General features: G+C 71.5%; 58 protein-coding genes and 3 tRNA genes. 1 reads left to right on the top strand and 60 read right to left on the bottom strand.

The features are described 5' to 3' along the window. Positions 1 to 549: 549 nt before the first annotated feature. A complete protein-coding gene (locus VFX14_04295) occupies positions 550 to 786 on the top strand; it encodes a hypothetical protein (protein ID HEU5188889.1) in 237 nt (78 codons plus the stop codon). A gap of 431 nt (positions 787 to 1,217) precedes the next feature. On the opposite strand, the gene VFX14_04290 is transcribed toward VFX14_04295, so the two are convergent. The 60 genes from VFX14_04290 to VFX14_03995 form a co-directional block, all read right to left on the bottom strand. Further along, positions 1,218 to 1,294 (bottom strand) — tRNA-Arg (locus VFX14_04290). A gap of 62 nt (positions 1,295 to 1,356) precedes the next feature. Continuing rightward, entirely contained in the window at positions 1,357 to 1,590 is a 234-nt protein-coding gene (locus VFX14_04285) for a hypothetical protein (protein HEU5188888.1), read from the bottom strand. Continuing rightward, positions 1,587 to 2,078 carry a hypothetical protein gene (locus tag VFX14_04280; GenBank protein HEU5188887.1) on the bottom strand — a complete coding sequence of 164 codons (492 nt, stop codon included), beginning with the start codon at positions 2,076 to 2,078 and terminating at the stop codon, positions 1,587 to 1,589. The genes VFX14_04285 and VFX14_04280 overlap by 4 nt, the downstream gene beginning before the upstream one ends. A 35-nt stretch (positions 2,079 to 2,113) precedes the next feature. Then, a complete protein-coding gene (locus tag VFX14_04275; protein ID HEU5188886.1) occupies positions 2,114 to 2,479 on the bottom strand; it encodes a hypothetical protein in 366 nt (121 codons plus the stop codon). 9 nt (positions 2,480 to 2,488) lie between these two features. Further along, positions 2,489 to 3,448: a sigma-70 family RNA polymerase sigma factor gene (locus VFX14_04270; protein ID HEU5188885.1), complete on the bottom strand. Its 960-nt coding sequence runs from the start codon at positions 3,446 to 3,448 to the stop codon at positions 2,489 to 2,491. Continuing rightward, positions 3,435 to 4,334 carry a LysM peptidoglycan-binding domain-containing M23 family metallopeptidase gene (locus VFX14_04265; protein ID HEU5188884.1) on the bottom strand — a complete coding sequence of 300 codons (900 nt, stop codon included), beginning with the start codon at positions 4,332 to 4,334 and terminating at the stop codon, positions 3,435 to 3,437. Before VFX14_04265 ends, VFX14_04270 begins: the two co-directional genes overlap by 14 nt. Then, entirely contained in the window at positions 4,331 to 4,633 is a 303-nt protein-coding gene (locus VFX14_04260; protein ID HEU5188883.1) for an acylphosphatase, read from the bottom strand. The genes VFX14_04265 and VFX14_04260 overlap by 4 nt, the downstream gene beginning before the upstream one ends. A 67-nt stretch (positions 4,634 to 4,700) precedes the next feature. After that, positions 4,701 to 4,777: transfer RNA gene (locus tag VFX14_04255), tRNA-Pro, on the bottom strand. 19 nt (positions 4,778 to 4,796) lie between these two features. Next, positions 4,797 to 5,411 (bottom strand): protein-L-isoaspartate(D-aspartate) O-methyltransferase, encoded by a 615-nt coding sequence (locus VFX14_04250; GenBank protein HEU5188882.1) that lies wholly within the window; start codon positions 5,409 to 5,411, stop codon positions 4,797 to 4,799. A 53-nt stretch (positions 5,412 to 5,464) separates the two neighbouring features. Continuing rightward, complete coding sequence (gene surE, locus VFX14_04245; protein ID HEU5188881.1) at positions 5,465 to 6,235, bottom strand: 5'/3'-nucleotidase SurE; 771 nt, start codon at positions 6,233 to 6,235, stop codon at positions 5,465 to 5,467. A gap of 15 nt (positions 6,236 to 6,250) precedes the next feature. Next, positions 6,251 to 6,327: transfer RNA gene (locus VFX14_04240), tRNA-Pro, on the bottom strand. Positions 6,328 to 6,376: 49 nt separating this feature from the next. Further along, complete coding sequence (locus tag VFX14_04235; GenBank protein HEU5188880.1) at positions 6,377 to 6,739, bottom strand: MerR family transcriptional regulator; 363 nt, start codon at positions 6,737 to 6,739, stop codon at positions 6,377 to 6,379. 14 nt (positions 6,740 to 6,753) lie between these two features. Further along, a complete protein-coding gene (locus VFX14_04230) occupies positions 6,754 to 7,035 on the bottom strand; it encodes an integration host factor subunit alpha (protein HEU5188879.1) in 282 nt (93 codons plus the stop codon). Further along, positions 7,032 to 7,361, bottom strand: a complete 330-nt coding sequence (gene cutA, locus VFX14_04225) for a divalent-cation tolerance protein CutA (GenBank protein HEU5188878.1) — start codon at positions 7,359 to 7,361, stop codon at positions 7,032 to 7,034. The genes VFX14_04230 and cutA overlap by 4 nt, the downstream gene beginning before the upstream one ends. Further along, positions 7,358 to 8,293, bottom strand: a complete 936-nt coding sequence (locus VFX14_04220) for an SPOR domain-containing protein (protein HEU5188877.1) — start codon at positions 8,291 to 8,293, stop codon at positions 7,358 to 7,360. The genes cutA and VFX14_04220 overlap by 4 nt, the downstream gene beginning before the upstream one ends. An 84-nt stretch (positions 8,294 to 8,377) precedes the next feature. Further along, entirely contained in the window at positions 8,378 to 9,727 is a 1,350-nt protein-coding gene (gene der / locus VFX14_04215; GenBank protein HEU5188876.1) for a ribosome biogenesis GTPase Der, read from the bottom strand. A gap of 23 nt (positions 9,728 to 9,750) precedes the next feature. After that, positions 9,751 to 11,073 (bottom strand): DUF512 domain-containing protein, encoded by a 1,323-nt coding sequence (locus tag VFX14_04210; protein HEU5188875.1) that lies wholly within the window; start codon positions 11,071 to 11,073, stop codon positions 9,751 to 9,753. 3 nt (positions 11,074 to 11,076) lie between these two features. Next, a complete protein-coding gene (gene pgsA / locus VFX14_04205; protein ID HEU5188874.1) occupies positions 11,077 to 11,625 on the bottom strand; it encodes a CDP-diacylglycerol--glycerol-3-phosphate 3-phosphatidyltransferase in 549 nt (182 codons plus the stop codon). Positions 11,626 to 11,705: 80 nt separating this feature from the next. Next, complete coding sequence (gene hflX, locus VFX14_04200) at positions 11,706 to 12,959, bottom strand: GTPase HflX (protein HEU5188873.1); 1,254 nt, start codon at positions 12,957 to 12,959, stop codon at positions 11,706 to 11,708. Beyond that, entirely contained in the window at positions 12,956 to 13,906 is a 951-nt protein-coding gene (miaA, locus tag VFX14_04195) for a tRNA (adenosine(37)-N6)-dimethylallyltransferase MiaA (protein HEU5188872.1), read from the bottom strand. Before miaA ends, hflX begins: the two co-directional genes overlap by 4 nt. A 39-nt stretch (positions 13,907 to 13,945) precedes the next feature. Further along, entirely contained in the window at positions 13,946 to 15,682 is a 1,737-nt protein-coding gene (mutL, locus tag VFX14_04190) for a DNA mismatch repair endonuclease MutL (protein HEU5188871.1), read from the bottom strand. 18 nt (positions 15,683 to 15,700) lie between these two features. Continuing rightward, complete coding sequence (gene mutS / locus VFX14_04185) at positions 15,701 to 18,304, bottom strand: DNA mismatch repair protein MutS (GenBank protein HEU5188870.1); 2,604 nt, start codon at positions 18,302 to 18,304, stop codon at positions 15,701 to 15,703. After that, complete coding sequence (locus VFX14_04180; protein HEU5188869.1) at positions 18,301 to 18,759, bottom strand: HIT domain-containing protein; 459 nt, start codon at positions 18,757 to 18,759, stop codon at positions 18,301 to 18,303. The genes mutS and VFX14_04180 overlap by 4 nt, the downstream gene beginning before the upstream one ends. A gap of 36 nt (positions 18,760 to 18,795) precedes the next feature. Then, positions 18,796 to 19,071 (bottom strand): integration host factor subunit beta, encoded by a 276-nt coding sequence (locus tag VFX14_04175; GenBank protein ID HEU5188868.1) that lies wholly within the window; start codon positions 19,069 to 19,071, stop codon positions 18,796 to 18,798. A gap of 153 nt (positions 19,072 to 19,224) precedes the next feature. Next, positions 19,225 to 20,115 (bottom strand): signal peptide peptidase SppA, encoded by an 891-nt coding sequence (sppA, locus tag VFX14_04170; GenBank protein ID HEU5188867.1) that lies wholly within the window; start codon positions 20,113 to 20,115, stop codon positions 19,225 to 19,227. 6 nt (positions 20,116 to 20,121) lie between these two features. Continuing rightward, a complete protein-coding gene (locus tag VFX14_04165; GenBank protein HEU5188866.1) occupies positions 20,122 to 21,846 on the bottom strand; it encodes a 30S ribosomal protein S1 in 1,725 nt (574 codons plus the stop codon). A 68-nt stretch (positions 21,847 to 21,914) separates the two neighbouring features. Beyond that, on the bottom strand, positions 21,915 to 22,544 hold the full coding sequence (locus VFX14_04160; GenBank protein ID HEU5188865.1) for a lysophospholipid acyltransferase family protein: 630 nt from the start codon (positions 22,542 to 22,544) through the stop codon (positions 21,915 to 21,917). After that, complete coding sequence (cmk, locus tag VFX14_04155) at positions 22,526 to 23,212, bottom strand: (d)CMP kinase (protein ID HEU5188864.1); 687 nt, start codon at positions 23,210 to 23,212, stop codon at positions 22,526 to 22,528. The genes VFX14_04160 and cmk overlap by 19 nt, the downstream gene beginning before the upstream one ends. Beyond that, positions 23,209 to 24,528, bottom strand: coding sequence for a 3-phosphoshikimate 1-carboxyvinyltransferase (aroA, locus tag VFX14_04150; GenBank protein HEU5188863.1), 1,320 nt, complete (start codon positions 24,526 to 24,528; stop codon positions 23,209 to 23,211). Before aroA ends, cmk begins: the two co-directional genes overlap by 4 nt. Beyond that, complete coding sequence (locus VFX14_04145; protein HEU5188862.1) at positions 24,525 to 25,373, bottom strand: prephenate dehydrogenase/arogenate dehydrogenase family protein; 849 nt, start codon at positions 25,371 to 25,373, stop codon at positions 24,525 to 24,527. Before VFX14_04145 ends, aroA begins: the two co-directional genes overlap by 4 nt. Next, positions 25,370 to 26,485 carry a histidinol-phosphate transaminase gene (gene hisC, locus VFX14_04140; GenBank protein HEU5188861.1) on the bottom strand — a complete coding sequence of 372 codons (1,116 nt, stop codon included), beginning with the start codon at positions 26,483 to 26,485 and terminating at the stop codon, positions 25,370 to 25,372. The genes VFX14_04145 and hisC overlap by 4 nt, the downstream gene beginning before the upstream one ends. 11 nt (positions 26,486 to 26,496) lie before the next feature. Further along, positions 26,497 to 27,558: a prephenate dehydratase gene (pheA, locus tag VFX14_04135; protein ID HEU5188860.1), complete on the bottom strand. Its 1,062-nt coding sequence runs from the start codon at positions 27,556 to 27,558 to the stop codon at positions 26,497 to 26,499. 55 nt (positions 27,559 to 27,613) lie between these two features. Next, a complete protein-coding gene (locus VFX14_04130) occupies positions 27,614 to 28,363 on the bottom strand; it encodes a pseudouridine synthase (protein HEU5188859.1) in 750 nt (249 codons plus the stop codon). Next, positions 28,275 to 28,913, bottom strand: coding sequence for an SMC-Scp complex subunit ScpB (scpB, locus tag VFX14_04125; protein ID HEU5188858.1), 639 nt, complete (start codon positions 28,911 to 28,913; stop codon positions 28,275 to 28,277). The genes VFX14_04130 and scpB overlap by 89 nt, the downstream gene beginning before the upstream one ends. Continuing rightward, positions 28,910 to 29,704 carry a segregation/condensation protein A gene (locus VFX14_04120; protein ID HEU5188857.1) on the bottom strand — a complete coding sequence of 265 codons (795 nt, stop codon included), beginning with the start codon at positions 29,702 to 29,704 and terminating at the stop codon, positions 28,910 to 28,912. The genes scpB and VFX14_04120 overlap by 4 nt, the downstream gene beginning before the upstream one ends. Next, a complete protein-coding gene (gene trpS, locus VFX14_04115) occupies positions 29,701 to 30,693 on the bottom strand; it encodes a tryptophan--tRNA ligase (GenBank protein HEU5188856.1) in 993 nt (330 codons plus the stop codon). The genes VFX14_04120 and trpS overlap by 4 nt, the downstream gene beginning before the upstream one ends. After that, positions 30,693 to 31,475 (bottom strand): glycosyltransferase family 2 protein, encoded by a 783-nt coding sequence (locus VFX14_04110; GenBank protein HEU5188855.1) that lies wholly within the window; start codon positions 31,473 to 31,475, stop codon positions 30,693 to 30,695. The genes trpS and VFX14_04110 overlap by 1 nt, the downstream gene beginning before the upstream one ends. After that, the gene (gene waaC, locus VFX14_04105) at positions 31,472 to 32,491 is read right to left on the bottom strand and encodes a lipopolysaccharide heptosyltransferase I (GenBank protein ID HEU5188854.1); all 1,020 of its coding nucleotides are present in this window, start codon (positions 32,489 to 32,491) and stop codon (positions 31,472 to 31,474) included. The genes VFX14_04110 and waaC overlap by 4 nt, the downstream gene beginning before the upstream one ends. After that, positions 32,488 to 32,973 (bottom strand): adenylyltransferase/cytidyltransferase family protein, encoded by a 486-nt coding sequence (locus tag VFX14_04100; protein ID HEU5188853.1) that lies wholly within the window; start codon positions 32,971 to 32,973, stop codon positions 32,488 to 32,490. The genes waaC and VFX14_04100 overlap by 4 nt, the downstream gene beginning before the upstream one ends. Further along, positions 32,951 to 33,982 carry a bifunctional ADP-heptose synthase gene (locus VFX14_04095; protein HEU5188852.1) on the bottom strand — a complete coding sequence of 344 codons (1,032 nt, stop codon included), beginning with the start codon at positions 33,980 to 33,982 and terminating at the stop codon, positions 32,951 to 32,953. Before VFX14_04095 ends, VFX14_04100 begins: the two co-directional genes overlap by 23 nt. Continuing rightward, positions 33,979 to 34,560: an HAD family hydrolase gene (locus VFX14_04090; GenBank protein ID HEU5188851.1), complete on the bottom strand. Its 582-nt coding sequence runs from the start codon at positions 34,558 to 34,560 to the stop codon at positions 33,979 to 33,981. Before VFX14_04090 ends, VFX14_04095 begins: the two co-directional genes overlap by 4 nt. A gap of 63 nt (positions 34,561 to 34,623) precedes the next feature. After that, on the bottom strand, positions 34,624 to 35,721 hold the full coding sequence (locus VFX14_04085) for a glycosyltransferase family 4 protein (protein ID HEU5188850.1): 1,098 nt from the start codon (positions 35,719 to 35,721) through the stop codon (positions 34,624 to 34,626). Beyond that, complete coding sequence (locus tag VFX14_04080) at positions 35,718 to 36,863, bottom strand: glycosyltransferase family 4 protein (protein ID HEU5188849.1); 1,146 nt, start codon at positions 36,861 to 36,863, stop codon at positions 35,718 to 35,720. The genes VFX14_04085 and VFX14_04080 overlap by 4 nt, the downstream gene beginning before the upstream one ends. After that, positions 36,860 to 37,981: a glycosyltransferase family 4 protein gene (locus VFX14_04075; GenBank protein ID HEU5188848.1), complete on the bottom strand. Its 1,122-nt coding sequence runs from the start codon at positions 37,979 to 37,981 to the stop codon at positions 36,860 to 36,862. The genes VFX14_04080 and VFX14_04075 overlap by 4 nt, the downstream gene beginning before the upstream one ends. Then, positions 37,978 to 39,126 carry a glycosyltransferase family 4 protein gene (locus VFX14_04070; GenBank protein HEU5188847.1) on the bottom strand — a complete coding sequence of 383 codons (1,149 nt, stop codon included), beginning with the start codon at positions 39,124 to 39,126 and terminating at the stop codon, positions 37,978 to 37,980. The genes VFX14_04075 and VFX14_04070 overlap by 4 nt, the downstream gene beginning before the upstream one ends. Next, positions 39,123 to 40,232 carry a glycosyltransferase gene (locus VFX14_04065; GenBank protein HEU5188846.1) on the bottom strand — a complete coding sequence of 370 codons (1,110 nt, stop codon included), beginning with the start codon at positions 40,230 to 40,232 and terminating at the stop codon, positions 39,123 to 39,125. Before VFX14_04065 ends, VFX14_04070 begins: the two co-directional genes overlap by 4 nt. Further along, on the bottom strand, positions 40,229 to 41,218 hold the full coding sequence (locus VFX14_04060) for a glycosyltransferase family 9 protein (GenBank protein ID HEU5188845.1): 990 nt from the start codon (positions 41,216 to 41,218) through the stop codon (positions 40,229 to 40,231). Before VFX14_04060 ends, VFX14_04065 begins: the two co-directional genes overlap by 4 nt. 8 nt (positions 41,219 to 41,226) lie before the next feature. Then, positions 41,227 to 42,381 (bottom strand): tetraacyldisaccharide 4'-kinase, encoded by a 1,155-nt coding sequence (gene lpxK, locus VFX14_04055; protein ID HEU5188844.1) that lies wholly within the window; start codon positions 42,379 to 42,381, stop codon positions 41,227 to 41,229. Between the two features lie 7 nt (positions 42,382 to 42,388). Next, the gene (locus VFX14_04050; GenBank protein ID HEU5188843.1) at positions 42,389 to 43,684 is read right to left on the bottom strand and encodes a 3-deoxy-D-manno-octulosonic acid transferase; all 1,296 of its coding nucleotides are present in this window, start codon (positions 43,682 to 43,684) and stop codon (positions 42,389 to 42,391) included. Further along, positions 43,681 to 44,328, bottom strand: coding sequence for a lysophospholipid acyltransferase family protein (locus VFX14_04045; protein ID HEU5188842.1), 648 nt, complete (start codon positions 44,326 to 44,328; stop codon positions 43,681 to 43,683). The genes VFX14_04050 and VFX14_04045 overlap by 4 nt, the downstream gene beginning before the upstream one ends. Beyond that, on the bottom strand, positions 44,325 to 45,467 hold the full coding sequence (lpxB, locus tag VFX14_04040) for a lipid-A-disaccharide synthase (GenBank protein HEU5188841.1): 1,143 nt from the start codon (positions 45,465 to 45,467) through the stop codon (positions 44,325 to 44,327). Before lpxB ends, VFX14_04045 begins: the two co-directional genes overlap by 4 nt. A gap of 20 nt (positions 45,468 to 45,487) precedes the next feature. Further along, positions 45,488 to 46,294 carry a UDP-2,3-diacylglucosamine diphosphatase LpxI gene (lpxI, locus tag VFX14_04035; GenBank protein HEU5188840.1) on the bottom strand — a complete coding sequence of 269 codons (807 nt, stop codon included), beginning with the start codon at positions 46,292 to 46,294 and terminating at the stop codon, positions 45,488 to 45,490. Then, positions 46,273 to 47,304: a Gfo/Idh/MocA family oxidoreductase gene (locus VFX14_04030; protein ID HEU5188839.1), complete on the bottom strand. Its 1,032-nt coding sequence runs from the start codon at positions 47,302 to 47,304 to the stop codon at positions 46,273 to 46,275. Before VFX14_04030 ends, lpxI begins: the two co-directional genes overlap by 22 nt. After that, entirely contained in the window at positions 47,301 to 48,140 is an 840-nt protein-coding gene (lpxA, locus tag VFX14_04025) for an acyl-ACP--UDP-N-acetylglucosamine O-acyltransferase (protein HEU5188838.1), read from the bottom strand. The genes VFX14_04030 and lpxA overlap by 4 nt, the downstream gene beginning before the upstream one ends. A gap of 5 nt (positions 48,141 to 48,145) precedes the next feature. After that, positions 48,146 to 49,186, bottom strand: a complete 1,041-nt coding sequence (gene lpxD, locus VFX14_04020) for a UDP-3-O-(3-hydroxymyristoyl)glucosamine N-acyltransferase (GenBank protein HEU5188837.1) — start codon at positions 49,184 to 49,186, stop codon at positions 48,146 to 48,148. After that, positions 49,187 to 49,783, bottom strand: a complete 597-nt coding sequence (locus VFX14_04015; GenBank protein HEU5188836.1) for an OmpH family outer membrane protein — start codon at positions 49,781 to 49,783, stop codon at positions 49,187 to 49,189. It lies immediately after the preceding gene. A gap of 19 nt (positions 49,784 to 49,802) precedes the next feature. Then, complete coding sequence (gene bamA, locus VFX14_04010; protein HEU5188835.1) at positions 49,803 to 52,088, bottom strand: outer membrane protein assembly factor BamA; 2,286 nt, start codon at positions 52,086 to 52,088, stop codon at positions 49,803 to 49,805. A 43-nt stretch (positions 52,089 to 52,131) separates the two neighbouring features. Next, positions 52,132 to 54,579, bottom strand: a complete 2,448-nt coding sequence (locus VFX14_04005; GenBank protein HEU5188834.1) for an ATP-dependent Clp protease ATP-binding subunit — start codon at positions 54,577 to 54,579, stop codon at positions 52,132 to 52,134. 189 nt (positions 54,580 to 54,768) lie between these two features. After that, positions 54,769 to 55,452 (bottom strand): ABC transporter ATP-binding protein, encoded by a 684-nt coding sequence (locus VFX14_04000; GenBank protein ID HEU5188833.1) that lies wholly within the window; start codon positions 55,450 to 55,452, stop codon positions 54,769 to 54,771. Then, the coding region (locus VFX14_03995; GenBank protein ID HEU5188832.1) for an FtsX-like permease family protein at positions 55,445 to 55,804 on the bottom strand (360 nt) is incomplete at its 5' end. The genes VFX14_03995 and VFX14_04000, both read right to left, overlap by 8 nt.

Below are 55,804 nucleotides of genomic sequence, written 5' to 3'. Positions count from 1 at the left end.
ATCGTTTACAGCGTGGCGGGGCTGACCGAGGTGCAGCGCGGCGAGCTACTCCCGAATATCGTCCGCGTGATGTTGGCGGCCTTCCTCGAGGCGCATGCGCGATGACAGCTGCCGGGCGAGGGGGCGTGACGCCGCTACGTCTCGCGGGCCCGCTTCACCGCCGCATCAATGGCCGGCACCGCCGTACTCCTGCGCGTGGCCGCATCACTCGACGACTACCTGCCTCTTGCATAGCTGCCAGCCGAGCTGGCGCAGTGTTTCGGTTCGGTAGCGGCTGACGAGCACCTCACTCCCCCACCTCCAACAGCGGCGGGTCGGCTGACGTTGGCCGTGTTGATCGAGCCAGATCGGTGGAGTCACGGCCTCCCGGTTCTACACACGTTACGAAGATCTTGCGCCCACCCCTGTCGAGGCTAGGGAACACGTAAGCCCACGCCGCAGACGTGATGCCCTCGTGCCCAGGAGAAGTCTGGCATGCCCGCGACTCTTTAGCGATTTGGGAGTGGCGCTGCGATTGCACTTCCTAGTCGAGGGAGGAGAGCCAGAGCAATGCTGAGGGCGTACATCCGAGTGCTCGAAGCGCATGAGTGGAAGCGGGTGCTGGTTGACTCACACATCCGGTTCTACGCGCACCCGTTGCATCCCGACGACCGCATCCAGGTTTTCGACGGCTGGTGGTCCCATCATCGCTTCGACGGGACGAGCTGGCTGACGCACGCACGCGCCCGCGGTAACGTTGAAGATGCGGCCAGCCTCGACGCCTACCTCACGAAGCTCTTCGGCTGAGGCGGCAGATGACCCCCTGGCCGGACGTCGGCTGCGGAGGCTGGTACGAGCGTCTGGACCTCAAGAGGATCCCGCCAAGTCTACCGTGCGGCGGTGACGACCCGGCGCACTATCGTGACCGCCATCCTGAGATCGCGGTCGTTCACCGCGAGCTGCATGCGGTCTGGGCGGCACAGATCGAGGCGTGCGAGCGGCTGTGGCCGGCTAAGAGCGCCACCGCCAGCCAGTAGCGCTTGTCCGCGAATCGCGCAGGCTGATCTCCTCGCGCGCCCCGAGGACCTCATCTTCGCCGAGGGGATGATGTACGCCGTCGAGCATGGGCAGCCCAGCGCGGGCCCCTCCAACGTTTCCCGCCGCTCGGTGGAGTGATTGCCGGGTGATTGCTGGGGCCCTCTGGTCAAGAGGTGCCACCGTCTAACTGGCTGATTTAATGGTGCCCCCGGCCTGAATCGAACAGGCGGCCCACAGTTTAGGAAACTGTTGCTCTATCCAACTGAGCTACGGGGGCGTGCCCAGGCTCCGCTCGCGGGCGCGTCGGGCGCTCCGCGGTCATCCCTCGGGATTATAGCCTCAGCGCGCCCTTCGCTTTACGCGGCGCGCCCGCTTCCCGCCTCCGCGCTCGGCGCGCGTCTCGGCGTCGATCTTCTCGATCACCCGCTTGACGCGGGCGCGGGTGGTGGGCTGCTGGAGCTTGCGCGAGAGGTGCTGGGCCAGCGTGTCGAACTGCGAGCGGGGCGCGCCGCCCAGCCGCTGCATGGGGGGCGCCTTCCGGGCCTTGCCCAGCCGGCCGCCACGCGTCGTCACGGCGCCTTCCACGTGTTGTTGCCGGCGGCGTCGAGGAAGTAGGCGAAGGGGTAGCCGTCGGAGGCGGTGCCCATGAGCGTGCGCGTCTTACCGTTGCGATCGCGAAACACGAGCGTGGGCGTGCCGTCGCGGTAGATCGTGAGCTCGGTCACGGTCCGGCCCGCGGGATTGGCCAGGAACACACTGGTCGAGCCGTCGGCCATGACGCCCAGCCCCGCCTGGTTCACGCCGGTCGCGTTGTAAAGGAGGAGACTGGTGGCTCCGTCGGATGTCGTGCCGAGGAGCGCGCGTACGTTGCCTGCGGCGTCGCGCACGTTGAAGCGCTCGGCCTCCACCGACTTCACCGGGCCGCCCGCGGGGGCCTGGCCGAGGAGGGCCGCGGCGATCGCGAGCACGCCGCCCAGGCCGGCGATGCGCTTCCACCAGCGCACGTCGCGCTCGAGGCGGTCCACCCGCTGGGCCAGGGCGCTCAGGCTGGAATCACTCATGGCATAGCCTCCCCAGTCGGATGTGGCGGGAGCGGTCAGCGCGCGGGTGGCGGCGGGATCTTCACGGTGCGCACCAGGGACCAGCCGAGCTGCTTGAGCTGGCGATCCACGTCGGGCCGCTTCCGCCGGTCTTCCTTTCGCCGCTCGGCGGCCACCGCCACGTCCTTCTGGCGGCGGGGCTTCTTGCGGCGGTCCGTGATCAGCTCCACGTTCTTGAGCTTGGCGATCTCCTGCTCGAGGTGATGGTAGACGCGGAGCTGATCCATGGCGACGATGAAGAGGACGTTGGGCGCCGGCCCGCCCTTCTTCGCGATCCGCGTGGGGCCGGCCGGCCGCGGCTTCGACGACGCCATCGGCTTCGGAGGTAGCGGCTTCGACGGCACGACCTTCTTCTTGACCATGGTCTCCCCTTAGAAAAGGTCCGAGGGATCGACGCCGCGGGCGGCGAGTAGCGCGCCGAGGCGCTTGAGCGCCGCGGCTTCGATCTGCCGCACGCGCTCACGGGTCACGCCCATCTGCTTGCCGATGGCTTCCAGTGTCTTCGGCTCCTCGCCGCCCAGCCCGAAGCGGTGGGTGATGACGCTGCGCTCCTGGTCCGAGAGGTCGTGGAGGACCCCGGCCAGATCTCCGCGGCCGCGCAGGGCGGCGGCGAGCCCCTGCCCTGGCGGCCCCTCCGGATCCGGGATGACGTCCTGCAAGGTGCCGCCCCCATCAGGGCCGAGGGGCGCGTCCAGCGAGAGCGTGCGCTGCTGACGGAGATGCTCGAGGTCTTCCACCTGCTCGATGGGGCGGCCGAGCCGCGCCGCCACTTCCGCCGTGCTAGGCGGCCGCTTGAGTTCCTGGGTGAGGTCGCGCTGGGCCCTCACGTACTGGCCCAGCAGCATCTCCACGTGCACGGGCAGGCGCACGAGCCGGGCCTGATTGGCCAGCGCGCGCACGATGGCCTGGCGAATCCACCACGTGGCGTAGGTCGAGAAGCGCGTCCCGCGGTTCGGGTCGAACTTGCGGACAGCCTGCAGCAGTCCCACGTTGCCCTCCTCGATGAGATCGAGGAGAGACAACCCACGGTTGACGTAGCGCCGCGCCAGGCTGATCACGAGGCGGAGATTGGCCTCGGTGAGCCGGCGCTCAGCGTCCGCGTCCCCCGCCCGCACACGGACGGCGAGGGCATGCTCCTCGGCGGCGTCCAATAGCTTGATGCGCCGGATCTCATCGAGGTAGAGGCCGAGCAGCGCGCGCTGCTTTTCTGCCGTCTCGGGAGGCGCCTTGGGTCCGGCGAGCGCTTCGTCGCTCGCCGCGAGCAGGCCTTCCAGCGAGGACTCGACGTCGGCCAGGCGCTCCTCGGGTTCCTCGGCCTCACTCGTCTTCATCGTCCTCGGAAGGCGCCGCCTGCGTCATCTCCTCGTCGGAGTGCGCCACGGCGACGCCGCGCCGCGGGAGCAGGACGAGCGGGTTATAGGCCATTCCGTCGCGCCGGATCTCGAAATGGAGGTGGGTGGTGACGGCGCCCTTGTTCTTGCCCACGGTGGCGATCACGGCCCCGGCCTCCACGCGGTCCCCTGCATTCACAAGATTCTCGAGGTTGTGAGCATAAATGCTCATGAATCCGTTCGAATGCTCGATCTTGACTACCCGCCCATACCCCGGGGCGGACCCACTGAAGTATACGTCGCCGGGCGCCGCCGCATAGACGGGGGTCCCGAGATCGGCCTGGATGTCGATACCGGCGTGCCACACCCGCTTCCGCGCGCCCATGGCCGAGATCACGGGCCCCAGGAGCGGCCAGGTGAACTCCACCCCTTGATCGCCGAGCTCGGGGACATTGAGATAGAGCCGGGTAGGAATGCGGCGCGGGCCCACGAGCGCCACCACCGAGCCGTCCGCCTGCAGCAGGGGCTTAGTGGCCACCGCCTCGGCGCGGGCCCGGGTCGGGTCGCAGCCGGGGATGATCAGGCGCCGGCCCACGCGCAAGGCCTCGGGCTTCGTGAGCTGATTGGCGTCGATGATGCGCTGGCGCGGCACCCGCTGACGCGCGGCGATCTTGCTCACCGAGTCGCCGCTGCGGACGATGTAGACACACGGATCGGTCGCCGCCGACGCGGGCGCGCCGATCTTGGCGGTCTTGGGATCGGGCTGCTTGGTGGCCGGCTTCGCGGGGGCGTCGGCGGCCTGCGCCCCATGCGGGACGAGGAGCAAGCCGGGAATCAATAGCCCCAGACCGATCGCGCGGCGGGCGCCCCGACGGCACGGGGTCACGGGTCGAACTCCGCGTAGCGGATGCCGAAGCTCTGGAAGCGCCCGGTGACGGGCCGCCAGGTGACGGCGACGTGCTCCACGCGCGAGAGCGGCGGCCCCTTCTCGAGCTCGTGCGCCAGCTCCTCGATGAGCCCACGGTTGCCTTCGACCCGGACACGCACGCGGCCGTCCTTGAGATTCATGACATAGCCGGCGAGGCCGAGCTGGGAGGCCTTGCGCTCGACGTAGTTACGGTAGCCGACGCCCTGGACGCGACCGTCCACCAGGATCTCGGCGGCGGTCCGGAGGTGGCTGCTCACGCCGGCGGCCCGGCCGCGGCGGCGGCCGTGTGGCGGGGAAGCCGGGACACCTCCCCGAAGGTGAAAATGGTCGGGGCGACTGGATTTGAACCAGCGACCTCCTGCTCCCGAAGCAGGCGCGCTACCAAGCTGCGCTACGCCCCGTTGTCCTCGCGTGGCCCGCTCATCCTTGCCACGCGTGCTTTCCGATCAGCGGCACGAAGACGCATCCCGAGTCCTCGGTGATGCGCATCTCGCCGCGTACCTTCTCGATGAGCTGGAGCTTCTGGCCGTCGGCTCCGCCCACCGGCATGATCATCAGCCCGCCCTCGATCAGCTGCTCGAACAGCGGCGGCGGCACGGAGGGCCCCCCCGCCGCCACCAGTATCCTATCGAACGGCGCCTCGTCGGGCCAGCCGAACGTGCCGTTGGCCGTCCGCACCCACACATTGGCGTAGCCCAGCTCCTCGAGGAGCTGGCGCGCCCGCGCGGCGATGCGCGGGAGTCGCTCCACCGTGCACACGCGCGCCGCACACCGCGAGAGCACCGCCGCCTGATAGCCGGAGCCCGTCCCGATCTCGAGCACCTTCTCGCGGCCGGTGAGGCGCAGCAGCTCCGTCATCCGGCCGACCATGAAGGGCTGCGAGATCGTCTGCCCTTCCCCGATCGGGAGCGGGTAGTCGCCGTACGCGCGCTCCCGCAGCGCCTCCTCGACGAAGCGGTGCCGCGGGATCTGCCGCATGGCGTCCAACACGCGCGGATCCACCACGCCGCGTCCGGCCACCTGCTCCGCGACCATGCGCTCGCGGGCGGCCGCGGTCCGATCATGCGCCTCGGGCGCCGAGCGCCAGATCACTTCTTCTTCCTCCGCAGCAGCGCGTTCAGGCTCGACTCCCAGCTTCCCATGCTCCGCAAGGCGCCGTGATGCGTGAGGTCCAGATGCAGCGGCGTCACCGCCGCCCATCCCGCCTGCACCGCCGCGATGTCCGTGCCCTCGTCCTCCGCCCACTCGGGCGCGCCCATGCCGATCCAGTAGTACGGCCGGCCGCGCGGATCCACCTCGCGGATGGCCTTCGCGCTATAGACGCGATGACCGAGCCGCGTGAGGCGAATGCCCGCGGGCTTGCCCGGCGGGACGTTCACGTTGAGCAGCGTCTGGCGCGGCAGTCCCTCCACGAGGAGTCGCGTCGCCACCGCGCGGGCCACCTCGCCCGCCGCGTCGAACCGTCCCTTCTCCGGCTCCGCCTGTGACACCGCCATCGCGGGCACCCCGAGCAGCCTTCCCTCCATCGCCGCCGACACCGTCCCCGAGTACGTGACGTCGTCGCCGAGGTTCGAGCCGTGATTGACGCCCGACGCCACGAGCACGGGCCGCTCGGGCAGGAGTCCGAGCACCCCGAGGTTCACGCAGTCGGAGGGCGTGCCATTCACCGCGTAGCGCCGCTCGCCGAGCTGCTCCACCCGGAGCGGCCGATGGAGCGTGAGCGCGTGCCCCACCGCGCTCTGCTCGCGATCGGGCGCGACCACGTACACTTCGCCGAGGGGCTCCAGCGCCGCCGCGAGGGCGGCGAGCCCCGGAGCGTGTATTCCATCGTCATTGGTGACGAGGATCACGCCCGCCATGGATATCCCTGAAAATGGTCGGGGCGACTGGATTTGAACCAGCGACCCCTTGACCCCCAGTCAAGTGCGCTACCGGGCTGCGCCACGCCCCGACCCACGTCGCATTGTACGGAGAGACGACGAAGAACTCAAGGCTGACGGTCACTTTCGCTCGGGTGCGAGCCGGTCCCGGAGCGCGCGGAGGCGGTCCCGGGTGCGGCGGAGCGTGTCTTCCATGGTCATGCCCTTGAGGCCGAGATCCATCTGATGCGTGCCTCGCGCTTCCGCGAGGAGCCGCTTCTTGGCGCCCTCGAGGGTCAGGCGTTCGGTGTAGAGCAGGTGCTTGATTCGAAGCACCAGGTCGAGATCGCGCCTGCGGTACAGCCGCTGCCCCGCCGGGTTTTTCTTCGGACGCAGCAGCTTGAACTCCGACTCCCAGTACCGCAACACATAGGCCGGGACCTCCGTGATCGACTCCACCTCGCCGATCCGATAGTAGAGCTTGTCTGGGATCGTCTGTGTCACGCGTCCCCCGGGGGCTACTGGTTGAGCCGCAGCTTGAGCCCCTTGCTCGGCTTGAACGTGAGCACCTTGCGCGCGGTGATCTCGATGCTGTCGCCCGTCTGCGGGTTGCGTCCGCGGCGGGAGGCCTTCCGGCGGATCCGGAAATGCCCGAAGCCGACGATCTTGACGTCCTCACCGCGCTCGAAGCAGTTGAAGATGATGTCGAACAGCGACTCGACCACCGAGGCCGATTGACGTTTCGACAGCCCGTGCGCGGCCACCGCATTGATCAGATCGTTCTTGGTCAGCGTCGTCACCTCCTCTCGATCGCCACCGACTCTCTCAGCCATTCCACATAGGCGGGCGCGCCCCGCTCGACCGGCAGCGCGAGCACCTCCGGAATCGTGTAGGGATGCAGCTCGAGCACCCGTCGCTCCAGCTCGGCATAGCGGGTCTCGTCGGTCTTGATCACGAGCAGGCACTCCGAGGCCTCTTCCCGCTGCCCCTGCCAGCGATAGATGGACGTGAGGCCCGGGATGACGTTGACGCAGGCGGCGAGGCGCTCGTCCACGAGGGCGCGACCCAGGGCGGTGCCGACGTCCGGCGAGGGCGCGGTGACGAGTACGACGCGCGCGCCGCTCACTTCGCCGGCCCCTGCGTGACGAAGCCGCCCACGCCCTTGGCGGCCAGCTCGCGCCTGCCCGCAGCGGCCGCCTCGCGCGTCGGGTAGCCGCCCACGCGCACGAGGTAGACTGTCGTGCCGTCACCGGTGGGCGCCCCGGCGACCCGGCGGATGCGCACCTCGAGCCCCTCGCCGGCGAGCCGACGCGACAGGGCCACCGCGTCCTTGAGATCCATGGCGGGCCGCACCACCACGACGTCACCAGCGGCCTCCGCGGTGCCACCCCCCTTGAGCGCGGCGGCCACCGTCTCCACCGTGGCGCCGCTCACCACCACCTCATGCTGCTTCGCGGGCGCGGGCCCGCTCGCGGCGCCCTTCGTCGTCGGCGCGACTTCCACCGAGAAGCGCTCGTCGCGCAGCTCCTTGGCCAGGCGCTCGGCGTTGTCGCCATTGGCGAAGAGCCCTACCTGCACCCAGTAGTCGCCGCCAGCCGTTGTCGGGGTCAGCGTCGACTTGGCGGTCCCCGCCGCGGCCTTCGGTTGCGGCTTGGCGCTCGGCATGGGTGCCGGCTCGGCTTTACTCGCCGGCTCGCTCTTGACCGCGGGCTCGGGTTTGCTCGGCAGCTCCGGCTTCGCCGCGGGCACTTCGGTCTTCGCGGGCGCCTCCGGCGTCACGGCGGCAACCGGCGGGGCGGGGGCGGGCGCCGGTGGCGCCACCGAGGTCTCGACCTTGGCGGGCTCGGTCCGGGCGGGCTCGGTCAGTGCGGGCCGAGAGCTGGGCGGCGTGGGGCCGGAGAGCCATTGGAGGATGTAGGGCACCGTGATGACGAGCACGACGGCCAGCGCGCTCAGCACCAGGAGTGCGCGCAGCCAGCCCGCCGCGAGCACCACCGGTTTCCCCCTGCGGTCTTCCGCGTCGTCCTCCAGGTACTCGTCGTCCCGGTCCGGGCTCACCCTGGGCATACCCTCAGCAAAGAATTTGTCAACGGCTGCGCCATCTTAGCACAGCCGGTCCCAGGGCCAAGCAAATTCGAGGGTTTAGCGGCGGACTCGCCCCGCCCGTGGGCCGGCGCCCCGCCGGCCCACGCTCCGCCGGAACAGGAGCCGGATCGGCGAGCCCGCGAAGGGGTGCGCGTGGCGGAGTGAGTTCACGAGATAGCGCTCGTACGAGAAGTGGATCTTGTCGGGCAGGTTCACGCGCAGCGCGAACGTGGGCGGCGATACTGAGACCTGCTGCGCGGACTGGATGCGCAGGGGCGCGCCGCCCCACGACATGGGCCGCCGCTCGAGCGCGGCGCGAAACAGCGTGAGCAGCTCGCCCGGCTGCACGCGGCGCTGCGCCTCCGCCGCGACGCGGTCCACGGTATCGAAGAGATCGCCGAGCCCGCTGGCCTTGACGGCGGAGGTGAAGCAGATCGGCGCATAGTCCAGGAACGGCAGCCGGTCGTGAATCTGTCCCGTGACGTCGGCGCGCGTGACCATGTTCGGCGGGACGAGGTCCCACTTGTTCACCGCCACGACGACGGCGCGTCCCGCGTCGTGCGCGTAGCCCGCGATGTGCGCGTCCTGCGCGGTCACGCCCTCGGAGGCGTCGAGCAGGAGAATGGCCACCTGACAGCGCTCGAGGCTCTTGAGAGCCATCACCACCGAGAGCTTCTCGAGCGCCTCGGACACCTTGCCCTTGCGACGGATGCCCGCCGTGTCGACGAGGACATAGGGACGGCCACGGAACGTGAGCGGCGTGTCCACGCTGTCGCGGGTGGTGCCGGGCGCCGAGTGCACGAGCACGCGGGGCTGCCCGAGCACCGCGTTGACCAGCGAGGACTTGCCCACGTTGGGCCGGCCGACGATGGCCACGCGCGGCCCCTCCGACCGCGCCTCCGCCACCGGCGGCGGCGCGGCGGCGCGGATCGCCTCGAGCAGCTCGGCCACGCCGCGCCCGTGCTCGGCCGAGACTGGCAGCACGTCCGGGAAGCCGAGCCGGTGCACCTCCCCGAGCATGGCGTCCTGGGCGTCGCCGTCGACCTTGTTCGCCGCCACCACGATGGGCCGCCCGCTGCGTCGGAGAATGCGTGCGATGTCCTCGTCCACCGGCGTGAGGCCCTCGCGCGCGTCCACCGTGAACACGACGAGGTCTGCTTCCTCGATCGCCTGCATGATCTGGGCGCGCATGGCCGCGACGAGATCGTCGGTGGAGCCGGGCTCGAAGCCGCCCGTGTCCACCACCGTCGCCTGCCAGCGCTCGAACGCCATCGTGCCGTAGAGCCGGTCACGCGTGACGCCCGGCACGTCGCGCACGATCGACGACCGGCGCCCGACCAACCGGTTGAAGAGGGTGGACTTGCCCACGTTGGGCCGACCCACGACGGCGATGATGGGACGGATCATCGACGGAGGCTCCGCGGCGCCGCTCAGGCGGCGACGAGCGCCTCGAGGAGCGCCCGCGCCCCGGGCTCGATGGGGCGTACGGGCACGCCGAGGGCGGCCGCGAGATCGCCGGGCGTGAGGTCGTCGAGGAACACGCCCACGCTGTCGCGCAGGGCGACCGACGGGACGAACACGACCTCGCCGAGCGCGGTTCCCGCGAGCTGGTGCTGGATGTCGGCGCCGGTGAGGAGGCCCGCCACCTGGACGCTCCCGCCGAACCATTCATTCCTGATGGCTTTGACGCGCGCGTCGAGGCCCTGCACGGCAAGCCCCGCGATGAGCCGCTCGAGGCGGGGTGCGTACATCTCGCCCGTGACGACGGTCACGGCGCGGTGGCGCACGAGCCGCGCGGGCGCGCGGCGCCGGACGCGAGCCCACTCATCCTCGAAGCGGCGCACGAGCCCGATGCCGTCCTCCACCACCGGGAAGCCTTCGTAGGCGGCTCGCGACGGGATGGGGAGCCCGGCCTGGAGATAGAGCTCGTCGCCACCCCAGACGAAGCGGGTGCCGAGACGCGGGCGGAGCTCGGCCTGCCATTGCGCGATGGTCCCCACGAGGGCGCGCGCCTCGTCCACGGTGAGCGTGCGGAGCTCGGGCAGGCGCTCGCGATGCGCCGTCAGGCCGACCGGCACCACGGCGGTCGTCGCGACCGCCGGGTGTAGCGCGGAGAGCTCACGGACGGATCGCTCGAGCTGCGGCCCGTCGTTCCAGCCCGGGCAGAGCACGATCTGAGCGTGCATGCGGATGCCGGCGCGGCCGAGGCGGGCCATGGTCGGCATGAGGTCGCGCTTGACGCGCGGCTCGCCCAGCAACCGGTGACGGAGATCGGGGTCGGTGGCGTGCACCGACACATAGAGGGGCGAGAGCCGCTGCGTCTCGATCCGCTCGAGCTCGGGCTCCTCGAGGTCGGTGAGGGTGATGTAGTTGCCGTGCAGGAACGACAGCCGGTAGTCGTCGTCCTTGACGTAGAGGCTCTTGCGCATGCCCCGCGGAAGCTGGTGGATGAAGCAGAACACGCACTTGTTCGCGCAGGTGGAGATCTCCGAGGGGGTCGGGGCGAGCAGCTCGAGGCCGAGATCGGCGCCGCGCCGCTCGACGACCACCGACGCGCGCGCGCCCTCGCGCTCCACCGCGCAGGTTAGCCGCGCTTCGCCGGCATTGAAGTGGAAGTCGATGACGTCGCGCACGGGCTGCCCGTTGATGGCGACGATGCGGTCGCCGGGGCGTAGCCCACCCCGCTGCGCAGGCCCGCGCGCCGCCACCGCGCCCACCACCACGCCGTCTTTCTCGCTCTTGCGACGCGCCATCGCCTAGCTCCGCCCCGCCACCCCGGCCGGCGGGTTCAGCTGCTTGAGACCCTGCACGAGGTACTGCAGGCCCGAGGTCACGGTGAACAACGCGGCGAGCCAGGCGAAGAGCATGGGAATGGTCGGCACGCGGAAGAAGAAGGCGAGCATCGCGGCCAGCACCGCGGCCATCTGGCACACCGTCGAGGTCTTGCCGACCCACGTCGGCGCGGGATGCACGGTGCCGCCGGACACGTGGATGACGAGCACGCCAACCGAGAGGATCAAGTCGCGGCTCACGACCACCGCGGTGAGCCAGAACGGGATGACCTTGAGATACGTCAGGGTGACGAACGCCGACGTCAGCAGGAGCTTGTCCGCCACCGGATCGAGAAAGGCGCCCAGGCGCGACTGGCTCCCCTGACTCCGCGCGATGTAGCCGTCCAGCATGTCGGTGAGGCTGGCCAGGCAGAAGACCAGGAGCGCCTCACCCGCCCGTCGATAGACGAGGAGGGTGACGAAGACCGGGATCAGGAGGATCCGGAGGATGGTCAGCCAGTTAGCCAGTCCCATGGGTGAGCCGCGACGGCAGCCCATGGATTGTAGCACCGACCCCGCCGGAGGCCGCGGAGACGCCGGCCCGGCCAAGGCGCCTAATCGTCCCGGCGATAGGTCTTGAGCTGGCCGGCGAGGCGGCGTGGCACCTCGACCTCGACGCGAATCCCCTCGGGCAGGTCGGCGCGCGAAAGAACGCGGCCACGCTCGTAGCAGAGGGCGAGGGCCGGACCGTCGCGATACGGAATGAGGAGCCGAAGCCGCTCGGTCCGCGGGCGGAAGTGCTGGCCGATGCGCTCGAGCAGCGTCTCCGCCCCCTGCCCCGTGCGCGCGGAGAGCGCGACGCCGTTGAACCGCGCGGTAAGGGCGTCGAGCGCGCTGTCGTGGTCGAGCCGGTCGACCTTGTTGAGCGCCACGATGGACGGACGCTCGGAGAGCTCGAGCTCGGCGAGCAGGCCCTCTACCGCGGCCATCTGATCGTCCAGCCCGGGGTGGCTCGCGTCCACCACGTGGATGAGGAGATCGGCCTCGGCCAGCTCCTCCAGCGTGGCCTTGAACGCGGCCACGAGCTGATGCGGCAGCTTGCGGATGAAGCCCACCGTGTCGGTGAGGATGAACGGGGCATGGCCGGGCGCCGACACCAGGCGGGCGGACGGATCCAGCGTGTCGAAGAGACGATCCGCGGCAACGCGGCCGGCGCCGGTGAGCTGATTGAGAAGCGTGGTCTTGCCGGCATTGGTGTAGCCGACGAGCGCCACCACCGGATAGCCGGTGGCCTGCCGCCGGTCGCGGACGAGGCGGCGATGCACGCGCACCCGCTTGAGCTCGTCGCGGAGCTTCTGGATGCGGTGGCGGATCATGCGCCGGTCGGACTCCAGCTGGGTCTCGCCCGGTCCCCGCGTGCCGATGCCACCGCCCAGCCGCTCGAGATGCCGCCACTGTCCGACCAGCCGCGGGAGCAGGTAGGAGAGCTGCGCCAGCTCGACCTGGAGCTTGCCCTCCATCGTGCGCGCGCGCTGCGCGAAGATGTCGAGGATCAGCGCGGTGCGATCGATCACCTTGAGGCCGAGGCTGCCACCGAGGTTGCGCTCCTGGATGGGCGAGAGCGCGTCGTCCGAGATCATGAGGTTCGCACCCTGCTCGCGGGACCACTCGCGCAGCTCCTCGACCTTGCCCTTGCCGAAGTAGAGGCCGGGGGTGGGGGCGCGGCGATCCTGCGTCATGCGGCCCACCACCTCGGCGCCCGCCGACTCGGCCAGGCGACCCAGCTCGTCGAGCGACTCGTCCACCTCGAAGCGCGGCTGCTTGGGAAGCCGTAGCGCGGTCAGGACGGCCTTCTCGCGCACGCTCACCGGGTGAGCCCCTCCTCGCGCGCCCAGGCCTCGATGGTGGCGGCCGCCCCAGGCGGGCCGCCCACCGCGTCCACGTCGAGCCAGCGGATCTCGCGATCGCGGGCGAACCAGGTCATCTGGCGCTTGGCGTAGCGGGTGGTGTCGCGGATCATGAGCCGGACCGCGTCGGCCTCGGTCATCGTGCCGCGGAGCACGGCGACGAACTGGCGGTACCCGATGCCGCCCATGGCGGGCAGCGTGTCGTCGCAGCCGGCGGCGAGGAGCTCGCGCACTTCTTCCATCATGCCATGGGCCACCATGGCGCGCACGCGATCGGCGATGCGACGATTGAGCGCCTCGCGCGGCTGGCGGAGCCCCACCATCAGTAGGCGGAATGGCGGCACCGCCCGCGCCCAGTCCGCGCGCTCGGCCCCCGGCCCGCCCAGCACGTCCACCTCGAGGGCGCGCACGATGCGTACGTGATCGCGCGGATGCAGGCGTGCGGCCGCGCCCGGGTCGCGAGCGGCCAGGCGTCGATGCAGCGCTTCCGGACCATGGGCGGCCAGCGAGGCCTCGAGCTCCCGGCGTAGCGCCGGATCGGCGGGAGGCGCGGGGTGAAGGCCCTTGAGCAGCGCGCGCACGTAGAGGCCGGTGCCGCCCACCACGAGCGGTAGCCGGCCGCGCGCGCGGATGGCGTCGATGGCCTCCAGGGCTTCGCGCCGGAAGCGCGCGGCGTGATAGCGCTCGGACGGGTCCACGACGTCCAGGAGATGATGACGTAACTCGGCGCGCTCGGCCTCGGTGGGCTTGCCGGTGCCGATGTCCATGCCGCGATACACCTGCCGCGAGTCCGCGCTCACCGCCTCCAGGGGCAGCCGTGCGGCCAGGCGGACGGCGACGTCGGTCTTGCCCACCGCGGTGGGGCCGACGATGACGAGGAGGGAGGCCTCAGCGTTCGGCTGTTTCATTCTTCGTATGACTCGCCTCGCCTTCGGCTGCGGCTCGCACTACCACGTGCGTCGGAGCTCCTTCCGGATTTCTCGCAGCGAGAGGCGCGAGACGATGGGACGGCCGTGCGGGCAGAAGAACGGCGTGCGCGTGGCCGAGAGATCGGCGAGAAGGCGCCGCATCTCCTCGCGCTCCAGTGGGGCGGGCGCCTTGATGGCGGCGCGGCACGCCACGAAGGCGAGCGCCCGCTCGAGCAGCGGGGCCTCTCCCTCCTTCCCCGGGCTCGCCAGCTCCTCCAGCATGCGCGTGATCAGGCGCCGCGGCTCGCGTCGCGCGAGGAGCGCAGGCACCGCGCGCACGAGCCGCGTGCCGCCGCCGAAGCCCTCCAGCGCGAAGCCGAGGCGCTCCAGCGTGGGCACCCACTCGTCGAGCCGCGCGCGCAGCGCTGGCGGCAGGTCGAGCGTCTCCGGGAATAGCAGCTCCTGCGAGGCCAGCGGGCCGGCCTGGAGCTCCGCCTCGAGACGCTCGTAGACCACGCGCTCGTGGGCCACGTGCTGATCGACGAAGAACACCTCCTCGTCGGTCGCGGCGACCACGAATGTCTCCTGGAGCTGGCCCACGACCGCGCCGAAGCGCTCGCCCGGCCATCCCGCGACCGTCTCGTGAAAGAGGCCGGGCTGGCTTCCGTCCGCGAGGGCGCCCGGGACGGCCTCGAGCGTGGGCGCGAGCGGCGCGCCATCCGCGGCGCCCGGGGCCGGCACCGGCATCGCGCCGCCGGGCGCGATGCCACCCTGGCGCTGCACCACCTCGGCGGCGCGGAGCGCCTCCTGTACGGCGAGGTAGAGCGTCTCCTGCACTACGCGCGGCGCCCGGAAGCGCACCCAGGCCTTGGCGGGATGCACGTTCACGTCCACGTCCTGCGGCGGGCAATCGATCCAGATCACTGCCACGGGACGCTGATCGCGGGCGAGCAGCGGTCGGTAGGCGTCGAGGAGCGTCTGGGTGAGCGCGGTGTCGCGCACCGGCCGGCCGTTCACCACCCAGGTGATCTCCTCGCGGCTCGCCCGCGCATGCTGCGGTGGCGCGATCAGCCCAACCAGGGCCAGGCCGTGCTCGGCGCGGCGCACGTCGAGCATCTTGGCCGACACCTCCCAGCCGTAGAGGGCGCCGACCCGCTCGCGCAGGCTCCGCGCGCGCGGCGCGGTGAGGGCGGCCCGGCCGTCGTGCGTCACCGCGAGGTGGAGCTCCGGGTGCGCGAGCGCCACGCCCTGGAGTAGGCGCAGCAGCATCGAGAGCTCGGTGCGGGCGGCCTTGAGGAACTTGAGCCGCGCCGGGGTGTTGAAGAAGAGGTCCTGCACCTCCACGGTGGTGCCCGGAGGAGCCGCTACCGTCAGCGTGGGCTCGGCCTCGCCGGCGGCTCCCCGCACCAGCGCGCCCTCCACCGCGCCCTTCGCGCACGACAGCAGCGAGAAGCGGCTCACCGCGGTGATGGCGGGCAGCGCCTCGCCCCGGAAGCCGAGCGTGTGGATGGCGTCGAGATCGGCGTCAGTCGCGATCTTGGAGGTGGCGTGGCGCGTGAGGGCCCAGCCGAGCTCCTCCGCGGTCATCCCGATCCCGTCGTCGCGCACGCGGATGAGCTGACGGCCCGCGTCGCGAAGATCCACGGTGATGTGCGCGGCCTCGGCGTCGATGGCGTTCTCTACCAGCTCCTTCACCACCGAAGCCGGGCGCTCCACCACCTCGCCGGCGGCGATCTTGTTGACGAGGTGCTCGGGCAGCGGCTTGATCCGGCTCACGGGCGATCCCGCCTCAGCCTACCGCTCCCGGAGGAGGCGCTGCCACTCCGCAAGGAGGTTGAGCGCCTGCAGCGGCGTGGTCGAGCCGACGTCCAGGGCGGCCAGGTCCTTCAGGATCGGGTCACTGCCTCCCGGGAACAGGCCGAGCTGCACCGGCTCGGCAGGCGCGGCGACGGCGCCCGCCGCCGCCAGGGCCGCGCGCTCGCTCTCGAGGTCGGCCAGGATGGCCTTGGCGCGCGCGACCACTGCCGCCGGCAGGCCGGCGAGACGGGCCACCTGGATGCCGTAGGAGCGGTCGGTGCCGCCCGGCCGCACCGTGTGCAGGAACACGATCTCGTCGTTCCACTCGCGCACCGCCACGTGGAAGTTCCGCACGCGCGGCAGCCGCTCGGCCAGCGCTGTGAGCTCGTGGTAGTGGGTGGCGAACAGCACCTTGGCGCCGGGCCCGCGGCGCCCGCCGTGGTCGTGGAGGGCCTCGGTCACCGCCCACGCGATGGCGAGCCCATCGAGCGTGGAGGTGCCGCGTCCCACCTCGTCCAGCAGCACCAGGCTGCGGGGCGTCACGTTGGCGAGGATGCTCGCGGTCTCCACCATCTCGACGAGGAAGGTGCTCTGGCCGCGCGCCACGTTGTCCTGCGCGCCCACGCGCGTGAGCACGCGGTCCACGAGGCCGATGCGGGCCGCGCGCGCCGGGATGAAGCTCCCCATCTGCGCCAGGATCACGAGCAGCGCGATCTGGCGCATGAACACGCTCTTGCCGCTCATGTTGGGCCCGGTGAGGATGACGACCTGGGTGGACTCGGGGTCGAGGCTCACGTCGTTGGGCGTGAAGGCGGAGCCCGCGGCAGCGTCCAGCACCGGGTGGCGACCCTCGTGGATCTCGAGAACGCGCCCGTCGTCGACCACCGGCCGCGCCCAGCCCCGCAGATGCGCCCCCTCCGCCAGGGCGGCGAGGGCGTCGAGGGCGGCGAGCGCGCGGGCCGAGCGCAGGAGCCCGGCCGCCTCCGCGGCCACGCGCGCGCGAATCTCGACGAAGAGATCGAACTCGAGCGCGGCCATGCGCTCCTCCGCCCCAAGGGCGCGGCTCTCGTACTCCTTGAGCTCGGTGGTGACGTAGCGCTCGGCGCCCACCAGGGTCTGCCGGCGGACGTACTCGGGGGGAACCTTGCTCGCGTGGGTATTCGAGACCTCGATCGAGTAGCCGAAGACGCGGTTGAAGCGGACCCGCAGCGAGGGAATGCCGGTGCGGGCCCGTTCGCGCCCCTCGAGCGAGGCGATCCAGTCCTTGGCCTCCCGCGCCGCCCGTCGGAGGTCGGCGAGCTCCGAGCTCCACGCCTCGCGGATGAGCCCTCCATCCCGGAGCTCGCGCGGCGGCTCGTCCTCGAGCGCGTCCTCGAGGAGCCGCGCCAGCTCGGGCACCGCGGTCACGTCCTCGGCCAGGCCGGCGAGAAGCGGCGTGCCCAGCCCGGCCACAACCTCGCGCGCGCCCGGCAGCTCGCGCAGATAGCCGCGGAGCGCCACCAGGTCGCGCGCATGGGCCACGCCGAGGGCGGCGCGGCTCGCCAGCCGTTCGATGTCGCCGATGCGCGCGAGCCGTGTCCGCAACGCCGCGCGCTCCGCCGGCGCGTCCACGAGCGCGGCCACCGCATCCTGCCGTCGCGCGATGGGCGCCGTCTCGCACAGCGGGCGGAGCAGCCACTGCCGAAGACAGCGCGCGCCCATGGGCGTGCGGGTGACGTCGAGGAGGCCGATGAGCGATCCCCGCACGTCCCGCTCCTGCGCGGTCTCGAAGAGCTCGAGGGTGGTGAGCGCGGTGCGGTCCAGCACGAGGGCGTCGCCCGCGGTGAAGCGCAGGAGGCCGCTCACGTGGCCGAGCCGGTCCCCCTGTGTCTCGCTCAGGTAGGTCAGTGCCGCGCCGGCTGCCTGCACGCCGGCGGTCATGCCGCCGAGCCCGAAGCGCTCCAGGTCAGCCACGCGGAAGTGCGCGTGGAGCCGCTCGCGCGCATTCTCCCTCTTGAACCAACCATGGTCGCCCACTGTGAGCGGCACGCCGAGCCCGCCCAGCCGCTGGCGTAGCGCGGCGTCCCCCTCGGAGGCCATGAGCAGCTCGGCGGGCCGGCGCAGCAGCGCCGCCTCCAGCAGGCTCTCCGCCCCAACCGTGTCCTCCCCCACCCAGAACTCACCGGTGGAGACATCCACCAGGGCCAGCCCCAGCGCGGACCCCGCCCGGTGGGCCGCGAGGAGGTAGTTGTTCGCGGCGCCGTCGAGGTATTGAGTGTCGGTGAGGGTGCCCGGTGTGATCACGCGCACTACCTCGCGCCGGACGAGCTTCTTCCCCTTCCCGGGAGCCTCCATCTGCTCGCACACCGCGACCTTCTGGCCCTGGCGGATGAGCCGGCCGATGTAGGTGTCGGCGGCGTGGTGCGGGATGCCCGCCATCGGCGCGTCCCCACGCGCGGTGAGGGTGATTTGAAGCAAGGTAGCGCCGCGCTGCGCGTCCTCGAAGAAGAGCTCGTAGAAATCGCCCAGGCGGAAGAGCAGCAGATAGTCCGGGTACCGCCGCTTGAGCTCGCGGTACTGCTGCATCATCGGGGTGAGCTCGGCGCCGCGGGGATCCGTCACGCGCGCAGCAGAGCCGTCAGGCGGTCGTAGGTCGTCTCGAGGGATTCCGGCAGCACCTTGGTCTCGGCGACTACCGGCATGAAGTTGGTGTCGCCGTTCCACCGCGGCACCACATGCATGTGCAGGTGTCCCGGCACGCCCGCCCCCGCCACGCGGCCGAGGTTCATGCCGATGTTGAAGCCGTCGGGCTTGTACCCCTCGGCGAGGGCGCGCACGCCGTCCTGCACCAGGGTCATGGTCTCGGCCATCTCGTCCGTCGTCACGTCCTCGACGCGTGCGACATGGCGAAGGGGCATGGCGAGCAGGTGGCCGGTGGCGTAGGGAAACGCGTTCAGGACCAGGAAGGCGCGGGGGGCACGCCGGAGGATCAGGGCCCGCCGGTCGTCACCGGCGGAGAGAGCGGCGCAAAAGACACAGGTGGCGTCGGGCGCTCCGGCGGAAGTCACGTAACTCATCCGCCACGGGGCCCACAGGCGGTCCACTCGGCTGGGCTAGGTGTTGACGAGCTCGCGCAGCCGCTTGCCGACCTTGAAGAAGGGCACCCGCTTCTCGGGCACGCTCACCGAGTCTCCCGTCTTGGGATTGCGTCCCTTGCGGGAATTCCGGTGGCGGATCCGGAAGCTGCCGAACCCCCGCAACTCCACCTTGTCCCCCTTGGCGAGGGCGTCAGTGATGTTGTCGAAGACGGTGTTCACGATGAGCTCCGTCTCCTTCTTCGTCAGGCTCGACACCCTCGACACTTCGTCGATGAGATCCGCTTTGGTCATGACCTGACTCCCTCCCCGTGCCCGGCCCGGCTTGACCCGCGCCCCATCGGAGCACCCGTGGGGGCAGTGCGATCTTGCGTCACGCTAGCATGCCATCGAAAAGATTGTCAAGAAGGGCGGGGGGTTAGGGGCCACCCTGGGCTCCCCTCCCCCCTAGTACATCAGATAGAGAGGGGTCCGGAGCGTGGGCAGGCTCGGCAGGAGGGTCGAGGGCACCCCGACCCCGAGCTCGCTCTTGAGCAGGTCGGTGAACGAGAAGCGCTTCCGCGGGAGAATGAGCTTGGGCTTGCCGGGGATCCCGCCCAGCTTGCCGGCCGCCTCCACCGCCTCCTCGAAGCCGCCCAGCTCGTCGACCAGCTTCAAGCTCTTGGCCTGCGCGCCCGAGTAGATGCGCCCGTCGGCGACGGCGCGCACCGCGCTCTCCTCGAGCCCCCGGCCCTGCGCGACTGCCGCGATGAACTGCCCGTGCACGTCGTCCAGGAGAGCCTGCAAAATGCGTCGCTCCTCGGGGGTCATCGTGCGGGCGAAGTTGCCCACGTCCTTGTACGCACCGGCCTTCACGACCACGTACTCGACCCCCACCTTCTTGAGAAGCCCCTCGACGTTCGCCATCTGCATGACGACGCCGATGGAGCCGGTGAGCGTGCCCGGGTTGGCGAAGATGCGATTGGTGGCGGCGCCGACGTAGTAGCCCCCCGAGGCGGCCACCGCGCCGAAGGAGGCCACCACGGGCTTGCCCGCCTTCCGCACCCGCTGGACGGCGTTGTAGATTTCCTGGGTGGGCGCCACCACCCCGCCCGGGCTGTTGACCCGGACGACCACGGCCTTCACCGCAGGGTTCTCGGCGTAATCCAGGAGCTCGCGCACGACGTGGTCGCCGTCGAGGATGATGCCCTCGATCTCGACGACCGCGACGCGGGGCCCGCCGGGCAGCGCGCCGTCCTCGAGCACGGCCATGAGGATCCAGACCGTGACAACGAAGACCACGAGGAGCAGCGCGGCGAGGCCCGCACCCAGGAGCAGGCTGCGCGCCCGAGAGGCCACCGCCGGCTAGTCCTCGTCGTCGAAGTCGTCGTCCTGCCGGCGCCGCTTCCCCTTGCCGCGTCCACGCCCGGCGCCACCACCCTCCGACTGCGGCGGCTCGTCCATCATCACGGCGGCGGCGAGCTCCTTGAGGCTCAGGCCGATGCGGCGCTCGTTGGGGTCCACCCGGATCACGAGCAGCGTCAGCTCGTCCCCCACGTTGACGAGATCGGCCGGCGAGGCGATGGGTCGGTTCGACATCTGCGAGATGTGCAGGAGCCCATCCACGCCGGGCTCGAGCTCCACGAACGCGCCGAAGTCGGTGAGGCGCACCACCTTGCCGGTGACGCGCGAGCCCATCGGGTAGCGCTGCGACACCGTCTCCCACGGGTCGGGCTGGATCTGCTTGAGGCCGAGGGAGATGCGCTTGTTGTCCCGATCCACGTTGAGGATCTGGGTCTCGATGGGCTGGCCCTTCTTGAGCAGCTCCGACGGATGCCCGATGTTGCGGGTCCAGGACATGTCGGAGATGTGCAGGAGTCCGTCCACTCCCGGCTCGAGCTCCACGAACGCGCCGAAGTCGGTGAGGTTCCGCACCTTCCCCTGCACGCGCATGCCGGGCTTGTAGCGGTCGTCGATGGAGTCCCACGGATCGGCCTCGACCTGCTTCATGCCGAGCGAGATCCGCTTGGTCGCCTTGTTGACGTCGAGCACCTGCACCTCGACGGTGTCGCCCACGTTGACGATCTTCGAGGGGTGGCGGACCCGCCGCGTCCAGGACATCTCGGACACGTGCACGAGGCCCTCCACGCCGGGCTCGAGCTCGACGAAGGCGCCGTAGTTGGTGAGGCTCACCACTTTCCCCTGCACCCGCGCGCCGGAGGGATAGCGCTGGTCGACCACCGCCCACGGGTCCGAGGACTTCTGCTTGTAGCCTAGCGACACGCGGCCCGTCTCGCGGTCGAAGTGGAGCACCACCACCTCGACCTGATCGCCCACCTGGAAGATCTCCGAGGGGTGGCCGATGCGGCCCCAGGACATGTCGGTCACGTGCAGGAGCCCGTCGATGCCGCCGAGGTCGATGAAGGCGCCGTAGTCCGTGATGTTCTTCACAGTGCCGGTCAGCGCCATGCCCTCGGTGAGCACGGCGAGGGTGTGCTTCTTCTTCTCCTCCCGCTCCGTCTCCAGCACCGCGCGGCGCGACAGCACCACGTTGCCCCGGCGGCGGTTGAGCTTGATGACCTTGGCGCGGATGGTCTGGCCGAGCATCGTGGCAAGGTTCTTCACCGGGCGGAGGTCGACCTGAGAGCCGGGGAGGAACGCGCGCACGCCCACGTCCACGGCGAGACCACCCTTGACCACCTCGACCACGCGGCCCTCGACCGGCGAGCCGGCGTCGAAGGCCTTGGAGATCTGATCCCACACCTTGATCTTGTCGGCCTTGTCCTTGGACAGGACGATGAGGCCCTCGGAGTCTTCCTTGGCCTCGAGGAAGACCTCGATCTCGTCCCCCACCTTGGGCGCGCCGCTATAGCGGAACTCCTCGATGGGGATGGCGCCCTCGCTCTTGTAGCCGATGTCCACGATCACGTCGCCGGTGCGCACCTCTACGACGCGGCCGCGGATCACCTCCCCTTCTTCGATGTCCCCCACGCTGCGGGACAGCCAGTACTCCATCGTCTCTTCGGGGTCTCCCTCCACCTCGCGCTGCGCGCTCGCGAGGCCCGGCACCTTCCGTTCATCCGTCGCCATAAGTCCTGACTGCCTCCTTTGTTCCCTCTATATATATAGTGTTGCGAGCTTCTGCGTACGGGTAAGTCTCAGGCGGCCTGACGCTGGAGTTGCGCGATGGCGCGCATCATCTCGTCGGTGGCCGCGCGATACGCGTCCTTTCGCTCCTCCGGTGTCTCGCGCTCGCCCTCGGCCTTCGCCTTGAAGCGCATGGGCGGGCCGAAGCGCACCACGGCCTTGGCCGGCCGCGGAAACGCCGCGCCCTTGGGGAGCGCGCGCCCGCTGCCCGTGATGAGAACGGGCACGACGACGGCCCCGCTCAGGACGGCGAGCATGCCCGCCCCGGGCTTCGCCTCTCTCAAGGCTCCCTCGGGTCCGCGGGTGCCCTCCGGGAACACCAGCAGCGCGCGCCCCTCTTCCAGCACCTTCAGCGCCGTTTTGAGCGCGCGCGCATCCGAACCCTCGCGGCGCACCGGCCGCGCGTTCAGCGCGCGGATCAAGCGACCGAAGAGCGGGATGTCGAACAGCTCCGCCTTGGCGAGGAACGAGAGCTGGCGCGGCGAGGCGCCGCCGACGAGGGGCGGATCCAGGACGCTCGAGTGATTCGACACGAGCAGGAGCGGTCCCGTGGGCGGCACCTGCTCGGCCCCGCGCGCTTCCAGCCGGAAGTAGAGCCGCATCAGGAGCACCGCGACTGGCTTCAGGATCTCGTAGAGCACCGGACCCGCTCCACCGCGTCCATCAGCCGCTCCAGCACTTCCGCCCCGTCCAGCCCCGTCGTGTCCACCACCACCGCGTCCGCCGGCCGGACGAGGGGGGCGATGGCGCGGCCCATGTCCTGCCGGTCGCGCCGCGCCACTTCCTCGCGCACGCGGTCCAGGTCCAGGGCGAGGCCGCGCTCCGCGAGCTCCTCGCGCCGCCGCCGCGCGCGCGCCTCGAGCGTTGCGTCCAGGTAGAACTTCACGTCGGCGTCGGGGCACACCACGCTTCCGGTGTCTCGGCCTTCCAGGACGACCCCGCCGTCGGCGGCGAGCGCACGCTGCATCGGCGTCATCTTCTCGCGCACCGCCCGGAGCATGGTGAGCACGGACGTGAGCTCGCCAATGACGGGGGAGCGGATCTCCCCCGTCACGTCGCGGCCGTTGACGAGCACGCGCTCGCCGTCCAGCGCCACCGTGGTCGCGTCGAGCACCGCGCGGAGTGCCGGCGTGTCGTCGGGGGCGAGCCCCGCCTCGCGCACCGCCCAGGCGAGGGCGCGGTACATGGCGCCGGTGTCGAGGAGACGGAAGCCGAGCCGGCGCGCGAGCGCACGCGCGGCGGTGGACTTTCCCGCTCCCGCCGGTCCGTCGATCGTGATCACGGGCTCCCGCCGGCCATCACACGTCATGCTTCCGCCCTCGCCGCCGGAGATCCCGCCAGGTCGTTGACCGCGGTGAGAAAGCCCGGGAAGGAGGTCGCGATGCAGTCCGTATCCTCCACCACTGTCTCGCCGTCCGCAAGCAGGCCGGCGATGACCAGGGACATCGCCATCCGGTGATCGCCCCCGCTCGACACCACCGCGCCGCGCAGGCGCGTCCCGCCCTCGATCCGCAGGCCGTCCGGCCGCTCGGTGATCCGCGCGCCCATCCGGCCGAGCTCGGCGGCGATGGCGCGAATGCGGTCCGACTCCTTGACGCGCAGCTCGGCGGCATCGCGCACTTCGGTGGGACCCTCCGCGAGCGTCGCGGCCACCGCGAGAATGGGCACCTCGTCGATGAGGCGCGGGATGACGGGGCCGCCGATCTCGGCGCCACGCAGGCGGCTCCGGTGGACGACGAGGTCGGCGGCCGGCTCGGCGGCGGCGCCGGGACCGGCGGGGGCCTGCCGCCGGATCGAGGCGCCCATTGCCTCCAGCACCTCGAGGACGCCGGTGCGCGTGGGATTGGTGCCCACGTGGGCGACGGTGAGCTCGGGATCGGCCATGAGGGCGCCCGCCACGAGGAAGAAGGCGGCCGAGGAGATGTCGCCCGGCACGGCCACCGGCTGCCCACGAAGCTCGCCGCCGGGTGTCAGCGTCACGCCCTCCGGCGTTGCCGTCAGGCGCGCGCCGAAACCGCCCAGCATGCGCTCGGTGTGGTCGCGCGACGGGGAGGGCTCGCGCACCGTCACGGGGCCATCGGCCCAGAGGCCGGCGAGGAGCAGCGCCGTCTTCACCTGCGCGGAAGCCACGGGGGACTCATAGGTGATTGCCTTCAGCGGGCGCGCGCCCCGCACCGCCAGCGGCAGACGGCTGCCCTCGCGGCGGCCGACCACGGTCGCGCCCATGCGGCGCAGCGGGGCGGCCACGCGGTCCATGGGGCGGCTCCGCAGCGACTCGTCCCCCGTGAGAATGGACCAGAAGGGCTGGCCCGCGAGCACGCCCACCAGGAGCCTCGCCCCGGTGCCAGCGTTGCCGCAGTCGATCACGTCCTCTGGCTCGGTGAGCCCGTCGGGTCCCACGCCGTCGACCAGGTAGTGGCCCGGCCCTTTTCGGGTGACCTCCACCCCGAGGGCCCGCACCGCCCGGAGAGTGGCCAGGCAGTCCTCGCCCTCGAGGAACCCCGTGATCTCGGTGCGGCCGCTGGCGAGCGCGCCGAACAGCGCGGCTCGATGCGAGATGGACTTGTCGCCGGGTACGAGCACGCGGCCGGCGAGGCGCGGGGTCGGGGTGACGCGAATTCTCACCCGAGCTTCTCCCGGTGCTGTTTGATTCGCTCGAGCTCGGCCTCGACGGCGGCGGCGTCCCCCAGCGCGATCACCGCTTCGAGATGATCGAGCGATTTACGGAAGGCGGCGAGGGCCTCGGCGAGGGCGGCGCGATTGTCCTGGAAGATCTCGCGCCAGACCGCCGGGCTGGACGCGGCGATGCGCGTGGTGTCGCGGAAGCCGCGCGCAGCCACGTCGAGGAACGCGGGATCCATGCGCAGCACCGCATCCACGAGCGCGTCGGCGACCAGGTGCGGCAGGTGGCTCACCGCCGCGGTGGCGCGGTCGTGGGTGAGCGGGTCCAGCACCGTGAGGCGGGCGCCCATCGCTTCCCAGAACGCGCGCACGCGCGCGAGGGCCGCCGGCGCGGTGCGCTCCGTGGGCGTCAGAATAACGGTTGCCGCTACGAATAAATCGGCGCGCGCCTCCGCGAACCCGGCGCGCTCCGAGCCCGCCATGGGATGGCTGCCCACGAAGTCGAGCGGACGCCCGATAGCCAGCCGCTCCGCGGTGGCCACGATGCGCCCCTTCGTGCTGCCCACGTCGGTGAGGACGGTGCCCGGCTCGGCGGCCGCCCAGACCGCGGCGAGCTGGCCCTCGAGCGTCGCCACCGGGGTCGCGAGCACGCAGAAGTCGGCGCCGCGCAGCCCCGCCGCGAGATCGGTAGTGCCTCGATCCGCCGCTCCCGCCCGCAGCGCCGGCGCCACGCTCGCCTCCGCCCGCCCCACCACGACGATCTCGCCGGCCAGCTTGCGCGCGCGGGCGGCCAGCGCGATCGAGCCGCCCAGGAGCCCCGGGCCGACGACGCAGAGCCGCCGGATCACGCGCGCTTGGCCTCCTGCAGGACCTTGCGGAGCGCCTTCATCAGCCGGCGGTTCTCCTCCGGCGTGCCGATGCTGATGCGGAGCGTGCTTTCCATGCCGAAGGACAGCATCGGCCGCACGATCACGCCCTCGCGGAGGAGCCGCTGGTACACGTCGAGCGCATTGCGCCCCACGTCGACCAGGAGGAAATTTGCCCGCGACGGCGGGAAGCGCAGCCCCAGCGCAGCGAACTCCTCGCTGAGATAGGCGCGTCCGGCCTCGATCATGCGCAGGCACTCGACGATGTGCGCATCGTCCTCCAGCGCGGCGAGCGCCGCCACCTGCGCGAGAGAGTTCACGTTGAAGGGGGGCCGGATGCGGTTGAGCAGGCTCACGCAGTCGGGGTCGCCGATCCCGTAGCCCACCCGCAGCCCGGCCAGGCTCGCCGCCTTGGAGAACGTGCGGAGGCAAACGACCTTGCGGCCCTGGCGCAGATAGCTCAGCGAGTCGGGGAAGTCCGGGCCCTGGGCGAACTCGAAGTAGGCCTCGTCGAACACCACGATGGCGCGGTCGGGCACGCGCGCCATGAAATCCTCGACGTCCGGCGCGGTCACGATGGTGGCGGTGGGGTTGTTGGGATTGGCGATGAAGACGAGCTTGGTCATCGGGGTGATCGCCCGCGCCATCGCCTCGAGATCCAGCCGGTGGTCCTTGAGGGTGACGACCACACGGATCCCGCCCACCGCCTGCACGATCATCGGGTAGACGACGAACGAGGGATGCGGGATCACCGCCTCATCCCCGGGGCGCATGAACGCGCGCGCGATCAGCTCGATCAGCTCGTTGGAGCCGTTGCCGAGGATCAGGTGGTCGGCGGTGACGCCGTGCCGGCGCGCGAGCGCCTCGCGGAGGTAGAAGCCGGTGCCGTCGGGATAGCGGTTGAGCTGGGTGATCGCCGCGGCCACCGCCTTCTGCACCCGCTCGGACGGCGGCAGCGGATTTTCGTTCGACGCCAGCTTGATGGCGTCGTGGATGCCAAGCTCGCGCTCGACCTCCTCGACAGGCTTCCCGGGCTCGTAGGGGGCGATCCCGAGGATGTGATCGTTGGCGAGCGACTCCCATGACGAGGCCATGCCGGGGCTCCTTAGGCGACCGGGTAGGATCCGAGGATCTTGAGGAACTGGCAGCGTTCGCGGACCGCGCTCAGCGCAGCCGCGACGATCTCGGTATCCCGGTGGCCCTCGAAGTCGACGAAGTTCACGTACTCCCAGGGTCGCCGCTTGGTCGGTCGCGATTCGATCTTGGTCAGATTGAGGCCGCGCTCGGCGAACGGCTGCAGGATGCTGAACAGCACGCCGGGCTCGTTCTTCATGGAGAAGAGGATGGAGGTCTTGTCGCGCCCCGTGGCGGGGATGGGGCGCCGGCCGAGGACGAGGAAGCGCGTCGAGTTGAAGGGGTTGTCCTCGATGCGCCGCCGCAGGACGGGGACGTCGTAGAGACGCCCCGCCATCTCGGAGGAGATGGCGGCCACGGTGGGATCGTCCTTCGCCCGCTCCGCCGCCGCCGAGGTGGAGGACGTTTCCTCGGTGGGCACATCGGGCAGGTTGGCGTTGAGCCACTGCCGGCACTGGGCCAGCCCCTGGGGATGCGAGCACACCTTCTTGACCTCGGAGACGTCGCCGGCCCGCGACAGGAGGAAGTGGCTGATCTCGAGGGTCACCTCGCCGGTGATGAGCGCGTCCGAGTCGATCAGCCGGTCGAGGGTGACGTTGACCGGCCCCTCGGTGGAGTTCTCCACCGGGACCACGCCGTATTCCGCACGCCCGCGCTCCACCTCGTCGAAGACCTCGGCGATGCTGCGCGTGGGCCGCAGCAGCGCGGAGGAGCCGAAGCGCACCTGTGCCGCCTGATGCGTGTAGGTGGCGGCGGGGCCCAGGTACACCACGGGAAGCGGATTCTCCAGGGCGAGTGACGCGGAGAGAATCTCCCGCCAGATCACGCGGAGCGCCTCGTGAGGGAGCGGGCCGCAGTTCTGCGCGATCAGCCGATCGAGGACCTGGACCTCCCGCTCGGGAACGAAGTAGGGAAGATCCTGCTGCCTCTTGAGCTCGCCGATGTGGAGGGCGGCGTCCGCGCGCTGATTGAGGAGGTTGAGGATCTGGTTATCGAGGTCGTTGATCCTGGATCGCCAATCGTCCAGGTTCATAGAGGCTCCCTGAGCCCGACTGTCTCTAAAGCCTCCGCAGTATAAGGGAAGCCCCCTACCCGCGCAAGCGATTGAGGTCGGCGAGCTCCGCGGGGCGCAGGGGACGGCTGTGCCCGGACGCGAGGTCGCCCAGCCGCAGCGGCCCAAACGCGATGCGCCGCAGCCGGCGCACGGGATGGCCGAGGGCCTGGGCGTAGCGTCGCACCTCGTGGTTGCGGCCCTCCGCGAACGTCAGCTCGAGCCATGTCGCCGTCGCCCCCGTCCGGCGCAGCACCCGCACGCTCCGGGGCACCGCCGGGCCGTCGTCCAGCACCACCCCGCGCCGCCAGCGCGCGAGCTCGGCGTCCCGGACGTGGCCTTCCACCTCGGCCTCGTACACGCGCGGGATCTCGTAGCGCGGATGTAACAAATAGTTCGCCAGCGGGCCATCGTCGGTGAGGAGCAGCAGGCCCTCGGTATCGTAGTCGAGCCGTCCCACCGGGAACAGACGCGCGCGCACGTGCCGGATCAGGTCGAGGACGACCGGGCGGCCGCCGGGATCGGTGCGGCTCGTCACGTAGCCGCGCGGCTTGTTGAGGAGCAGATACGTGCGGGGCGCCGCCGCGTCGAGGCGCCGGCCGTCCAGCGTGATGGTGTCGCGCGCGGGGTCGGCCTGTGCCCCCGGCTCCGTGCGCACCTGCCCGTTGACGGTGACGCGGCCGGCGGCGAGAAGCGCCTCAGCCCCGCGGCGCGAGCTCAGCCCCGCCTGCGCCAGGATCTTGCTGAGACGGATCGGTGGCAGCCGCCAGCTCCTTGTCCAGCTCACCCTGCCCCGACGCCTCCGGGCCGGACAGATCCGGGATGATGAGCTCGCTCTCGGGCTTGGGGAGATCGGCGAGGTCGCGCAGGCCGAAGGCCACGAGGAAGTCGCGCGTGGTCTCGTAGAGGAAGGGGCGGCCCGGTGTCTCCTTGCGCCCGGCAATGCGAACGAGCCGGCGCTCGAGGAGGTTGTCGAGCACCCCCTCCGAGTTCACCCCGCGCACCGCGTCCACCTCGGGCCGGGAGACAGGCTGGCGATACGCGATGATGGCGAGCGTCTCGAGCGCGGGGCGCGACAGCCGCTGGCGCGTGCGCGCCCGCGCGAGCTTGACCAGCCACGGCGCGACCTCGGGCCGCGTCACCAGCCGGAAGCCGCCGCCGACCTCGATCACCTGCAGCGCCCGTCCCTCGGCTCGCAGGCGGGTACCCAGCGCGTCGACGAGGTCGCGGGCGGTGTCGGGCGAGTCCAGCTCCAGGACCTCTCGAATCGTGGTGATTTCCACGGGCGTGTCGGAGGCGAAGAGCAGCGCCTCGAGAACGTCGATGGGCTCGGTCATTCTCCGTCTCCCTGGGGCACGGGTGCGACCGCGAGGTCGTCCGCCGCGGGGTCGCCGCCAGCGCCGCGCTCGATCACGATGTCGCCGAAGAGCTCGGCCTGGCGCGCGCGCGCCTGCCCGAGCCGCACCAGCTCGAGGAGCGCGAGCAAGGTCACGACCCACTCCGCGCGGACGCGTTCCCCACCCGCCACCGATGAGAACAGAAGGGACCACGTGGAGCGCAGCAGCGAGACGATCTCGCTCATGCGCTCCACCACGGAGATGGGATCCATCTCCACCGCCCGGGGCCGCTCGCGGCGCTGATCGTCCACCAACCTGTTGATCGCTCGCAGCAGGAGATGGACGGAGAGGTCCTGGAGCGGCACGTCCTCCGGCGGCGGCAGCTCCGCCGTGGTGCGGCCGAAGATCAGCGCCTGCGCAGCCTCGCGCGCGCCTAGCCAGGCCCCCAGCGCCTTCACCCGCGCGTACTCGGCCAGCCGCGCGGCCAGCTCCTGACGCAAGAGCTCGCCCTCGGGGTCGAGATCTTCCTCGTCCGGCTCGCCGGTGGACGGCAGCAGGAGCTTGGACTTGAGGTAGATGAGCGTGGCCGCCATCACCATGAACGAGCCCGCGGTGTCGAGGTCCTGGAACTGCGCCGCCTCGAGGTGCGCGAGGTACTGGTCGGTGACCGTCCGGATGGGAAGCCTGGTGAGATCCAGTTCGCTGGTGCGGCAGAGATGCAGCAGAAGGTCGAGCGGGCCCTCGAACGATTCGACCCGGACGGTGAGCGCGGGCGCGGCGACCTCGGTCATGGCTCGAGCTTCACCGCGTCTCGCACTTCGTCCATGGTCCCGCGCGCCACGCGCTCCGCGCGGCGCGAGCCCTCGTGGAGGATCTCGAGCAGATCGGCGGGCCGTGATGCCCAACGCTCGCGCCGGTCGCGGATGGCGGTGAGCGGCGGCAGCATGTGCTGCAGGAGCACGCCCTTGCAGTCCAGGCAGCCGATGGCGGCAGTGCGGCAGCCCGTCGCGCACTCCTCGCGCGGGCCGTCCGGCGTGAAGATGCGGTGGAGGTCGAACACCGGGCACACGTCGGGATCGCCCGGGTCGGTGCGCCGCTTCCGCGCCGGATCGGTCACCATTGGCTTGATTTTCTGCGTGATCACCTCGGGCGGATCGGCGAGCTCGATGGCGTTGCCGTAGGACTTCGACATCTTACGACCGTCCGTCCCCGGCACCTTCGGGATCTGGGTCAGCTTGGCCTGCGGCTCGGGGAACACGGGCTTCCATGTGTGGTTGAAGCGGCGCGCCACCTCGCGGGTGAGCTCGATGTGCGGGACCTGGTCCGCGCCCACCGGCACCCAATGCGCCTTGTACATCAGGATGTCGGCGGACTGCAGCAGCGGGTAGCCCAGCAGGCCGTAGGACGGCGCTTCGATCCCGAGCTGCTCCACCATCTCCTTGTAGGTCGGCACACGCTCGAGCCAGCCCACCGGGACGACCATCGAGAAGAGCAGGTGCAGCTCGGCGTGCTCGCGGACCCGGGACTGGATGAACAGCGTCGAGCACTCCGGATCCAGTCCCGCGCCGAGCCAGTCCGCCGCCATCTCGAGGGTGCTCGAGCCGGCCTCTGCGCTCGCCTCCGGCGCGGTCGTGAGCACGTGCCAGTTGGCCACGAAGTAGAAGCAGTCGAAGTCCGCCTGGAGCCGTACCCAGTTCTCCAGCGCGCCCAGATAGTTCCCGAGGTGGAGGCGCCCTGTGGGTCGCATGCCCGAGAGCACCCGCTGCTTCTCGCCTGCCATCACACTCCTCGCTGGCGATCGTCCTGGGGGATGCGGGCCTCCCAGGCCTTCGCCATCCGCAGGAAGACGTAGTCGGCGTACAGGACGGCGAGCACGAAGCCGCGCCAGCCGTCGAGGAAGCCGCGCTGAATAATGTACATCGAGAGGAAGCGGCCGAGCGGCCGGAAGATCAGATCGGCGAGCCCGGCCCGCTTGCCGCGGCGCACCCACTCCCCCGCCGCGAGCGTGGAGTAGCGGTTGGAGCGCTGGACGAAGTCCTCCAGGCTCCGGTAGGAGTGGTGGAGCAGCGGCTCCGCGAGCGTCTCCACCCGTCCGGCCACGCGCACCGACTCGTGGACCGCGTCCGCGACGAAGCGGCCGGCGTGGCGGCGGAAGAGGCGGAGCTGGTGGTCCGGGTAGAGACCGCCGTGGCGGACCCAGACGCCCCAGAAGATGTTCCGCCGCGGCAGCTGATAGCCGTCGGCGACGGGGCGGCCCGCCGCGTCGTCGGCGAGGATCTCGGTGATGCGCACGCGCAGCTCGGGGGTGACGCGCTCGTCCGCGTCGAGGGCCAGCACCCAGTCGCCCGCGGCCTGGTCGAGGGCGAAGTTCTTCTGCGCGGCGAAGCCCGGCCACGGGCGCACCCAGACGCGTTCGGTGAACTCGCGCGCCAGCGCCACCGTCTTGTCGGTCGACTCGCCGTCGACGATCACGATCTCGTTGGCCCACGTCACGCTCTCGAGGCAGGGACGCAGCCGCTCCTCCTCGTTCCACGCCACGATGGTCACCGAGAGGCGCGTCATCGCCCGCGCCCGCGCTCGAGCAGGTCGCGTGCGGCCGCGTAGGCGGCGTCCGCGGAGAGCCCCGCCATGGATCCGTCGGGGCTCTGAAGTCCGCGGCTTTGTGCACCATAGGGACCGTTGCGCGCCGCCCGCGTGGGGCCGTAGAGGCCCAGCGCGGGCGTGCCCAGCGCCGCCGCAAGGTGCAGGGGGCCGGTATCCCCCGCCACCATCAGGTCGACCCGCCGCAGCACCGCGGTGAGCTCGTCCAGGTCGGTAGGCGGCGCCAGCACGGCGCGCGCGCTCAGCCCGGAGCCGATCTGCTTGGCCATGTGGATCTCGTCGGGCCCCCAGAGGAGGAGTATGCGCGTGTCCGCCTCGGTGGCGAGACGCTCGGCGAGGGCGCGAAAGCGCTCCACCGGCCACTGCTTCTCGGGCCGTCCCGCGCCGGGATTGAGGGCGACGATGCGGTCGCTGCGCTTGAGCCCGGCCTCCGCGAGGGCGTCGGCCATTCGCCGCTCGGCGACGGGCCGCGGCGGGAGATGGAACTCCGGCACGCCCGGGGCGATGCCGAGCGGACCGAGGAGGGTCAGGTATTGCTCCACCACGTGCACGGCGGTGGGCGGCGGAGTCACGCGCCGGTTCGTGAACAGCACGTTCAGCCGCTCGCGGCAGTGAGACGCGCTGAAACCGATGCGTAGGGGGGCCCCGGTGTAGGCCGTGAGCACCCCGCTCTTGAGCAGCCCCTGGAGATCGATGGCGACGTCGAAGCCGCCCAGGCGCACGCGCCGGTGGAGTCGGCCCAGCTTGCCCATCACTTCGCGGGCGCCCGCGGGCCGTCGGACGAGACGCCGCCACCGCCGCGTGTCCACGGGGATGATCTGATCGAGATCGGGATGATCGCGGAGGATCGCGTACTCTCGGGCCTCCACGATCCACGTGATGCGGGTGTCGGGCCGGGCCCGACGCAGCGCGCGCGCCACCGGGAGAGCGTGGATCACGTCGCCCAGCGAGGAGAGCTTCACGATCGCGACGTTCACCGCCCGCCCCCGAAGCGATCCACAATGATGCGAATGAGGTCGCGGGTGGAGTGATCCTTCGGATCGCCGGCGATGGCGACGCGCCCCCCCGCCGCCACCACCGCGGCGCGCTCTGGCACGGTGGTCTCGGTATAGTCGGTGCCCTTGGCCTGCACGTCGGGGCGGATCAGGCGGACCAGCCGCTCCACCGTGTCCTCCTCGAAGACCACAACCGCGTCCACCGCGGCAAGGGCGCCGAGCAGCTCGGCGCGCTCCGCCACGCTCATGAGCGGGCGCCCCGCCCCCTTGAGCCGGCGGACCGACGCGTCCGAGTTGATCCCCACCACGAGCGCATCCCCGAGGGCCCGGGCCGCCGTGAGATAGCGGACATGGCCCACATGGAGGAGATCGAAGCAGCCGTTGGCGAGGACAATCGTCTTGCCGCGCCGACGCTGGGTGTCCGCCCAGCGGGCGGCCGCCTCAGGGTCGAGAACGGGCGCCATCGCTCCCTGGCTCGGACGAGAGCGCCTGGGCGAGGTCGGCGGGCGTGGCGCTGGCGGTGCCGCGCTTCATCACGACCACGCCGCCGGCCACGTTGGCGAGCCAGGCCGCGTGCCCGGGGGGCGCGCCGGCGGCGAGCGCGGTGGTGAACGCGCTGATCACGGTATCGCCCGCGCCCGTCACGTCGGCGATCTGATCGCTGCCGTGGATGGGGATGAACGTCACCGGCCCCTCGCGCTCGAGGAGCGCCATGCCACGGCTGCCGCGCGTCACGAGCAAGAGCTTCGCCTCGAGTCGCTCGAGGACCTGGCGGCCGGCCTTCTCGATCGCGCGCTCGTCGACGAGCTCGATCCCCGTGAGCGCCTCCACCTCGGGCTCGTTGGGCGTGGCCGCGGTGGCGCCGCGGAACCGGAGGAGATCGTAGCGGCTGTCCACCGACACGGGGCCGCCGCGCTCCCCGGCGCGCGCGCGCACCGCCTCGAACACACGCGGCGACACCACGCCGTAGCCGTAGTCGGAGCAGACAAAACCATCGGCTTCGCGCGACAGCGCGGCGAGGCGCTCGAGTAGACGCGCCTCCACGTCGGGGGGCAGCCCCGGATCGGGCTCGCGGTCCAGCCGCACTACCTGCTGGCGCGTGGACTCGTAGCCGCCGGCCATGATCCGCGTCTTCACCGGCGTGCGGCGCCCCGGCGCGCGCACGAGCCCCTCGGTGCCGATGCCTGCGCGCTCGAAGAGCGCGGCGATGGCCGCGCCGCCCTCGTCGTCGCCCACCACGCCCACTGGCGCCGCGTGGGCCCCGAGGGCCTGCACGTTGTGGGCGGCATTGGCGGCGCCGCCGAGCCGGATCTCCCGATCCGTGAACCGCAGGATGAGCACGGGCGCCTCGCGCGAGATGCGCGCCGGCTTGCCGTAGAGATATTCGTCGGCGATGAGGTCGCCCACCACGAGGATGCGGCGGCCGCGGAGCTGCCCCACCAGATCGAGCGTGGCGCGCGCGGGGAACATCATCGCCGCCGCTCCGCCAGCACCCACGCCACCGCGTCCAGCAGATCCTCGGCCACGTGGTCGGGCTTCACGGTCCACTCATGCCGCTGATGCTCCCACTCGCCGCGCCCGTAGCCCGTGAGCACGAGCACCCCCGCCGCCCCCACCGCCTGCCCGACCGCCACGTCGGAGATGCGGTCCCCGACCATCACCGAGGCGGCGAGGTCCAGAGCGAGCTCGCGCGCGGCGCGCTGGAGCAGCCCGGGCCGGGGCTTGCGGCAGTCGCACACCGCGCGATACGGCGGCTGGCCCTCGTGAGGATGATGCGTACAGACGTAGAGAGCATCGAGCCGCGCCCCCTGCGCGGCCAGCTGCCGGACCATCTCGGCATTCACGGCGTGGAGTACATCCTCGGAGAAATAGCCCCGCGCGATCCCGGCCTGATTGGTGACCATCACCGCGGGAACACCGGCCTGATTCAAGCAGCGCACGGCCTCCCCGGTGCGGGGCAGGAGGCGGATCCGGCTGACATGATTCACATACCCCACCTCGCCGGTGAGGCAACCATCCCGGTCGATGAACACCGCGGGGCGTCCAGCCATCGAGTGGCAGTGTACTGCCCCCAGCCCCGAACGATCAATGAAGATCGGGAGTTCGGAGCCGGATCAGTTCACGATCTTCCGGTAGAGATCTTCGAATGCGGCGGCCTGGGCCGCGTAGGTGTACGGCTCGGCGGTGGCCCGCGCGGCCCGGCCGAGGGCGAGTGGGTCGGTCCTGCGCAGGCGCTCCAGCCCCTCGGCGATGGCGTCTGCCGTCACCTCGGGGACCACCCAGCCGTTCACGCCGGGCTGGATCAGCTCGGCGCCCCCCGCGTGCACGCTCGTCAGCATCGGCCGGCCGGAGGCCAGCGCCTCGAGGTGCACGTTCCCGAATGGCTCATAGCGGGCGGGCAGCGCCACCACGTCCGCCGCTGCGTAGAGCCGCTCGACGTCGTGCCGCGTCCCCACCCAGATGACCTGCGGGCCCACGCTCCGGCGCGACGCCAGCGCCTCATAGGCCGCGCGGTCGCCCTTGCCCGCCACGACGAGGCGCGCGGCGGGGTCACGACGCAGCGCCAGCGCCTCCACGAGCGGACCCAGCCCCTTGCGCTCGAAGCCCGACCCGACGAACAGCACGCACCAGGCCCCTTCCTCGACGCCCAGCTCCGCGCGTGCGGCAGGACGATCGTGGACGCGCGCCGGCGGATCGAAGCGCGCCAGGTCGACCCCGTTATACACGAGGGTCACGCGGTCCGGCGGCGTCGCGTAGAGCCGTTCGATCTCGGCCTTGCCGCGGGCGGAGATCGCGACGATCCGGCCGATACCATCAAGCCGAAACATCCGTGTTTCCAGCCTGATAACATATCGATGGTAGGGACTTCGTTGAGCCTCTCGGCCCATGGCCTCCAGGTAGCCTCGGTGCGTCCCCTCGCCCGCGCGGTACACGTCCGCCCCCCTCATGCGCTCATGAGTCTGCACGACGTCGTAGCCGCCCGCGCGCGCGGCCGCGCGTGCCGCGAGCCCGAAAGACACGAGCCGGAGCAGCGAGGGCTGCCACAGCACCGGTAGCCGGCGCACCCGGATGCCCGCGACCGGGCGCTGCGCTCGCGTCGTGAGAAGAGTCACGGCGTGGCCGCGGCGCGCGAGCTCGCCTACGAGCCCGGCGGTCGCCGTCTCCACGCCGCCGTGGAAGGTGAACGGCCGGCAGACGAGGGCGAGCTTCACCCCCGGCCCGTCCGGTCGAGCAGCCCCTGCACCAGCGGGAACAGGTCGCGGCGTGCGCTGGCGAAGCTGTAGTGCTCGACGCAGCGCGCTCGCGCGCGCGCCCCGAGCTCGCGCGCCTTCTCGGGATCGCTCGCGAGACGCTCGATGGCGGCGCCCAGGGCGGCGGCGTCGCCGGGTGGGACCAGCACGCCGCAGCCGCCTCCGTCGAGGATCTCGGGAATCATGGACACGCGCGTGGCCACGATGGGGCGCGCCAGCGCCATTGCATCGAAGAGCTTGGCGGGCACCTGCCCGCGCGTGTCGGGACCGTCACGCTGGGGGACGGCCACGACGTCGGCCGCCTCGAGATAGCGCGGCACCTCGGAGAATGCGATGGCGGGAATCAGGCGGAGTGCGGGCAGCCGAGTCCGGAGCCGCCGCCCGGTGGCGCCGTCGGGGTCGGTGCCCACGAGCGCCAGGACGAGATCCGGCCGCGCGAGCGCCGCCACCGCCGTGACGAGATCGTCCACGCCCTTGTGCTCGCGCGCGGTGCCAAGGAACATGACGAGCCGCTTCCCCGTGGCGTCCAGCTGCGCCCGTACCTTGGTCGGATCGTCCAGGCCGGGCCGCCAGGCGTCGGTGTCCCGCACGTGCGGGATCAGCGTGCCGCCGAAGCGCTCCTGGAGGAAGCGCGACGCCACCGTGATCGCATCGGCCGTGCGCGCGGCTCGCTCCATCAGCCAGGTCCAGGGGAGGCCGCGCGGATTGGTCCAGTTGACCGCGCGTCCGACCGTGCCCCAGACGCCTCCCCGAAGAAAGAAGCCGACTTCCCAGTCGTCGATGTCGAGGAGCAGCGGTCGGCCGCCGAGCCGCCGCTTGAGGAGCCCGAGGCCGGCGGAGCCGAGTCGGGGCTTGGAGGCGTAGAGGAGATCGCCGTCCGCCGCGCGGAGCAGGCCCGGCAAGGCTCCCGCAAAGCTCGCGATCCGACCCGCGGGCACGCTCACGTAGCGGACCCCATCGGCAGCGACCGGTGGCCATACGCCGGCGCCGTGGCGCGGACCCACGATCTCGACCTCGGCGATGGGCGCGAGCAGCTGCGCGAGGAGATGGGCGCGGCCGGCGGCGTTGTCGGAGACGTCGAAGCAGAGGACGGAGACCTTCACGCGGTCGGCGTCGCCAGCGCCGCGTAGCGCGCGGCCAGCGCCTCCGCGACGCGCGCGCCCGAGAGCCGCCTATCCACGAGATCGCGTCCCGCGGCGCCGAGACGGGCGCCCAGCGCGGGATCGGCGAGTAGCGTGTCGATCGCGTCGGCGAGCGCGCCGACTTCTCCGCCGGGCACGAGCAGCGCGCTCTCGCGGTCGACCAGCACCTCCGGCACCACCCCCACGCGGCTCGCCACCACCGGCCGCCCCGCCGCCATGTACTCGAAGAGCACGCGCGACATGCCGTCCGACTCGAGGGGCACGTAGAGGGCCGCGTCGAAGCCCGCCACCATCTCCGGGGCGTCCACCAGGCCATCCATGATGGTGACGCGATGGGCGAGATCGAGGCGGGTGCGCAGCGCGCGGATCTGCAGGTGCATGGAGCCGCCGCCCACCATGGCGACGTGGAACGCGCGGCCGGCCCGCGCCAGGCGCGCCACCGCCTCGAGGGCGACGGTGTGACCCTTCATCGCGCGAAAGCCGCCGAGCAGGCCGATCACCGGCACGCCATCCGCGACGCCCAGCGCGGCGCGCAGTGCGCGCGGGCTCCGGCCCGGCCGCCACGCGTCGGCGTCCACGCCGCCCGGCAAGGCCACGACGCGCTCCGCGTCCACCAGGCCCGCGGCGAGGTACTGCCGGCGGATGGCCTCCGTCACCGTGACCACGAGCGCAGTGCCCCGGCGGTAGAGCCAGCGATTCAGCGGATGCGATCGGACTGGCTGTACGATGTGGCGGGTGCGCACGATCGGCCGTGGCGTGCGGGACAGGCGATTGGCGAGGGCGGCCAGCCAGTGCTCCTTTCCCCGGTGCGCGTGGACGACGTCGAGGTCGGGCAGCCACCGACGGAGGCGGCGGAGATCCGCCGCGTCGGCGGCGGGATTCACCCCGCCCGGCAGCTCGAGCAGCTCGATGCGCCGGACTCCGGCGGCGCGCGCGCGATCGATGACGCGCGACTCGGTTCCCCGCCGACAGGCGAAGGTCACCTGATGCCCGGCCCGCTCGAGCTCCACGCTGACGCGCGCGGCCCAGTAGGCGTCCGACGACCAGCCACGGCAGGAGACGATCTGGAGCACCCTCATCCGGTCCTCCGTCGGCGCGCGACCGCTTCGCGATACACCGCCTCCACCTGGGCAGCGTGGCGCGCGGGGCTGAACTCCTCCTGAGCGCGCCGCCGGCCCGCCTCACCCATGCGCCGCGCCCGCGCGGGATCGGCGGCGAGGGCGGCGAGCGCGGACTCCACCGCTTCGGGCCGCTCGTCGTCCACGAGCAGCCCCGTCTCCCCGTGCGCGACGGTGTCGGGGAGCGCCCCGATGCGCCGGGCCACCACGGGGCGGCCCGCCGCCATCGCCTCGAGGGCGGCGCGGCACGACTCGTCCGAGCCCGCGCCGACCAAAACGAAGGTGTCGAGGGCCCGCAGGACCGCGGGCAGGTCGCCGTCGCGATAGCCCGTGAAGATGATCTCCCGTCCTAGCCCCAGCTCGTGGACCATCGCCTCCAGGCGCGGCCGCGCCTCCCCCTTGCCCACGAGGAGCAGCCGCGCGCTCGGATAGCGTCCGAGCAGGCGCTGAAAGCCCCGGATCAGGAGCTCGTGGCCGCGGTTGTGGGCGAGGCGCGCGACCGAGCCGATGATGGGACCGGACGTGGCGGGGCCGCCGTCGATCCCGAGCTCGGCCCGCACCGCGGTGGGATCGGCGTCCTCCATGAAGCGCGCGAGGTCCACGACTCCGCTGACGCGGCGGATGCGCTCGGGCGCGATGCCGGCGAGGCGCGCGCGCTCCTCGATCTGTCGGCTCACCACGATCACCGCGTCGGCGCGCCGGTAGAGGGCGCGAGCCACGTGCCCGAGCCGCACCGCGCGCTGATTGTGGAACGTGCGAACCAGCGCGGCGGGGCCCCGGGACGCCGCGCCCAGCCAGTGGTCGTGGGAGTGGTGCACGTGGACGATGTCGATGGCCTCGCGGCGCACGAGCCCGCGCACCCGCCGCGCGTCGGTGACCCACGCCCACGGCGCTCCCTTCACGTCGAGCGAGAGCCCGGGCTCGGGCTCGATGCCGGCCTCGCGGGCCTTGGCCTCGAAGCGGTCACCCACGATCAGCCCCAGCCGCACGGTGTGGCCGCGCCGCGCGAGGCCGTCGATGAGGCGGATGACAGGGTCGGCGCTGCCGGTCCACCAGCGATTGGCGACCAGGTGGAGGATGCGGAGCGGCGAGGCCTCGGGCGTCATCGCCGCGGGGCGAGCAGCTCGTCGTAGAGGGCGAGCAGGCGCCCGATCGAGGTTTCGCGGGAGAACCCCTCCTCGCAGCGCTTGCGCGCAGCCCGCGCGCGCGCCGCGGCGGCTGCCGGATCCGCGAGCACGCGCTCGATGCCGGCGGCGAGGGCGGCCGGATCCTCGGGCGGCACGAGGAGGCCCGTGACCCCGTCCTCCACGAACTCGGGAATGCCGCCGATGCGGCTCGCCACCAGCGGGATCCCCGCGGCCGCCGCCTGCAGCAGCGAACCCGGCACCCCTTCGGTGCGGGTGGAGGCGAGCGCGAAGCAGTCCATGATGCCGAGCAGCGCCGGCACGTCGGTGCGGAAGCCCGCGAAGCGCACCGCGGCCGCGATCCCGCGAGCGCGGGCGATGCCTTCCGCCCAGGCCCGCCGTCCGCCGTCGCCCACGAGGAGCAGCCGCGCGTCGGCGCGCCGCGCGTGCACGCGTGCGAACGCGTCGAGCAGGTGATCGTGGCCCTTGGAGCCGCGGAACATCGCGACCGATCCGACGATGGGGCCGTCGGGCCCCCCCGCCGCGCGGGTCAGGCCCACGGACTCGAGCACGGCCGCGCTGTCGTGGGGCACCGCGAACGCGTCGAGGTCCACGCCGGCGGGGATGGCGATCACCCGCTCGGGTCGCGCGCCCGCCGCGATCACGAGCTGCCGGATCTCCTCGCCGCTGGTGATCACGCGGTCGGCGAGCCACCGGTACACGGGGTTGAGCCCACGCCGGATGGCGATGGAGACGTGGCGCGTGCGCACGACGGGCACGCCCGCCCACCGCGCGGCCATACCGGCCACCCACGCGTCGATCGAGCTGTGCGTATGTACGAGGCTCACCCGCTCGCTCCGGATCAGGCGCGCGAGCGTGCGCGCCGCGCCGAGGTCGAAGGGGCCGCGCATCCGCACCGCGACTGCGGGGATGCCGCGCACGCGGGCGTGCTCGACGAAACGGCTGCCCGGCTGGCCGGCGAGCAGGACGCGCCAGCCGCGCTCGGTGATCCAGCGCGACTCGTCGAGGGTGCGGATCTCCTGCCCGCCGAGCCCCGGCGAGGCCTCGGTGTGGAGGACGATCTTCACACCACCGCCTCCCGCGTTACCGTCGCCACCGCGTCCGCGTCGATGGCCCGCATGCAGACGTGATCGATGGGGCAGACGTCGAGGAAGCACGGCGCGCACGGCGCGCCGGGCGCGACGACGCGGGCACGCGCCGAGCGCGGGGCGGTGAGCCGCGGATCGGTGGGGCCGAACAGCGTCACCGTGACCACGCCGAGCGCCGCCGCGAGGTGCGCGACGCCCGTGTCCGCGCTGACGAGCCCGCGAAGCCGGGGAAGCAGATGCGGTAGCAGCGCGGCGCGATCGCGCCCGACGAGCGAGCGTGGCGCTGTCGCGGCGAGCCCGAGCACCGCCTCCGCGGCCGCAGCATCGTTGGGGCCGCCCAGCAGCACCACGGGCAGGCCGAGCGCGTGCAGCCGGTCGGCGAGGGCCGCCCAGCCGGCCGGTGTCCAGTGCTTGGCCGGTCCGGCCGCGGCGCCGAGGTGAAGCCCGATCGGCGCGAGACCGCGCGGGAGGCCCCCGTCCAGCAGCGCGTCCACCTCCGCCTCAGCGGCGGCATCGTCGGGCACGCGCAGCTGCGGTTCGCGAGCGGCCGTCGTGACGCCCAGGGCCTCGAGCAGGAGCCGGTACTCGTCGACCTGATGGCGGCGGGGCTCGGGCAGCGGTACCCGGTCGGTAAGGTAGAGCCCACGGGCGTCGGTGTCGAAGCCCACGCGCCGCCGCGCGCCCCAGTGGCGCGCCGCGCGCGCCGCCTCGAACGAGTTGGGCAGGACCAGCGCCAGGTCGGGCCGCGCGCCCGCGAGGGCGCGGGCGAAGCGCCGCCGGCCCGGGGACGCGGGGTAGCCAAGTAGCGCATCGGCGATGCCCTGCCCGCGCAGCACGGAAGCCCAGCGGCCGATCACGGTGATCGTCGCCTCGGGCATTGCCTCGCGCAGACCCGCCAGAGCCGGCTGGGCCATCACGGTGTCGCCCAGCCAGTTGGGAGCGCGCACCACGAGCGTCGCGGGCACGCCCGCGCTCACCCGCGCGCGGGCGCGGCGATCTGACGCAGCGCCTCCACCCAGGCGGCCTGGCCGCTCGACAGGACCATCCGCACGGTGAGCACCCACACGGGAAGACCGGGCAGCGCCTTCTCGCGGAGCCGCACGGCATCCTTCTCCGTCGTGATCAGCCCCTCGGCACCGGCCAGCCGCGCGCGCCGCGCCACCTCTGCGAGATCCGCGTCGGTATACCAGTGGTGATCCCCGAACTCGGCGAAGCCTGTGAGGAGCACGCCCATCGTCGAGAGGGTGTCCATGAACGAGCGGGGCGAGGCCAGCCCGCCGAAGCCCAGCAGGCGCCGGCCGCGCAGCTCGGCGAGAGGCAGCCGCGCGCCATCCCCCACCCGCCGCGCCTCGAGAGGCTCGTACCGTGCGGTGACCACCGGCGCGGGCGAGTCGTGGAGCCGCAGCGTGCGGGTGACCGCGTCCACGACCTCGTCGTCGGCAGGATTGGTGACGACGACCACGTGGCTCCGTCGCAGCACGGAGAGCGGCTCGCGGAGCTGACCGCGCGGAAAGAGGCGCCCGTTGCCCCACGGCGCGCGGGCGCTGACGACGAGGATCTCGAGCGTCTTGGCGATCGTGCGGTTCTGATAGCCGTCGTCGAGCACGATGACCGAGGCGCCGTGGGCCTCCACCGCGAGGCGTCCCGCCTCGAAACGGTTCTCGCCCACGATCACGGGGATGCCCGGGAGGCGCTCGGCGAGCAGCAGCGGCTCGTCGCCGGCGGCGCGCGCGCCGAGCCGGATGCCTCCGCGGTCGGCGACCACGTGTACCCCGCGGGTGACGCGGCCGTAGCCGCGGCTCACCACCGCGGGCGCGGCGCCGAGGGCGACCAGCGTGAGCGTGGCGAGCTCGGCGAGCGGCGTTTTTCCGCTACCGCCTACAGTGACGTTGCCGAGGGACACCACCGGACAGGGCAGCCGCCCCGTCTTGAGCAGGCGGGCGTCGTAGAGCCACCCGCGGGCCATCAGCGCCGCACGATACCCCACGGACAGCGCGCCGAGGGCGGCGGCCAGTGCCCGGGGAGTCTCCTCCTCCCACGCCCGCCGCAGCCAGCCTTCGGGATCGCGGCGCACCCGCACGACGGACTCGCTGCTGGAGCGCTCGCGCGCCAGCTGCTCTCTGCCCATCGGCTCGCTACCCATTCCTCGACATGGCCTCCCCGCCCCCCAGGTATCGCGACACCAGCTCGAGCGTCGCCTGCACCCCGCCTTGGCGCCGCACCACCGCCTGCTGGCCCGCCTCGCCCATGGCCCTCGCGACATCGGGCTTCTCCAGCAGCTCGCGCAGGGCCGATTCGAGCCCGGCCGCGTCGGTCACCCGGCGGGCGCCCCCGGCCTCGAGCAGCATCTCCGCGCTCTCGCGGAAGTTGCTCGTGTAGGGGCCGAACAGCACGGGCTTGGACCGGAGCGCGGGCTCGAGCATATTATGCCCCCCCGTGGGGACCAGGCTGCCACCCACGAAGACCGCCTCCGCGAGGTGATAGAGGGGGGCCAGCTCGCCCACGGTGTCGAGGATGATCACGGGCGCGGCGGCCCGGGCCGTGGGCAAGCGGCTCCGTCGCACCGTGGCGAGGCCGCGCTCCTGGAGCATGCGCTCCACCTCGGAGACGCGCTCGGGGTGGCGGGGCGCCAGCAGCAACACGAGGTCACGGTAGTCGGCCCGCAGGCGGGTGAACACCTCCGCCATCACCTCGTCCTCGCCCCGATGGGTGCTGCCCGCTACCCAGATGCGCTCGCGGGGCCCGAGCCCGAGCAGCCGCTCCCATAGCTCGCGCGCGCCCGGGCCGTCCACCACCGCATCGGTCTTGAGGCTGCCCGTCACCACGACCCGCTCGGGCGGGGCGCCCAGCGCGATGGCGCGGCGGGCATCCTCCTGCGATTGCATGCCCAGCACGGTGATGGACTCGAGCATCGGGCGCGTCAGGAACCGCACCCAGCGGTAGCGTCGAAACGAGCGGTCGGACAGGCGCCCGTTGGCGATCATGCTTGGGATGCGCCGGCGCGCGAGGGCGTCGAGGAAGTTCGGCCAGAGCTCGGTCTCCATCCCGATGAAGAAGTGCGGGCGGATCGCCGCGAGCGCGCGCTCGACGGGCCCGGGCAGGTCGAGCGGGAAGTAGCGGTGGGTCACCGCGCCATTCAGCCGATCGGCGACGACACGGGCGCCCGTCGGCGTCACCGTGGTCAGCACGATGTTCACCGCGGGCCACTGCCGGCGGATGCCCTCGATGAGCGGCATGGCCGCGATGACCTCGCCCACCGACACCGCATGAATCCAGCAGCGCGGCTCGGCGGGAAGCTCGGCACCGAGGTGGCCCAGACGCTGCCGCAGGTGCACGGGGTGGCCGCGGCGGAACAGGCGCCGGACCGCGACCACGGGCGCGTAGACCGCCAGCGCGGTCGTGAGCACGAGGGTGTAGAGGCCGCGGATCATGCCGCCGCCTCGAGGTCGGCCGCGCTCGACACCGCCGCCAGCGCCGCCTCCAGTGTCTTCCGCGCCCGCTCGCGGGCGTCGCCATCGGTCTTGCGCGCCACCGTGAGGGGCTCGCCGAAGCGCACCACGCAGCGGGCGAAGGGCCGCGGGACGCGGAAGCCGTCCCAGGAGCGGAGGCGCCACTCCGCGGATGCGGCCACCGCAACCGGCACGATAGCCGCGCCGCTGAGCGCGGCGAGGGCGATGACCCCCGGCTTGGCGATCTCGCGCGGGCCGCGGGGCCCATCCGGGACCACGACGACGCTGGTGCCCTCGGCCAGCGCGCGGGCGAGCAGCCGCAGCGCGTCCGCCCCGCCTCGGCTCGAGGAGCCGCGCGCGACGTCCAAATCGAAGCGGGCGCAGAGACGGGCCAACATCTCCCCGTCGCGCGAGCGGCTGATCAGGACGCGGAGGCGGCGGCCGCGATAGAGCGCAGGCAGGAGGAGAATGCGCGAGTGCCACGTGGCGAAGATGAACGGCGTTCCCGCGCGCCAGCGCGCGCCCGCATCCCCTTCCGCGTAGCGCACCCGGCACGTGGCGGCGAGCAGGCGCAGCGCGGGCGCGCCCAGGGCCGGACCCAGGGACAGCGTGAGGGCGCTGCTCATGCCGCGCGCGCGGCGTCGAGCACGGCCCGCGCCGCGCGCGGCCCGACGCCGGGCTCGCCCAGACGCGCGCGAAGATCGGCGAACGCCGCGCGCTGAGCGGCGGCGGCGCCGGGCTCGGTGAGCAGGCGGCGCGCCTCGGCGGCGAGCCGTTCGCCGGTGGCGGCGCCCTGCAGGAGCTCGGGCACCACCGTGCGTCCGGCCACGATGTTCGGCAGGCTGATCCAGGGAATCCGGATGAGCACCCGTGAGATCGCCTCGGTGAAGCGCGAGACGCGATAGCACACCACCATGGGCGCGCCCAGGAGCGCGGCCTCGAGCGTCGCGGTCCCGGACGCGATCAGGATCGCGTCGGCGGCCACCATGACCTCGTAGGTGCGTTCGCGCAGCACCTGCACCTCCGGGCCTCCTGCGGCCCGGCTCGCCGCGATCAGCCCCTCGACGTGCGCGCGATCCACCGAGGGTGCGAGCCCGACGAGGAACCGCGGCGCCCCCGCCCCCGCGGGGCCGGCCAGCCGTCGTGCGGCGTCGAGCATGGCGGGGAGCAGGCGCGAGACCTCCTCCCGGCGGCTGCCCGGAAAGAGCCCGACCACCGGCGCATCCGGCCCAAGGCCGAGGGCGGCGCGGGCCGCGGGCCGATCGAGTCCGACCGGGAGCACGTCGAGCAGCGGATGCCCGACGAAATCGACCGCAGCGCCGGCCGCGCGGTAGAGCGGCAGCTCGAAGGGAAACACTGCAAGGACGCGGCTCGCCAGCCGCGCGATCAGTCGGGCGCGCCCACGCCGCCATGCCCAGACCTGAGGCGGGATGAAGTAGATCACCGGGACGCCCGCACGATGCGCCTGCCGCGCGAGGCGCATGTTGAACTCGGGGAAGTCGATGATGACGAGCGCCCTCGGCGGGGCTTCGCGCAGGCGGCGCACCAGCGCCCGGTAGGCCCGGTAGAGTCCGGGAAGCCGGCCCACCGCCTCGCTGGTCCCTACCACCGCGTGCGCGGTGGGATCGGCCACGACCTCCATGCCCGCCGCCGCCATCCGCGGGCCACCCATGCCCACGAGTCCCACGCCGGGCTCCAGCGCGCGCAGGGCCCGGCACAGCGTGCCGCCGTGGAGATCGCCCGACGTCTCTCCCGCCGAGAGCATGATTGCACCGGCCGCCCCGCTCACACGGGGTCCTCCACGGTGACGAGGGCGATGCCGGCAGCGTCGGCGCGCCGGGCCACCGCCTCGTGGTCGACCACGAGCGTGCGCCCGCGTGCGACGGCAAGCGCCGTGGCGCCGCCCGCCGCCATCGCCTCGAGGGTGGCGAGGCCGATGGTCGGAATGTCGAAGCGAAAGTCGTGGTCGTCCGCCACCGCCTTCACCACCACCGCCCCCGACCCCGAGAGCCGCACCCCGCGGCGAATGGTCTCGTCGGTGCCCTCCGCCGCCTCCACTGCTACGGTGACGCCCCGCGCGCGCACCACCGTCTGGCCGACACCACGGTTGGCCAGGTCGTGCGCCAGGCGCCAGCCCTCACGGATCTCGGTCCACTCCGCCTCAGTTGGGACCCGCGTGCTGAGCCGGTCCGACGCCACCAGCCAGGGCCCGAGGAGCCGGCGCTGATCCATGACCTCGATCCCCATGCTGCCGAGCAACGCCGCGGCCATGCGCCCGAGCGAGCCGTCCGCGAGGCCCTCGCGGGAGAGGCCACGGCCGGCGTCGTCCGCCTGCTCGGCATGCGCGAAGAAGCGCTGCTTGGTGAAGCTGCCCACGAAGGCCACGGCGCCCACGCCCTCCGGCCCCAAGGCGCCGAGGACGCTCTGAAGGTCGGTCACGTGGGCTGGCACGAGGCGATCGGCGGCGGAGGCGAGCTCGGGCGCATCAGCGAACGCGAAGGCCACGACCCGCCATCCCTGCCGCCGCGCCTCGGCGGCGGCCCGGCCGGGGAGGATCCCGGCCCCGGCCATCAGGCCGAGGCAGCGCTCCACGGGAGGTCCTCTGGCCACGCGGTTTCGCCCCGGCCCTCGCGAATCATCCGCTCGATCTCGAGGGCCACGGCGAGCGACCGGAGGTCCTCGGCCTCGGCGAGATCCACGCGCCCGCTCGCCTGGGCGGCGCGCGCCGCCGCCATGAGGTGGCGCAGCTCGAGCTTGAGGGGATTGTCCTTGTGGACGAAGAGATGCTCCACGAAGGAGGCCTGCCGGTAACGGATGGCCTCGCGATTCACCGTGTACTCCTGGGCGGCGCGCCGGTGGATCTGGATGTCCTGATCCTGGTAGTCGAGGATGATGTACGCGTCAGGCTGGGTGATGGCGAGCGTGCGGATCTTCTCCTCGGTGGCGCGGCTGGCCGTGATCGTGGCCATGGCACCGCTGTCGAAGCAGATCTGCACGTTGGCCACGTCGGCCAGCCCGGAGCGCACGGAGGCGCCGATGGCCGTCACCTTGCGCGGCTCACCGTCGATCAGATTGAGCACGATGTCGATGTCGTGGATCATGAGGTCCATGACCACGGAGTCCCTCGCCACTCGGGGGGCGAACGGGCCGAGACGCCTCGACTCCACGAGGATGGGGCGCTCCACGATCTTGCGCAGCTCCTGGACGGCGCCGTTGAAGCGCTCGACGTGCCCCACGTGGAGCACCCGATTGCGGGCGCGGGCCACCCGGAAGAGCTCTTTGGCCTCCTCCAGCGTCGGCGTCATCGGCTTCTCGACGAGCACGTGCACGCCCGCCTCGAGCAGCTCGCGAGAGACGTCGAAGTGCAGCTCCGTGGGCACCGCCACCGTGGCCACATCGACGAGACCGGCCAGCTCGCGACAGTCGCGGAAGGCCCGGGTGCCGTAGGTCGCGGCGAGCTGCTGGGCACGCGCGAAGTCCACGTCCACGATCCCGACCAGATCGACGTCCCACAGCTCCATCAGGGCGAGGATGTGGTACTGGCCCATGTGGCCGGCCCCGACCACGCCCGCGCGCAGCCGCGGCTCCGCCACCGGGCTCATAGCACATCCTCGGCGAGATCGGCCCCGTCGGGCTCGCGGGACTCCGCCGCGCCGGAGACGATCCCGCGCTTCGACCGCTCGATGAAGGCGGCCATGCGGCGCCCCACCGATCCCTCGCCGAACTCCTCGCGCAGCCGTACGACGGCGGCGCCGGTGGCGAGGCCGGATCGGTAGAGGACCCGGAACGCTTCCTGCGCTTCACGCCGGCCTTGCGGATCGAAGCCGCCACGGCGCATGCCGATCACGTTGACCGCGCGCGCTACCGCGGGATTGCCGTCCACCATGACGTACGGCGGGACGTCCTGATTGACCTTGGCGCAGCCGCCGATGTAGGCGAAGGTGCCCACGCGCGTGAAGGGGTGCACGCCGCTGAGGCCGCCCACCGTGGCGCGATCCTCGACGGTGACGTGACCGGTGAGCGCGGCGCCGTTGATCATGATCACGTGATGGCCCACCACGCAGTCATGGGCGATGTGGCAGGCCGCCATGATCAGGCAGCGCGCACCAATGGTGGTGTCGTGGCCCTCGTGCGTGGCGCGGTGGATGGTCGCGTACTCGCGGATGACGGTCTCCTCACCGATGCGGACCCCGGTGGGAACGTCCCGCCGATATTTGAGGTCCTGGGGCTCGGCCCCGATGATGGCGCCGTGGCCGATCCGGCAGCGTGACCCGATGGTGACCTGGCCCTCGAGTACCGCGTGGGCGCCGATCTCGACGCCGTCGCCCAGCACGACGTCAGGCCCCACTATGGTACCGGGACCCACCCGGACGCCCGCGCCGAGCCTTGCGCGGGGGTCCACGAAGGATGCGGAGTGAATGGCTTTGTCGTCAGACATCCTTTCTATTTGGCCCCCTTCTCGAGATCGGTCAAGCGCTTTTCCAGGTCGCGTACGCGGCGGAGGAGCTCGGGCAGGCGGTTTTCCGCCGCCCAGATCCGCTTGGCCTCGCCGGTGGGCCGGGCGGGAATACCGCTCCAGACCTCACCGGCGGGGATGTCGTTGGGCACGCCGGACTTGGCGGTGAGGACCGCCCCCTCTCCCACCTCGACATGGTCGGCGATGCCAACCTGCCCCGCCAGCACCGCCCGATGACCCACCTTGGAAGACCCGGAGACGCCCACCTGCGAGACCAGGATCACGTCCTCCCCGATCTGGCAGTTGTGGCCCACCTGCACGAGGTTGTCCAGCTTGCTACCCCGCCCGATCACCGTCTCCCCGAGCGTCGCGCGGTCCACCGTGGTGTTGGCGCCGATCTCCACGTCGTCCTCGATGCGCACGCCCCCCACCTGGGGGATCTTGCGGTGCCCCTGCCCGTCGAACGCGTAGCCGAACCCGTCAGCGCCCAGGACCGCGCCGGGGTGAACGATGACGCGATTGCCGATGCGCACGCCGCTGCGCACGACCACGCGCGGGTGGAGCAGCACGTCGTCCCCGACCACCGCATCCTCGCCCACGAAACAGAGCGCGCCGACCCGGGTGCCTCGCCCGATGCGGGCGCCGCGCTCGACGACCGCGAACGGTCCCACCGCCGCGCTCGCGTCGACGCGGGCCCCGTCCGCCACCAGCGCGAGCCGATGGGTGCCGGGCTCCAGCGGCGGGTCCGGATGGAAGAGACGCAGCAGCGCGATCAGCGCGGCCTGCGGAGCGGCCACGCGCAGCACGGCGCCCGGCAGGCCGGCCAGGCCCTCGGGCGCCACGAGCGCCCCGGCTCGCGTGGCTGCCGCCGCCTTGACGTATCGCGGGCCGAGCACGAAGGAGATGTCGTCGGGTCCCGCCGCCTCGAGCGTTGCCACCGCCCGCACCCGTCGGGACGGCTCCCCTTCGAGGCGGGCGTTCAGCGTTTCCGCCAGCTCTCCGAGGGTGAACGATCCGCCGGCGGCCACTTACGGCTTCGTGGGCGCGGTCGACGCCTTCCTGCTCGCCGCGTCGAACTCCTTGATGACTTCCTCGGTGAGATCGGCCTCGGGGGCGCCGTAGATGAGGCCGGCGCGGGCGTCCACGATCAGCGTGTAGCCTCGCTCCTTCCCCACCTTCTGCACGACGCCCTGGAGGTCGCGCGCGAACTTGACCATGAGCTCACGGTCCTTCTTGGCGAGGTCCTTCTCGAAGTCGTCGGCAAGGCGCCGGAGATCACGGACCTTGCGCTCCATGGTGTCCTGCTTCTCCTTACGGACCTCGGGCGAGAGGAGCTGCCCCTTCTTCTCCAGCTCGTCCTTGAGCTTGGCCAGCTCGCTCTGCAGCGTGTCCACCTGCTTCTGCATCGCCGCCTTGTCGCGCTCCAGGGCCTCGCGAGCCGAGACGCCGGCGGCGGACTTGGCCATCACGCGCTGGGTGTCGATGAAGCCGACGCGGGTCGCCGCGGCGGCCGGGGGCGGCGACTGGGCCTCCGCGCGCGGTGGCATCCACCGGACCCCCACCCCCCAGGCCGCCGTCGCCGCGAGCACGGCCACGGGAAGCACTACCTTGAGCATCACACGCATCGTCCTTCCTCCTCGTTCGTTAGAACGGGGCGCCCACCGCGAAGTGGAACTCCCCGAAGCTCTCGTTCTTGCGCCGGTCCAGCTTGATGCCATAGTCGACCCGGAGCGGGCCGAACGGCGAGGCCCAGCGCAGCGATAGCCCCGCGTCGTGACGCAGCTCCGTCAGGTCGAACACGGTTCCGAAGCTCGTGTCCGGCCCGTAGACCTGCCCTACATCGTAAAAGAAAGCCATGCGAATGTTGAAAAAGAGCGGAATCGTGTATTCGACGGTGCCGAGGACCTGGATGTTCCCGCCGACCTTGGTCCCGGACTGATCCACCGGGGAGATCTGGCGGGCCTTCCAGCCCCGGAGGGAGTTGGGCCCGCCCAGGTAGTAGCGCTCGAAGAGGGGCAGCGGATCGCTGGACCAGCCAACCGCGTAGGCGGCCAGGGCCCGGCCGCTGATCACGTGGTTCAGCCAGGGGGTGTAGAAGCCGGCGAGGTTGCCGGCGGTGCGCACGAACTTGCTGTCGCCGAAGGCGAGGCCCGCGAAGTCGAGGCCGATGCCGGCCACCGTGCCGCGGGTGGGCTCGAAGGCGCTGTCCCGGGAGTCCCGGCTGACCGAGGCGCCGATGAGGGAGGTGAGGCGCTTGCCCTCCTCGGACTGGAGGCTCGTGCTCGCGTTGTCTGCGACATCCGTGACGTTGTCCTGCGTGAGGCGGTAGATGAGGTTCCAGCGAGAGAAGTCGCCCAGCGGGTGGCCGAAGCGGATGTCGCCGCCGAGGGAGTTGACGGTGAAATCCTGGTACACCCGGCGGTTGTTGAAGAGGTCGAAGCCGGCGGACAGGGGCCGGTCGAAGAGCCAGGGCTCGGTGAAGCCGACCGTTCCCTGCTGGGTGCTGCCGCCCGCCCGGATGCGGACGAAGGCTTCCCAGCCCCGCCCCAGGAAGTTGCGCTGGGAGAGGTCGACGGTCGCGATGAAGCTGTCGGTGGAGCTGTAGCCGCCGCCGACCGAGAAGAGGCCGGTGGGCTTCTCGACGACCTCGATGTTGACGACGATCTTGTCCTTGGTGACGCCGGGCGCCGTGGTGGCCTTGACCTGGTCGAAGTAGCCGAGGTTGGTGAGCCGTTGCCGGGCGCGCTCGAGCTTGGCGGTGGTGAAGAAGTCGCCTTCGTGCATCGGGACCTCGCGCCGGAGGATCTTCTCCTCGCTGCGCGTGTTACCGGTGATGTTGATCCGCTCGACGAAGACCTCCGGGCCTTCGTTGATGTCGAACGTGATGTTCACCCGCCGGTTGGCGATGTCCTGGGTGGTCTGCGGATTGATGTCGGCGGACGCCCGCCCGATGGTCCCGTAGAGAGCCTGGATGCCGTTGAGGGAGTCCCGGACCTTGCCCCGGGAGAACACGTCACCGGTCTTGAAGGGGATGCGGCGCCGGATCTCCTCGACGGGCACCACGTTGTTCCCGGTGATGTCGACGCCGCCCACCTTGAACTGAGGGCCCTCGACGACCACGATTTTCACGACGACCCGGGCGGTCTCCTTGTCGATGATGGTCTCGGCAGACTCCACGCGCGCCTGGATGAAGCCGTGGTCGTTGTACAGGGACACGATGCGGTCGCGGTCGTCGTCGAGCTTCTGCCGCTCCACCGTGCCGCGCAGGATGTAGTACTGCCGCTCCTGGGTGGCCATGACCGCCTTGATCTGCGTGGGGGTCAATCCCTTGGCGCCCTCGATGACGATCTCCTCGATCGTCATCTTCCGCCCCTCGGCGATGCGGAAGGTCACCGCCACGTCCCCGTCGGGCAGCTTGGTGGCGTCAGGGGTGACCTGGACCTCGAAGTAACCCTCCTCCTCGTAGTACTCCTTGATCTTCTCGGCGGCCCGGGTGACCTCGACGGGGTTGTAGACGGCGCCGAGCTTGAGGTCGATCTTCTCGGTGAGCCCGGCGGCGTCGAGCTTCTTGTTCCCCGCGAACTGGATGTCGCGGACGAACGGCCGCTCCACCACCACGAACGTGACCTTCACGCCCCCCTCGAAGTCCTCGACCTTGAGTTGAACGTCGTCGAAGTAGCCCAGAGCGAACACCGCCCGGATGTCCTCGGCGAGCCGGGTGGGCGTGAACGGGCTGCCGATCTTGGTGCCGATGCGGCCCAGGATCACCGCTTCCTGGATGCGGCGATTCCCCTGGATGACGACGTCACGGACGATGATGGCGCGCTGTCCGCCCGGGCCCGGCTCCTGCTGAGCCTGGGCGGGAGCGATGGAGGGAATCAGGAGGAAGACAAAAAAAATGGAGAGAAGGGCTCTCCCCAGAAGGGTCATCTGCCCGAGCGGCCCGACGTGTCGCGACCCCGCGTACCGCGGATCAGTGTTCGGCCAGCGCCAGCGGTGACTCGGGAACCTGCGCTTCCCGGAAGACGAAATTATCACCCTCCACGTCGAGCTCGAGCCGAGCGCCATCCGTGATCTGGCCCCGGACGATCGCCTCGGCGAGCGGATCCTCTACGTGCTTTTGAATCGTGCGCCGCAGCTGCCGGGCGCCGTAGGTGGCATCGTAGCCCTTCTCGACGAGGAGGTCCAGCGCCACGGGGGTCGGCTCGATGCTGATCCCCTTGTCCGCGAGCTGGGCGTTCACGCGGTTCAGCATGAGCCGCACGATGCCCGTGATGTCCTCGCGGGAGAGACCGTGGAAGACGATGGTGTCGTCGATCCGGTTCAGGAACTCGGGCCGGAAGGCGCGCTTGAGCTCCTCCATGACCCGGCCCTTCATCTTCTCGTGGGACGAGTCGTCGCCCTCGGGCAGGAAGCCGGGGGACGTCCGCTTGCCGATGAAGCTGGTCCCGAGGTTCGAAGTCATGATCAGGATGGTGTTCTTGAAGTCGACCACGTGGCCGACCGAGTCCGACAGGCGACCGTCGTCAAGCACCTGGAGGAGCATGTTGAACACGTCGGGGTGCGCCTTCTCGATCTCGTCGAAGAGCACCACCGAGTAGGGCCGGCGGCGCACCTTCTCGGTCAGGAAGCCGCCCTCCTCGTAGCCCACGTAGCCGGGAGGGGCTCCGAGGAGCCGGGACACGGAGAACTTCTCCATGTACTCGGACATGTCCACGCGGATGAGGGCGTTCTCGTCGCCGAAGAGGTACTCGGCGAGGGCCCGCGCCAGCTCGGTCTTGCCCACGCCGGTGGGGCCCAGGAAGATGAACGAGCCCACCGGCCGCTTGCTGTCCTTGAGGCCCGCCCGCGAGCGCCGGATGGCGCGGGAGACGGCGGCGACGGCGTCGCGCTGACCGACGATGCGCGCGTGGAGCGCCTCCTCCATGCGGGCCAGCTTGGCCGACTCCTTCTCCTCGAGCTTGGAGAGCGGGATGCCCGTCCAGCGGGACACGATGTACTCGATGTCCTCCTCGCCGACGGTCTGCGGGCCCTTGCCCTTGCGCTTGTCCCACTCGCGCTTGAGCTCCTCGTCGCGCCCGCGCAGGAGCTTTTCCTTTTCCCGAAGGGACGCGGCCTTCTCGAACTCCTGGGCCTCGAGGTACATATCCTTCTCGCGGACGACCCGCTCGACCTCCTTGCCTAGCTCCTTGATCTCGGGAGGCGGCATGAGGGCCATGAGGCGGGTACGCGAGGAGGCTTCATCGATGACGTCGATGGCCTTGTCGGGGAGCTGCCGGTCGGTGATGTACCGGTCGGCGAGCTTCACGGCGGCGTCGATCGCCTGATCCGTGATCTTCACCCGGTGATGGGCCTCGTACTTGTGGCGCAGGCCTTTGATGATCTCCACCGACTCGGGGACCGAGGGCGCACGGACGATGACCGGCTGGAACCGGCGCTCGAGGGCGCCGTCCTTCTCGATGTACTTCCGGTACTCGTCGAGGGTGGTCGCGCCGATCGTCTGGATCTCGCCCCGCGAGAGCGCCGGCTTCAGCATGTTGGAGGCGTCGATGGCGCCCTCTGCTGCCCCCGCCCCGATCAGGGTGTGCAGCTCGTCGAGGAAGAGGACCACGTTCTCCGACTGCCGGATCTCCTTCATCACCGCCTTGAGCCGCTCCTCGAATTGGCCACGGTACTTGGTGCCGGCCACGAGGGCGCCTAGGTCGAGCTGGAGCAGACGCTTCTGAGCGAGGACGTCGGGCACCTCGTGCCCCACGATCCGCTGGGCGAGCCCCTCCACGATGGCGGTCTTACCCACGCCGGGCTCGCCGATGAGGACCGGGTTGTTCTTGGTCCGCCGGGCGAGGATCTGGATCACGCGCTCGATCTCGGTCTCGCGCCCGATCACGGGGTCGAGCTTCGACTCCCGCGCGAGCTGGGTGAGGTCGCGCGCGAACTCGTCGAGCACCGGGGTCTGCGAGCGCTTCTTCGGGCGCGGGTAGTACTGGTCGCCCAGGAGCGACAGGGTCTCCTGACGAACCTCGTCCAGGCGCGCGCCGAGGGACTCCAGGATCTTCGCGGCGATCGACTGCCCTTCCTTCATCAAGCCGAGGAGGAGGTGCTCGGTGCCGATGTAGTTGTGACCGAGCTGGCGGGCTTCCTCGATGCTGAGCTCGAGGACGCGCTTGGCCTGGGGCGTGAACGGCACCTCCCCGAAGGTCAGGGTCTTGGGGAAGCCGGCGAGGGCGCGCTCGACCTCGGCCTTGACGGTCTCGAGTCTCAGGCCCAGCCGCTGCAGAACCGCGGTGGCGATCCCCTCACCATCCCGGATCAAGCCGAGGAGGATGTGCTCGGTGCCCACGAAATCGTGGCGGAAGCGGCCCGCCTCTTCCCGCGCCAAGATGATGACCCGCCGCGCCCGCTCCGTGAATCGTTCGAACACTTGGATTTCTCTCCCGGGTTAGGTGTGGTCTCGTGCGCCCTAAACCTGCTCAAAGTATATAGCTTGCCCAGAGTGCCGCCTAGCCTTTTCTTGCTTTTCGGGCCTATCTGCCCGGAAGTGTTCGCCCATCCGGCCCCGCTCGCCCTCGGAGGCTTCGCCGGGCCCTCCCCGGCCCCCCCGTCCGCGCCCTCACGGCCAGGGCAGCGCCCGGCCCTCGACCAGCTGATAGCCCCGATCCGCCCGCCGGGCCAGCTCGTGATTGTGGGTGGCAATGACGAACGAGAGCCCCCGCTCCGCCTGCAGCCGCAGGAACAGCTCCCAGATCACCTCGCTCGTCTTGGGGTCGAGGTTCCCGGTGGGCTCGTCCGCGAGCACCACGCGCGGCGTGCCGACGAGCGCGCGCGCGATGGCGACCCGCTGCAGCTCGCCGCCCGAGAGCTCGCCCGGCCGATGCCCCGTGCGGTCGGCGAGGCCGACCTCCGCAAGGGCGTCGCGCGCGCGCAGGCGCGCGGCCGGCGCGGGCACGCGCTGCAGCAGAGCCGGGATCATCGCGTTCTCGAGCGCGGTCATCTCGCCGAGGAGGTTGCCGAACTGGAACACGTAGCCGATCTCCGAGCGCCGGTAGCGGGCCAGCCCGTTCTCCGAGCGGGCGAAGACATCCTCGCCGTCGAAGCGCACGCGGCCCGCGGTCGGCCGATCGAGCGCACCGAGGAGGTGGAGCAGCGTCGACTTGCCCACCCCCGACGCCCCGATCACCGCCACCGACTCCGCCGCGTTCACCACTAGGCTCGCCCCCCGGAGCACGCGCACCACCTCCGGGCCCATGCGGTACTCCTTCTCCAGGTCTTCCGCGACGACGAGCGGCTCACTCATAGCGGAGTACGTCCACCGGGACGAGGCTCGCGGCGCGGCGCGCCGGGGAGAGCGTGGCGAGGAACGAGATGACCAGGGTGGAGCCGATGACCATGGCGAAGTCGCTGCCGGTGAGCTTCATGGGGAGGTAGTCGATCTGGTAGACGTCGCCGGCGAGACGGATGATCTTGTAGGTGTTCTGCACCCAGATGAGCCCCAGCCCGAACGCGCTGCCCGCCACCGTGCCCACCAGCCCGATCAGCATGCCGGCGGCGAGGAACACGACCGCGATGGAGCCGGAGGTCGCCCCCATCGCCTTGAGGATGCCGATCTCCTTCCGCTTCTCGGCCACGAGGAGCACGAGGTGGCCGAT

It is taken from the genome of Candidatus Methylomirabilota bacterium (genome assembly GCA_035764725.1).
Lineage (GTDB): Bacteria > Methylomirabilota > Methylomirabilia > Rokubacteriales > CSP1-6 > DASRWT01.
The sequence above is the reverse complement of the archived record's forward strand: the minus strand, read 5'-3'. Positions and strand labels throughout refer to the sequence as shown.

Coding starts and splice junctions, on each gene's coding strand:
- VFX14_04295 (HEU5188889.1), top strand. CDS start 550: ATGCTGAGGGCGTACATCCGAGTGCTCGAAGCGCATGAGTGGAAGCGG.
- VFX14_04280 (HEU5188887.1), bottom strand. CDS start 2,078: ATGAGTGATTCCAGCCTGAGCGCCCTGGCCCAGCGGGTGGACCGCCTC.
- VFX14_04275 (HEU5188886.1), bottom strand. CDS start 2,479: ATGGTCAAGAAGAAGGTCGTGCCGTCGAAGCCGCTACCTCCGAAGCCG.
- VFX14_04270 (HEU5188885.1), bottom strand. CDS start 3,448: ATGAAGACGAGTGAGGCCGAGGAACCCGAGGAGCGCCTGGCCGACGTC.
- VFX14_04250 (HEU5188882.1), bottom strand. CDS start 5,411: ATGGTCGCGGAGCAGGTGGCCGGACGCGGCGTGGTGGATCCGCGCGTG.
- surE (HEU5188881.1), bottom strand. CDS start 6,235: ATGGCGGGCGTGATCCTCGTCACCAATGACGATGGAATACACGCTCCG.
- der (HEU5188876.1), bottom strand. CDS start 9,727: ATGATCCGTCCCATCATCGCCGTCGTGGGTCGGCCCAACGTGGGCAAG.
- VFX14_04210 (HEU5188875.1), bottom strand. CDS start 11,073: ATGGCGCGTCGCAAGAGCGAGAAAGACGGCGTGGTGGTGGGCGCGGTG.
- pgsA (HEU5188874.1), bottom strand. CDS start 11,625: ATGGGACTGGCTAACTGGCTGACCATCCTCCGGATCCTCCTGATCCCG.
- miaA (HEU5188872.1), bottom strand. CDS start 13,906: ATGAAACAGCCGAACGCTGAGGCCTCCCTCCTCGTCATCGTCGGCCCC.
- VFX14_04180 (HEU5188869.1), bottom strand. CDS start 18,759: ATGAGTTACGTGACTTCCGCCGGAGCGCCCGACGCCACCTGTGTCTTT.
- VFX14_04175 (HEU5188868.1), bottom strand. CDS start 19,071: ATGACCAAAGCGGATCTCATCGACGAAGTGTCGAGGGTGTCGAGCCTG.
- VFX14_04165 (HEU5188866.1), bottom strand. CDS start 21,846: ATGGCGACGGATGAACGGAAGGTGCCGGGCCTCGCGAGCGCGCAGCGC.
- cmk (HEU5188864.1), bottom strand. CDS start 23,212: ATGACGTGTGATGGCCGGCGGGAGCCCGTGATCACGATCGACGGACCG.
- hisC (HEU5188861.1), bottom strand. CDS start 26,485: ATGGCCTCGTCATGGGAGTCGCTCGCCAACGATCACATCCTCGGGATC.
- pheA (HEU5188860.1), bottom strand. CDS start 27,558: ATGAACCTGGACGATTGGCGATCCAGGATCAACGACCTCGATAACCAG.
- scpB (HEU5188858.1), bottom strand. CDS start 28,913: ATGACCGAGCCCATCGACGTTCTCGAGGCGCTGCTCTTCGCCTCCGAC.
- VFX14_04120 (HEU5188857.1), bottom strand. CDS start 29,704: ATGACCGAGGTCGCCGCGCCCGCGCTCACCGTCCGGGTCGAATCGTTC.
- trpS (HEU5188856.1), bottom strand. CDS start 30,693: ATGGCAGGCGAGAAGCAGCGGGTGCTCTCGGGCATGCGACCCACAGGG.
- VFX14_04110 (HEU5188855.1), bottom strand. CDS start 31,475: ATGACGCGCCTCTCGGTGACCATCGTGGCGTGGAACGAGGAGGAGCGG.
- VFX14_04100 (HEU5188853.1), bottom strand. CDS start 32,973: ATGGCGCCCGTTCTCGACCCTGAGGCGGCCGCCCGCTGGGCGGACACC.
- VFX14_04095 (HEU5188852.1), bottom strand. CDS start 33,982: ATGATGTTCCCCGCGCGCGCCACGCTCGATCTGGTGGGGCAGCTCCGC.
- VFX14_04090 (HEU5188851.1), bottom strand. CDS start 34,560: ATGGCTGGACGCCCCGCGGTGTTCATCGACCGGGATGGTTGCCTCACC.
- VFX14_04075 (HEU5188848.1), bottom strand. CDS start 37,981: ATGAGGGTGCTCCAGATCGTCTCCTGCCGTGGCTGGTCGTCGGACGCC.
- VFX14_04070 (HEU5188847.1), bottom strand. CDS start 39,126: ATGACGCCCGAGGCCTCGCCGCTCCGCATCCTCCACCTGGTCGCCAAT.
- lpxK (HEU5188844.1), bottom strand. CDS start 42,381: ATGGGCAGAGAGCAGCTGGCGCGCGAGCGCTCCAGCAGCGAGTCCGTC.
- VFX14_04050 (HEU5188843.1), bottom strand. CDS start 43,684: ATGATCCGCGGCCTCTACACCCTCGTGCTCACGACCGCGCTGGCGGTC.
- VFX14_04045 (HEU5188842.1), bottom strand. CDS start 44,328: ATGAGCAGCGCCCTCACGCTGTCCCTGGGTCCGGCCCTGGGCGCGCCC.
- lpxB (HEU5188841.1), bottom strand. CDS start 45,467: ATGCTCTCGGCGGGAGAGACGTCGGGCGATCTCCACGGCGGCACGCTG.
- VFX14_04030 (HEU5188839.1), bottom strand. CDS start 47,304: ATGAGCCCGGTGGCGGAGCCGCGGCTGCGCGCGGGCGTGGTCGGGGCC.
- lpxA (HEU5188838.1), bottom strand. CDS start 48,140: ATGTCTGACGACAAAGCCATTCACTCCGCATCCTTCGTGGACCCCCGC.
- VFX14_04015 (HEU5188836.1), bottom strand. CDS start 49,783: ATGCGTGTGATGCTCAAGGTAGTGCTTCCCGTGGCCGTGCTCGCGGCG.
- bamA (HEU5188835.1), bottom strand. CDS start 52,088: ATGACCCTTCTGGGGAGAGCCCTTCTCTCCATTTTTTTTGTCTTCCTC.
- VFX14_04000 (HEU5188833.1), bottom strand. CDS start 55,452: ATGAGTGAGCCGCTCGTCGTCGCGGAAGACCTGGAGAAGGAGTACCGC.